Source organism: Kitasatospora sp. NPDC059599, assembly GCF_042735125.1.
Taxonomy (GTDB): Bacteria; Actinomycetota; Actinomycetes; order Streptomycetales; family Streptomycetaceae; genus Kitasatospora.
The window spans coordinates 1-57,671 of sequence record NZ_JBHWCL010000008.1 but is presented as its reverse complement, the minus strand read 5'-3'; the positions used below and the strand labels follow the sequence as shown (position 1 = coordinate 57,671).

35 protein-coding genes (1 of these 35 running past the window's edge) are annotated in these 57,671 nt (G+C 74.1%); 21 read left to right on the top strand and 14 right to left on the bottom strand.

Annotated features, from left to right (window positions below; translation table 11 throughout):
* Positions 1-2,512, top strand: the 3' portion of a protein-coding gene (locus tag ACFV04_RS04795) for a SpoIIE family protein phosphatase (RefSeq protein ID WP_380526811.1). The gene continues 254 nt to the left of window position 1, outside the view; the window shows 2,512 of its 2,766 coding nt (coding positions 255-2,766); its start codon lies off the left edge, out of view; it ends in the stop codon at positions 2,510-2,512.
* A 24-nt stretch (positions 2,513-2,536) separates the two neighbouring features.
* Here the strand turns inward: ACFV04_RS04795 and ACFV04_RS04790 are convergent, their stop codons facing one another.
* Positions 2,537-2,986 carry an Lrp/AsnC family transcriptional regulator gene (locus ACFV04_RS04790; protein ID WP_360261122.1) on the bottom strand — a complete coding sequence of 150 codons (450 nt, stop codon included), beginning with the start codon at positions 2,984-2,986 and terminating at the stop codon, positions 2,537-2,539.
* A 139-nt stretch (positions 2,987-3,125) separates the two neighbouring features.
* On the opposite strand from ACFV04_RS04790, the gene aspA reads away from it, so the two are divergent.
* Positions 3,126-4,553, top strand: coding sequence for an aspartate ammonia-lyase (gene aspA / locus ACFV04_RS04785; RefSeq protein ID WP_380335151.1), 1,428 nt, complete (start codon positions 3,126-3,128; stop codon positions 4,551-4,553).
* A 7-nt stretch (positions 4,554-4,560) separates the two neighbouring features.
* Here the strand turns inward: aspA and ACFV04_RS04780 are convergent, their stop codons facing one another.
* Both ACFV04_RS04780 and ACFV04_RS04775 read right to left on the bottom strand, forming a co-directional pair.
* Positions 4,561-5,007 carry a nuclear transport factor 2 family protein gene (locus tag ACFV04_RS04780; RefSeq protein WP_380526809.1) on the bottom strand — a complete coding sequence of 149 codons (447 nt, stop codon included), beginning with the start codon at positions 5,005-5,007 and terminating at the stop codon, positions 4,561-4,563.
* 46 nt (positions 5,008-5,053) lie between these two features.
* The gene (locus ACFV04_RS04775) at positions 5,054-5,938 is read right to left on the bottom strand and encodes an SDR family oxidoreductase (protein ID WP_380526807.1); all 885 of its coding nucleotides are present in this window, start codon (positions 5,936-5,938) and stop codon (positions 5,054-5,056) included.
* A gap of 288 nt (positions 5,939-6,226) precedes the next feature.
* Here ACFV04_RS04775 and ACFV04_RS04770 point away from each other — a divergent pair, with 288 nt between their 5' ends.
* From ACFV04_RS04770 to ACFV04_RS04745, 6 genes are all read left to right on the top strand, one after another.
* Positions 6,227-6,778 (top strand): EF-hand domain-containing protein, encoded by a 552-nt coding sequence (locus ACFV04_RS04770; protein ID WP_380335159.1) that lies wholly within the window; start codon positions 6,227-6,229, stop codon positions 6,776-6,778.
* 408 nt (positions 6,779-7,186) lie between these two features.
* Positions 7,187-8,011, top strand: a complete 825-nt coding sequence (locus ACFV04_RS04765; RefSeq protein ID WP_380526805.1) for a class I SAM-dependent methyltransferase — start codon at positions 7,187-7,189, stop codon at positions 8,009-8,011.
* A gap of 31 nt (positions 8,012-8,042) precedes the next feature.
* Complete coding sequence (locus tag ACFV04_RS04760) at positions 8,043-9,323, top strand: cytochrome P450 (RefSeq protein ID WP_380526803.1); 1,281 nt, start codon at positions 8,043-8,045, stop codon at positions 9,321-9,323.
* Between the two features lie 2 nt (positions 9,324-9,325).
* Entirely contained in the window at positions 9,326-16,516 is a 7,191-nt protein-coding gene (locus ACFV04_RS04755) for an amino acid adenylation domain-containing protein (RefSeq protein ID WP_380526871.1), read from the top strand.
* A gap of 34 nt (positions 16,517-16,550) precedes the next feature.
* Positions 16,551-19,061: an FAD-dependent monooxygenase gene (locus tag ACFV04_RS04750; RefSeq protein ID WP_380526801.1), complete on the top strand. Its 2,511-nt coding sequence runs from the start codon at positions 16,551-16,553 to the stop codon at positions 19,059-19,061.
* Between the two features lie 53 nt (positions 19,062-19,114).
* Positions 19,115-19,948 (top strand): methyltransferase, encoded by an 834-nt coding sequence (locus ACFV04_RS04745; RefSeq protein WP_380335169.1) that lies wholly within the window; start codon positions 19,115-19,117, stop codon positions 19,946-19,948.
* A 7-nt stretch (positions 19,949-19,955) separates the two neighbouring features.
* Here ACFV04_RS04745 and ACFV04_RS04740 read toward each other — a convergent pair whose 3' ends face one another.
* A complete protein-coding gene (locus ACFV04_RS04740; RefSeq protein WP_360261098.1) occupies positions 19,956-20,204 on the bottom strand; it encodes an acyl carrier protein in 249 nt (82 codons plus the stop codon).
* Positions 20,205-20,223: 19 nt separating this feature from the next.
* Entirely contained in the window at positions 20,224-21,234 is a 1,011-nt protein-coding gene (locus ACFV04_RS04735) for a beta-ketoacyl-ACP synthase 3 (protein ID WP_380335173.1), read from the bottom strand.
* Between the two features lie 423 nt (positions 21,235-21,657).
* On the opposite strand from ACFV04_RS04735, the gene ACFV04_RS04730 reads away from it, so the two are divergent.
* The 5 genes from ACFV04_RS04730 (at position 21,658) to ACFV04_RS04710 (ending at position 26,874) form a co-directional block, all read left to right on the top strand.
* The gene (locus ACFV04_RS04730; protein WP_380526799.1) at positions 21,658-22,023 is read left to right on the top strand and encodes a hypothetical protein; all 366 of its coding nucleotides are present in this window, start codon (positions 21,658-21,660) and stop codon (positions 22,021-22,023) included.
* A 222-nt stretch (positions 22,024-22,245) separates the two neighbouring features.
* The gene (locus ACFV04_RS04725) at positions 22,246-22,848 is read left to right on the top strand and encodes a carbonic anhydrase (RefSeq protein ID WP_380526797.1); all 603 of its coding nucleotides are present in this window, start codon (positions 22,246-22,248) and stop codon (positions 22,846-22,848) included.
* Entirely contained in the window at positions 22,845-24,389 is a 1,545-nt protein-coding gene (locus tag ACFV04_RS04720) for a SulP family inorganic anion transporter (RefSeq protein WP_380526795.1), read from the top strand. The genes ACFV04_RS04725 and ACFV04_RS04720 overlap by 4 nt, the downstream gene beginning before the upstream one ends.
* Positions 24,390-24,761: 372 nt before the next feature.
* Positions 24,762-25,820, top strand: coding sequence for an LD-carboxypeptidase (locus ACFV04_RS04715; RefSeq protein ID WP_380526793.1), 1,059 nt, complete (start codon positions 24,762-24,764; stop codon positions 25,818-25,820).
* A 52-nt stretch (positions 25,821-25,872) separates the two neighbouring features.
* Positions 25,873-26,874: a LacI family DNA-binding transcriptional regulator gene (locus ACFV04_RS04710; protein WP_380526791.1), complete on the top strand. Its 1,002-nt coding sequence runs from the start codon at positions 25,873-25,875 to the stop codon at positions 26,872-26,874.
* Between the two features lie 118 nt (positions 26,875-26,992).
* Here the strand turns inward: ACFV04_RS04710 and tsaD are convergent, their stop codons facing one another.
* Positions 26,993-28,060 (bottom strand): tRNA (adenosine(37)-N6)-threonylcarbamoyltransferase complex transferase subunit TsaD, encoded by a 1,068-nt coding sequence (gene tsaD, locus ACFV04_RS04705; RefSeq protein ID WP_380526789.1) that lies wholly within the window; start codon positions 28,058-28,060, stop codon positions 26,993-26,995.
* Positions 28,061-28,167: 107 nt separating this feature from the next.
* Positions 28,168-29,112 carry a nitrilase-related carbon-nitrogen hydrolase gene (locus tag ACFV04_RS04700; RefSeq protein ID WP_380526787.1) on the bottom strand — a complete coding sequence of 315 codons (945 nt, stop codon included), beginning with the start codon at positions 29,110-29,112 and terminating at the stop codon, positions 28,168-28,170.
* A gap of 635 nt (positions 29,113-29,747) precedes the next feature.
* On the opposite strand from ACFV04_RS04700, the gene ACFV04_RS04695 reads away from it, so the two are divergent.
* The 5 genes from ACFV04_RS04695 (at position 29,748) to ACFV04_RS04675 (ending at position 46,400) form a co-directional block, all read left to right on the top strand.
* Positions 29,748-33,992 (top strand): amino acid adenylation domain-containing protein, encoded by a 4,245-nt coding sequence (locus ACFV04_RS04695; RefSeq protein ID WP_380526785.1) that lies wholly within the window; start codon positions 29,748-29,750, stop codon positions 33,990-33,992.
* Entirely contained in the window at positions 33,992-43,717 is a 9,726-nt protein-coding gene (locus ACFV04_RS04690) for an amino acid adenylation domain-containing protein (protein ID WP_380526783.1), read from the top strand. The genes ACFV04_RS04695 and ACFV04_RS04690 overlap by 1 nt, the downstream gene beginning before the upstream one ends.
* Positions 43,718-43,788: 71 nt before the next feature.
* Entirely contained in the window at positions 43,789-44,838 is a 1,050-nt protein-coding gene (locus ACFV04_RS04685; RefSeq protein ID WP_380526781.1) for a GSCFA domain-containing protein, read from the top strand.
* Positions 44,801-45,496, top strand: a complete 696-nt coding sequence (locus tag ACFV04_RS04680; protein WP_380335203.1) for a hypothetical protein — start codon at positions 44,801-44,803, stop codon at positions 45,494-45,496. The genes ACFV04_RS04685 and ACFV04_RS04680 overlap by 38 nt, the downstream gene beginning before the upstream one ends.
* 31 nt (positions 45,497-45,527) lie before the next feature.
* A complete protein-coding gene (locus tag ACFV04_RS04675) occupies positions 45,528-46,400 on the top strand; it encodes a TauD/TfdA dioxygenase family protein (RefSeq protein WP_380335206.1) in 873 nt (290 codons plus the stop codon).
* Positions 46,401-46,425: 25 nt separating this feature from the next.
* Here ACFV04_RS04675 and ACFV04_RS04670 read toward each other — a convergent pair whose 3' ends face one another.
* Positions 46,426-47,232 (bottom strand): SpcZ, encoded by an 807-nt coding sequence (locus ACFV04_RS04670; RefSeq protein ID WP_380526779.1) that lies wholly within the window; start codon positions 47,230-47,232, stop codon positions 46,426-46,428.
* A 345-nt stretch (positions 47,233-47,577) separates the two neighbouring features.
* Between ACFV04_RS04670 and ACFV04_RS04665 the strand changes: the two genes are divergently transcribed.
* Entirely contained in the window at positions 47,578-48,324 is a 747-nt protein-coding gene (locus tag ACFV04_RS04665; RefSeq protein WP_380335210.1) for a phosphotransferase family protein, read from the top strand.
* Positions 48,325-48,669: 345 nt separating this feature from the next.
* Here the strand turns inward: ACFV04_RS04665 and ACFV04_RS04660 are convergent, their stop codons facing one another.
* Positions 48,670-49,332 (bottom strand): response regulator, encoded by a 663-nt coding sequence (locus ACFV04_RS04660; protein WP_380526777.1) that lies wholly within the window; start codon positions 49,330-49,332, stop codon positions 48,670-48,672.
* Positions 49,329-50,681 (bottom strand): sensor histidine kinase, encoded by a 1,353-nt coding sequence (locus tag ACFV04_RS04655; protein WP_380526775.1) that lies wholly within the window; start codon positions 50,679-50,681, stop codon positions 49,329-49,331. Before ACFV04_RS04655 ends, ACFV04_RS04660 begins: the two co-directional genes overlap by 4 nt.
* A 390-nt stretch (positions 50,682-51,071) precedes the next feature.
* Here ACFV04_RS04655 and ACFV04_RS04650 point away from each other — a divergent pair, with 390 nt between their 5' ends.
* Positions 51,072-52,499, top strand: a complete 1,428-nt coding sequence (locus ACFV04_RS04650) for an alpha/beta hydrolase family protein (RefSeq protein ID WP_380526869.1) — start codon at positions 51,072-51,074, stop codon at positions 52,497-52,499.
* A 454-nt stretch (positions 52,500-52,953) separates the two neighbouring features.
* Complete coding sequence (locus ACFV04_RS04645; protein WP_380526773.1) at positions 52,954-53,310, top strand: STAS/SEC14 domain-containing protein; 357 nt, start codon at positions 52,954-52,956, stop codon at positions 53,308-53,310.
* 154 nt (positions 53,311-53,464) lie between these two features.
* On the opposite strand, the gene cydB is transcribed toward ACFV04_RS04645, so the two are convergent.
* The 4 genes from cydB to ACFV04_RS04625 all read right to left on the bottom strand — a co-directional run bounded on the left by cydB (position 53,465) and on the right by ACFV04_RS04625 (position 57,281).
* Complete coding sequence (gene cydB / locus ACFV04_RS04640; protein WP_380335221.1) at positions 53,465-54,478, bottom strand: cytochrome d ubiquinol oxidase subunit II; 1,014 nt, start codon at positions 54,476-54,478, stop codon at positions 53,465-53,467.
* A gap of 9 nt (positions 54,479-54,487) precedes the next feature.
* Positions 54,488-55,870, bottom strand: coding sequence for a cytochrome ubiquinol oxidase subunit I (locus ACFV04_RS04635; RefSeq protein ID WP_380526771.1), 1,383 nt, complete (start codon positions 55,868-55,870; stop codon positions 54,488-54,490).
* A 479-nt stretch (positions 55,871-56,349) separates the two neighbouring features.
* Positions 56,350-56,883 carry a hypothetical protein gene (locus ACFV04_RS04630; RefSeq protein WP_380526769.1) on the bottom strand — a complete coding sequence of 178 codons (534 nt, stop codon included), beginning with the start codon at positions 56,881-56,883 and terminating at the stop codon, positions 56,350-56,352.
* A 155-nt stretch (positions 56,884-57,038) separates the two neighbouring features.
* Complete coding sequence (locus ACFV04_RS04625; RefSeq protein WP_380335229.1) at positions 57,039-57,281, bottom strand: DUF6296 family protein; 243 nt, start codon at positions 57,279-57,281, stop codon at positions 57,039-57,041.
* Positions 57,282-57,671 lie beyond the last annotated feature (390 nt).

The following is a 57,671-nucleotide window of genomic DNA, read 5'->3' as shown; positions in this document are numbered from 1 at the left end:
CCCCGGCGTGGTCAGCGCGATGGACAGCCCCGATCCGACCGCGACGCTGCAGCCGCTGGCCGACAAGGTCGCGACGGCGGGCGGTTTCGACTACGTCGTCTTCGCCAGCCCGCAGGGGATCCGCTACACGGCCGAGAAGCCCGAACTGATCGGGAAGCACGTCATCGGCCCGTTCGAGCGCGCCCTCACCGGGCCGACCACCGACAGCTTCCCGACGCCCCTCGGGCGGGTCGTGGAGTCCGGCGCGCCGGTCGTCCGACCGGACGGTTCGGTCTCCGGAGCGGTCGGGGTCGGCATCACCGTGGCGCACGTGGGCAGCGCGGTGAGCCGGCAGCTGCCGGTCCTGTTCGGTGGCGCGGCGGCCGCGCTCCTCGTGGGCCTGGGCGGGGCCGCGCTGGTGCGCCGACGGCTGCGGCGCCAGACGCACGGCCTGGGGGCGGCCGAGATGACGCGGATGTACGAGCACCACGACGCGGTGCTGCACGCGGTCCGCGAGGGCGTGCTGATCGTCGGCGGGGACGGGCGGGTGCTGCTGGTGAACGACGAGGCCCGCCGCCTGCTGGAACTGCCGCCCCGGGTGGAGGGGCAGCCGGTCGCCGAGCTCGGGCTCGATCCCCGGCTGGCCGGGCTGCTGGCCTCCGAGCGCACCGCGACCGACGAGGTGCACCGGGCCGGGGACCGGCTGCTCGCCGTCAACAACCGCCCCACCGCACCGTTCGGCGGCGGGGCCGGCAGCGTCGCGACCATCCGGGACACCACGGAGCTGCGGGCGCTGGCCGGGCAGGCCGAGGCGGCCCGGGCCCGGCTCCAGCTGCTGTACGACGCGGGGCTGCGGATCGGTACCACCCTGGACGCGGCGCGGACCGCGCAGGAGCTGGTCGACGTGACGGTTCCCCGCTTCGCCGACCACGCCACGGTCGAGCTGGCCGACCCCGTGCTGCGCGGCGAGGAACTGGTCCCGGGCCCCGGCGTCGAGCAGGGCCTGCGGATCCACCGCACGGCCACCAGCGGCAGCGGCGACGACTGGCCGTTCCTGCCCGTGGGCACGGAGATCAGCCCGCTCCCCGGCACGCCGCAGGAGAGCGCGCTGAGGGCCGGCCACCCGGTGCTCACCAACGATCTGCGCCGTGAACGGGCCTGGCGGGCACGCGCCCCGGAGGCCGCCGACCGCGTGCTGGCGCACGGGGTGCACGCGCTGATCACCGCGCCGCTGCGGGCGCGCGGCCTGACCCTGGGCACGGTCCACTTCTGGCGGGCGGGCGAATCCGCGCCGTTCGACGACGAGGACCTCTCCTTCGTCGAGGAACTGGTGGCCCGCACGGCGATCAGCGTGGACAACGCCCGCCGCTACACCCGTGAGTACCGGATGGCCGAGACGCTCCAGCGCAGCCTGCTGCCCCGGGGACTGCCCGAGCAGAGCGCCCTGGAGGTGGCCTACCGCTACCTGCCCGCGCTGCGCGGGGTCGGCGGGGACTGGTTCGACGTCATCCCGCTGCCCGGTTTCCGGGTCGCCCTCGTCGTCGGCGACGTCGTCGGCCACGGCCTGCACGCCGCCGCCACCATGGGCCGGCTGCGAACCGCCGTGCTCAACTTCTCCGCCCTCGACCTGCCCCCCGACGAGCTGATCGCCCGCCTCGACGAGCTGGTCACCCGGCTCGACCAGGACGGCGCGGCCGGCGCGGCGGACGACGGCAGGAGCGCGCCCGTCACCGGGGCCACCTGCCTGTACGCGATCTACGACCCGGTCTCCGGGCACTGCAGCATGGCCCGGGCGGGGCACCCGCCGCCCGCGCTGGTCCGCCCCGACGGCGGCGTGGAGTTCGCCGACCTGCCGGCCGGCCCGCCGCTCGGCGTGGGCGGACTGCCCTTCGAAACCGCCGAGCTACGGCTGGAACCCGGCACCGAACTGGTCCTCTACACCGACGGGCTGGTCGAGAACCGCGAGCGCGACCTGGGCACCGGACTCGCCGAACTGCGCCGTTCGCTGGCGGACGTCCGGGACCACCGGTCCCCGGAGGACACCTGCCGGGCCGTGTTCGACGCCCTGCTCCCACCGCGGCGCAGCGACGACATCGCGCTCCTCGTCGCGCGCACCCGGCTGCTCGACCCCGGGCAGGTGGCCGACTGGGACGTGCCGTTCGACTTCGCCGCCGTGTCACGCGTCCGCAGGGAGTGCACCGACCGGCTGACGGCCTGGGGCCTGGAGGAGCTGACCTTCACGGCCGAGCTGATCCTCAGCGAGCTGATCACCAATGCCATCCGCTACGGCGCCGAGCCGATCCGGGTGCGCCTGCTGAAGGACAGCTCCCTGGTCTGCGAGGTCTCCGACGGCAGCAGCACCGCCCCGCACCTGCGCTACGCCGCCACCACGGACGAGGGCGGCCGGGGCCTGTTCCTGGTGGCGCAGCTGGCCGAGCGGTGGGGCACCAGGTACACGGCCCGGGGCAAGGTCATCTGGTCCGAGCAGCCGCTGACCGCCCCCGAGTACCGGTTCGAGGCGCTGCTGGCGTGAACGGGTGGCCGCACGGGACCGGTGTCAGTGGTCCACGGGGAGCCCGCCCTGCTGCTTGATCGGCTTCATGATGATCTGGGAGTTGACGGCGGTGGCGCCGGGCAGGGTGGTCAGCCGTTCGATCCACAGCTTCTCGTAGGCGGGCAGGTCGGCGACGGCGACCCGGAGCAGGCACCCGGGGCTGCCCATCAGCCGGTACGCCTCGATCACGTCGGGGATGGCCAGCAGCTCCTCCTCGAAGGCCTCGACCGATCGGGTGTCCCGCTCGATCGAGACGAGCACCTCGAAGCTCCGGCCGACCGCCTGCGGGTTGACGACCGCGCGGTAGCCCTCGATCACGCCGTCCTGCTCCAGCTGCCGCACGCGCCGCATGCACGGCGACGCCGTGAGGCCCACCCGTTGGGCGAGCTCCTGGTTGCTCAGCCGTCCGTCCTTCTGGAGCTCGCGCAAGATTGCCCTGTCGATCTGGTCCATGGCGCGATTCTCCACCACGAAAGTCGTCGAACGGGCGGAGATCGGCAACCCGATTGCGGTGATTTCGCCGTAATCTTGCGGCTGGCGCGGGCCCTCGCTTCCCGCCACCCACCACCCCCTTTCGGAAACGGACACCTCCATGCAGCCTGCCCTTCGGACGCCGAACGGCTACGGGACCCGGACCGAGCACGACCTGCTCGGCGAGCGGGACGTGCCGGCCGACGCGTACTACGGCATCCACACCCTGCGGGCGGTGGAGAACTTCCCGATCACCGGCACCCGGATCTCCGTCTACCCGGACCTGGTGACCGCGCTGGCCTGCGTGAAGCAGGCGGCGGCGATGGCCAACCGCGACCTCGCCCTGCTGGAGGACGGCAAGGCGGCGGCGATCGTGGCGGCCTGTGAGGAGGTCCGCGCCGGACGGCTGCACGACCAGTTCGTCGTCGACGTGATCCAGGGCGGAGCGGGCACGTCCACCAACATGAACGCCAACGAGGTGGTCGCCAACCGCGCCCTGGAGCTCCTCGGGCACGCCAAGGGCGAGTACGCGGTGATCCACCCGCTGGAGGACGTCAACGCGGGGCAGAGCACCAACGACGTGTACCCGACCGCGGTCAAGATCGCCCTCCACCTCGCGGCCCAGGGCCTGCTGGAGGCCATGGCCGAGCTGCGGGACGCCTTCACCGCCAAGGCCGCCGAGTTCGCCGACGTCCTGAAGATGGGGCGCACCCAGCTCCAGGACGCCGTGCCCATGACCCTCGGCCAGGAGTTCGCCGCGTTCGCGGTCATGCTGGAGGAGGACCGCGCCCGACTGGCCGAAGCCTGTGCGCTGATCCGCGAGATCAACCTCGGCGGCACCGCCATCGGCACCGGCCTCAACGCGCACCCCGCCTACCCGGCCACCGCCTGCGCCCATCTCGGCGCCCTCACCGGCATGCCCCTGGAGCTCGCCGGCGACCTGGTCGAGGCGACCCAGGACGCCGGCGCGTTCGTCCAGCTGTCCGGTGTGCTCAAGCGGATCGCCGTCAAGCTCTCCAAGACCTGCAACGACCTGCGGCTGCTCTCCTCGGGCCCGCGCACAGGCCTCGGGGAGATCAACCTGCCCGCGGTGCAGGCGGGTTCGAGCATCATGCCGGGCAAGGTCAACCCGGTGATCCCCGAGGTGGTCAACCAGATCGCTTTCGAGGTCATCGGCAACGACCTGACGGTCACCTTCGCGGCGGAAGCGGGCCAGCTCCAGCTCAACGCCTTCGAACCGGTCATCGCCCACAGCCTGCTGAAGAGCCTCACCCACCTGCGGGCCGGCTGCCGGACCCTCGCCGAGCGCTGCGTCGTCGGGATCACCGCCAACCACGACCACCTCGCCCACCTGGTGGCGCACTCCATCGGCCTGGTCACCGCCCTCAACCCGCACATCGGCTACGAGAACGCCACCGGCATCGCGCAGGAGGCCCTGACCACCGGTGCCTCCGTCCGCGACCTGGTGCTCCGCAGGGGCCTGCTGACCCCGTCGGAACTCGGCGAGATCCTCAGCCCCGGCAACCTCGCCCGCCCCCACGCCAACTGACGGACCGTCAGCCTCGCGCCATCGTCGGCAGGATCCGCTTCCAGGCGAGTTCGCCGCCGGCGGCCTCCATCACCGACCAGGGGTTCCAGAAGTCACGGAAGTGGGCGATGCGGCCGTTCTCGTACCGCACCACCGACAGGTAGACCTGGTGGTACTGGCCCCCGGTGGCGATCAGGGTGCACTCGCCGGTGAAGCCCGCGACGACCAGGCCGTCCTCGGTGGCGGTGTAGAACTCGGGCTCGGAGAACTCGACCTTCAGCTGGTCACGGAACATCGTCATCTGGGCGAGCAGCGCCTCCCGGCCCTGCATCCGGGTGGGCAGGCCCCAGGCCGGGTAGGGGAATTCGAGGACGCCGTCCTCGGTGAAGCCGTCGATCCACTCCTCGATCCTCCCGTCCGCCAGCTGCTCCAGGCCTCGCGTGAACAGGTCCTTCAGCTCCTGCGGCGTGGTCATGCGGTTCCTTCTCTCGGTGTCGTGGTGTCGGTCGTGCGGACGGCGGTCAGCGGGCGGGCGTGACGACGTCCCCGAGGATCCGGTCGATCGCCCGGTCGGGCAGCAGCCTGGCCAGCACGCGGCTGCCGATCGCGTCCCGGCCGACGCCGTAGCGGGTCCTCGGCCGCTCGGCGACCAGCGCCCGGAAGACGACCCGGGCGACGTCGTCGGGAGTGGTGCGGCTGGTCCTGGCCAGGGCCTCGTTGGCTTCCATGAAGGGTGGGAAGGTGTCGCGGTAGAGCTCCCGGACCGGCCCGGGGGCGCTCTCCAGCGCCCGGTCGCCCGCTTCGCGCATCTTGGACCAGAGCGGCGTCAGGACGGCGCCCGGCTGGACCACCGACACGGGGATCCGCTGCGGGGAGAGCTCGCGTCGCAGCGCGTCGCTGAGCGCCTCCTTGGCGAACTGGGCCGCGGCGTAGGCGCCGAGGTAGGGGATCGCGATGTTCCCGAGGCCAGAGGTCACGTTGACGATCCGCCCGGTGCCGGCCCGCAGCAGCGGCAGGAACCCCTGGATCACGATCAGCTGACCGGTGACGTTGGTGTCCAGCTGGCGGCGCATGAGCTCGCTCGGCACGCATTCCAGCGGAGCCGTGACGGCGATGCCCGCGTTGTTGACCAGGCCCCACAGCCCGGCCTCGCCGACCGACTCGGTGACCTCGTACACGGCGGCCTGGACCGATTTCTCGTCCGTCACGTCGACGACCACCGGGGTCAGCCGTCCGGGCGCGGCCGCGTGCAGCCGTTCGCCGTCCTCGGGGCGGCGGACGCCGGCGAAGACGTGGAAGCCCACCCGCGACAGCTGGAGCGCACAGGCCTCGCCGAGGCCCGAGGAGGCTCCGGTGACGACCACGGCGCGGCCCGAGGGTGACACCGGACCCGACGACTTCGACACGTGCTTCCTCCGGGTTCAGGACATGGCGGCGAACGGTGAAGCGCCGGGTCCGTCCGTCCACGGCCGATCCCGGCCGGGTCCCACCGTAGAGGGCGCCGAGGGGATAGTCCGGGACGAACTCGCCCGGAACGCCCGTGTCCGGTCCGGTCGGGCCGTAGTCGGCGGTCGGAGGGCACCGGAGCGACCAATGAGGTGAACGGCGCGACCGGTCGGGCTTGTCGGATTGTGCCCCAACGACTGGCTGGCGATGGTTGCTTCCAGTGCCCCCTTTGTCCCCGAGGAGGAGACATGGCAACTGCGACACCGGACCTCATCACCGCCAAGCTGGAGCGCACGTTCCAGACCATGGACGCCAACAACGACGGCTACGTGGACTGGTCGGACTACCAGAAGCTCGCCGACCGCTACATCCAGGCCTACAAGCTCGACAAGAGCGACCGCCGGGCCAGGGCGCTCCAGACCTTCTGCCAGATCTACTGGCTGGAGCTGCTGCGTCACGCCGGCGTGGACGCGGACCGGCTCACCAAGGACCAGTTCGTCATGGCCAACCGTCTCGCGGTCATCGACACCAGCCGGCTCAACGTGACCGAGGGCGGTGGGCACGCGATCTTCGACGTCATCGACGTCAACGGCGACAACGAGATCAGCAAGGACGAGTTCGCCCGCTTCCTGAGGGACGTGTGGAAGAGCGAAGCGCCCGACGCGATGGACATGTTCGCCAAGCTGGACACCGACGGGGACGGCGCCATCTCGCGCTACGAGTTCATCCGCGCGGTGCGCGAGCACTTCCTCTCGAACGACCCGGACGCGCCGGGCAGCCTGTTCTTCGGGCACGTCTGAGCGGATCCGCGCGAGCGGGGCGCGGCTGCTGCTCCACGGGGCGGCAGCCGGCGCGGATGACGGCGGAGCGCGGTGAGGGTGCCTGACCCGTCGCGGTGATCGCGACCGGGGAACCGGCACTCCCCGATGCTCCTCCCCGTGGGCCCGTGCGCCTCCCATCCGCTCCGCCCCGGACCGGCCCACGGCCGCGACCCACCCGCCCGTCGGAAACGGCACGTCCGTTCCGGCGGGCGGGTGACGTTCGTGCCCCGATGCGGTGAAGCCCGGTCCGCCCGTTTCGACCTGTTCAGGTCCTTTGTCACCATCGACACAGCTTCCGCCCCGCCCGTCGCCGTATCCCACGGCGACGGGCAGCCCAGCCCTGCGGATCCCGGCAGGCGGGCTCGACGAACCGTGAAAGGCCATCTGATGCTGACGCAGCACCCCCACACGTCCGGCGAAGTGGGGACCTTCTACAACCGTCACACGGACGTGTACGACAGTGCGCTCGGCGGCAACATCCACGTCGGCTACTGGGACGACGAGTCGGACGGCAGCCCCATGCGGGCCGCGACCGACCGGCTGACGGACCTCGTCACCGAACGCGTCGCCCCGAGCGAGGGACAGCACCTGATCGACGTGGGGTGCGGCCACGGGAGCACGGCGGCCCGCATCATCGCCCACCACGCCGTGCGGATCACCGGTGTCAGCGTCAGCGACTACCAGGTCGAGGTGGCCAACGGCCGCCCGCAGCCCGCGGACCTTCCCGGCCGTGCCACGTTCCGGCTGGCCGACGCCATGGAACTCCCCTTCCCGGACGAGTCCTTCGACGGCGCCTACGCCATCGAGTCCCTGATGCACATGAAGGACAAGGAAGCGGCCCTCGGCCACATCGCACGGGTCCTGCGCCCCGGCGCGCGGCTGGTCATCGCCGAGCACCACCTCGACGGCGAACTCGACCGCCCGGACGCCGCCCGCATGGCCGAGGCCCACGGGTTCTTCAAGTTCTCGCTGACCACCGACCTGTACCGGCAGCTGCTGGGAGAGGCCGGGCTGAGGGTGGTGGACCACACGGACATCACCGAGAACGTCCGGCGCTCCTACGACAGCATGACCAACGCCTGGCGGGACGCCGCCCACGGCGAGACCGACGGCGAGACGGCGCGCGAGTGGCAGACGGCGGCCGACCTGGGCGGGTGGTTCTTCGCGGTGCCCCAGCTGCGCTACGGACTCCTGACCGCCGTTCGCCCCTGAGTCCCGACTAGTCGCCGCGAGGTCGTGAGCCATGTCCTCCCCGCCCGCCCGGAACCACTGTCCGTACCTGCTGGACGGCAGCGCAGCGGACGTCCACGGTGAAGCCGCGGCGCTTCGTGCGCTGGGGCCGGCAGCCCGGGTGGAGCTGCCCGGCGGTGTGCCGGCGTGGTCGGTGACCGACCCGGGGCTCGTCCGGCGGTTGCTGGTCCACCCCAGGGTGTCCAAGGACGCGCACCAGCACTGGCCGGCCTTCCTCGACGGCGACCTGCCGGCCGGCTGGCCGCTGCGCATCTGGGTGGACATCCGAACGGTCCAGACCGCCTACGGGCGCGACCACACCCGGCTGCGGCGGCTCCTGGTTCCCGCGTTCGCCGCTCGCCGGGTGCGGTCCCTCGCACCGCGGATCGAGGAGATCACCGCCGCGCTGCTGGACGACCTCGCGGGGGCGGCCGCCGCCGCCCCCGACGGAGTCGTGGACCTGCGGACGCTCTTCGCCTCGCGGCTGCCGTGGCGGACGGTCACCGCGCTGGTGGGCCTGCCGGAGGCCATGCTCGACGGCTTCCAGGCCGTCAACGACACCGTCTTCACCACGAACCTGACCGCCGAGCAGGCGGCCGCCACCGCCGCCGAGGCCGCGGGTCTTCTCGGGGAGCTGCTCGCGCTCAAGGCCGACGACCCCGGCGACGACGTCGCCAGCGTCCTCGTCGCCGCCCACCGCGAGGGACTGCTCGACGAACGTGAGCTGGCCGACAGCATCTGGATGGTGCTCGGCGCCGGCTACGGGACCACGGCGAGCCTGCTGGGCCACGCCGTGGTCAACCTGCTCACCCACCCGGAGCAGCTCGGGCCGGCCGTCTCGGGCCGGGTCGGCTGGGACCAGGTCGTCGAGGAGACCCTGCGCCACCAGGCGCCGGTGGCCAGTTTCATGATGCGCTTCCCCACCGAGGACCTGTACGACGAGGCCACCGGGCTGACCTTCTCCCGGGGTGAGGCCATCGTCATCAACTACGCCGCGGTCGGCCGTGATCCCGGGGTGCACGGCGCCGACGCCGACCGCTTCGACGTCACCCGCGCCACCGCCCGCGAGCACCTGGCCTTCAGCCACGGCCCCAACTACTGCCTGGGCGCCGAACTCGCCCGCCTCGAAGCGCGCATCGCGCTGCCCGCGCTCTTCTCCCGGTTCCCCGCCCTCGAACTCGCGGTCGGAGCAGGCACTCTGGCTCCGCTGCCCTCCCTCATCTTCAACGGGCATCAGGAGATCCCGGTGCGGATCGAAGGAGGAGATCCCCACGAAGGAAATCCCTCCAGGTGAGCATGAACCAGCAGACCTCGCACCGGTTGACGGCGTACCAGCAGGACGTGTGGGCGGCCGGCTCCCGGGCGCCGGAGTCACCGCAGTTCAACTGCGTCCTCCACGAACGCCTGCACGGCAGTGTCGACCGTGACAGGCTCGCCGCCTGCGCGGAGCGGGCCCTGCACCGCCACGAGACGTTCCGGCTGAGGTTCGCCGACAGCTCCGGCGTTCCCTTCCAACGGGTGGCGCAGGAGCGTGTCCCGGTCACCGTGGTCGATCTCTCGGGCGAACCCGAGCCGGGTGCCGCCTGTGCCGCGTGGATGCGCAGGTCGATGGCCGGTGCCCTGCCGCTCACCGGCGGCGCCCTGGTCGAGGCCGCTCTTCTCCTGGAGGGCCCGGACGTCACGCACCTGCACGTCAAGGCCCATCACATCGTCGCCGACGGCTGGACCCTCGACCGGCTCGGCCACGAGATCCTCCAGGACTACGGGCAGGCGCCGCACGGCGGTGCGCGGCAGAGCAGCCGTACGGCGTCCTCCTGCCTGGCCGTCGTCGAGGCGGACGCCGCCTATCGCGCCGGTGCGGACGGCGACCGTGACCGCGCCTTCTACCGGGAGTACCTCGACGGCGTGACACCCGCGCTCTTCACGCGGGCGAGGGGCGACGGCCCGCACGGCCGGGGCCGGCACTCGTTCGTGATCGACGGCGCCCTCGTCGGGCGGGTCCGCGCGGCCGGCTTCTGGCCGTTCACGTACGTCGCGGCCATGGTCGGGACGTACCTGGCGCGCCTGCACGGCACCGAGGAGGTGGTCATCGGCGTCCCCTTCCTCAACCGTACGACGGGGCATCACCGCGACGTCCTCGGCCAGTTCGCCAACACCCTGCCGCTGCGGGTCGCGGCGCCCGGCAGCCGTACGGTCGGGGACCTGCTCGCCGAGGTCCAGGACGCGACCCGTGTGCTCCGGCGGCACGAGCGGCTCTCGCTCGGTGACATCCTGCGCGAAGTGCCCGCGGCGGCCCGGGGCCCGCGGCAGCTCTTCGACGTGACGCTCTCCGCCGTGAACTGGTCCCGGCGGGACCGGGTCCCCGGAATCGTGCGGCGGACGGCCCTGATGGCGCCCTCCCACGACCAGGACGCACTGGGCATCCTGGTGTCGGCCTTCGACGACACGGCCGACCTCCGCATCGACCTCGACCACGCCTGCGACGTCTTCGACGAGGACCTTCCCGTCGCCTCGGTCGCGGGCCACCTCTCGACGCTCCTGGAACACGGCCTGGAGGCGCTGGACCGGCCGCTCGCCGAGGTGCCCATGCTGTCGCCGGCCGAGTACCGGGACCTCACCGCCGGGCGCGCCCGCGGCCGGCGGGTGCCCCGTGCGGAACGGGCCACCGTGCACGGGCTGTTCGAGGCCCAGGCCGCCCGGCTGCCGGACCGGACCGCGGTCGTCGCGCCGTCCGGGGAGACGCTGACCTACTCCGAACTCGACGAACTGGCCAACCGCGTCGCGCGGTCCCTGCGCGCCGGGGGAGTCGGCCCGGCGGACCGGGTCGCGGTGATGACGGAGCGCGGGCCGCACCTGCTGGTCGCGCTCCTCGGCGTCCTGAAGGCGGGCGGCGCCTACGTACCGGTGGACCCCGGCTACCCGGCCGAACGGGTGGAATTCCTGCTGCGCGACAGCCGCGCCGCGATGGTGATCGTCGACGACGACGCGCCCGACGACCTGCCCGGGGACGCGGTCGTGCGGCGCGTCAAGGACCTGCTGGACGGTGACGCGGACCCGGTTGAGCCGGTCGCCACCGCCGACGACCTCGCCTACGTCATCTACACCTCCGGCTCGACCGGCCGGCCCAAGGGCGTCATGGTCGAGCACCACAGCGTGGTCAACCGCCTGGCGTGGATGCAGCGCCGCTACCCGCTCGGGCGCCAGGACGTCCTCCTGCAGAAGACACCGGCCTCCTTCGACGTCTCGGTGTGGGAGCTGTTCTGGTGGGCCGCCGAGGGCGCGGCCGTGGCCCTGCTGCCGCCCGGTGGCCAGCAGGACCCGCGTGAGGTCGTCCGGGCGATCCGTGAACACCGGGTCACCGCCGTGCACTTCGTGCCCTCGATGCTCGGCCCGTTCCTCGATCTGCTGGAGGAGTCGGCGGCTTCACGGGAGGACGTCCGGACCCTGCGGTACGTCTTCTGCAGCGGTGAGGCGCTGCCCGGCGGCCGGGTCGAGCAGTTCAACCGGGTGGCCGCCCGGCGGCGCCGCGAGGACGCCGGCGAGTGGCCCGTCCGCCTGGTGAACCTGTACGGCCCGACCGAGGCCACGGTCGACGTCGCGTCCTACGACTGTCCGGACGGCCCCACCCGCGGCATCACGCGGGTGCCCATCGGCCGGCCGATCGACAACACCGCCCTGTACGTGCTGGGCGCCGACGACCTGCCGCAACCGGTCGGAGCCGCGGGTGAGCTGTGCATCGGCGGAGCCGCAGTCGCCCGCGGGTACCTCGACCGCCCGGAGCTGACCGCCGAACGCTTCGGCGAGGACCCGTTCGTGCCCGGTGGCCGCCTCTACCGCAGCGGCGACCGGGCCAGGTGGCTCGCGGACGGCACCCTGGAGTACCTCGGACGGATCGACGACCAGGTCAAGATCCGGGGCCACCGGGTCGAGCCCGACGAAGTCGCGGCCGCGCTGCGCGCCGTCCCCGGCGTACGGGACGCCGTCGTGGTGGGCCGCACCACCGCCGACCGGGGAACCGTCCTGGCCGGCTACTACGTCGCGGGGGCCCCGATCGAGCCGGGGGTGCTGCGCGAACGGCTCGGCCGGACGCTGCCGTCGTTCATGGTCCCGGCGTCCTTCACCCGGATCGAGGGCATTCCGCTCACTCCCAGCGGCAAGGCCGACCGCGCCGCGCTGCCCCCGCCGCACGACCTCGCGGAACCCAGCGCGGGCGGGCAGCCGCGCAACCGCACCGAGACGGTCCTGGCCGAGGTCTGGGCCGCAGTCCTGGGCCATCGGGCCGTGGGGATCCACGACGACTACTCCGCCCTCGGCGGCGACTCGATCCTGATGCTCAGGGTGCGCGCCGAAGCGGAGGCCCGGGGCCTGCGGTTCTCGCTCACCGACCTGCTCCGCAACCCGACGGTGGCCGGCCTCGCCCCGCACGTCGAGGACTGCGACGCGGGCGAGGCCGAGGCTCTCCAGGCTCCGTTCGCCCTGGTGGCCGACATCGACCGGGCCCGCCTGCGCGATGCCGAGGACGCCCATCCACTGACCCGGCTCCAGCTCGGCCTGCTGTACCACAGCCGCCGCCGCGAGGCCTCGGCCAGGTACCGCGACGTGTTCCGGTACACCCTCGAAATGCCGTGGAACGAGGTGGAGTTCCGCCGCTCGTTCGACCGGCTGACGCGACGGCACCCGGCGCTGCGCTCGGCCTTCGACCTGTCCGGCGCCGAACCGCTGCAGGTCGTCCACCCCCGGGTGCACGGCGGTCTGGAGATCACCGACCTGCGCCCGCTCGACACCGCGGCAGCCGAGGCACAGGTGTGCGCGCACGTGGAGGAGCGGCGCCGCCATCCCTACGCCTTCGACCGGGCGCCGCTCTACCTGTTCCGCGCCCACGTGCGGGCGGCCGTCGTCGACCTGGTCCTCAGCTTCCACCACGCGCTCCTCGACGGCGGCAGCGTCGCCACGCTGGTCCGGGAACTGCTCCAGGACTACGCCCACGGTCTGGGCCTGGGAACCGCCCCCGTCGACGACGCGGTGCTTCCGTCGCCGGCGGCCCACGTACGGCTGGAGCAGGCCGCCCTGCGCTCGGAGGAGGCACGGCGCTACTGGCGGACGAAGCTGACCGGCTGCGGCCCCCTGCCGATCGAGGCGTTCGCGCCCCACCTGCCCGGCCCCGTCCGGCAGCCGGCCTCGCGGCGGGTCGACCTGCCCGACGCCCTCGTCGAGCGGGTGCGGCACTTCGCGACGGAACACGCCCTGCCCCTGAAGTCCGTATTCTTCGCGGCGCACGGCCTGACGCTCGCCGTGCTCGCCGGCACCCGGGAGGTGACCACCGGCCTGATCACCCACGGCCGGCCCGAACTGGCCGGTGCCGAGCGGATCGCCGGGCTGTTCCTGAACACCGTGCCGGTCCGCCTGGACACCGCACGGGACAGCTGGCTGGACGTGGCGCGCGAGGGCTTCCGCCAGGAGCAGGAAGGCCACCCCCACCGCCACTACCCGCTGAGCGCCATCCAGGAGGACCACGGTGGGCCCGTCCTGGACACCGCCTTCAACTACGTGCACTTCCACCAGCTCTCCCACGTCCTCGGCCTGCCCGGTCTACGGCTCAGGGAGTTCCGCAGCTGGGAGGAGAACGACTTCCGGTTCCTGGTGAACGCCGTCACCGAACCGGACGGCGCACGGATGTGGCTGCGGATCGACTGCGACGGCACGACGTTCTCCGCCGAGCAGGGAGACCTCTTCGCGGCCGGGTACCTCAGGATCCTCTGGCGCATGGTGGAACGGCCGTACGAGGAACCGGACTTCGCCTTCCTCGCCCCCAGGCCCGCCGCGGCCTCCCCCGCCGATCACCCCACCGTCGTGGCGCGCTTCGCCGACCAGGCCGCACGCACCCCGGACGCGACCGCCCTGGTGATGGGCGACGATCGGTGGAGCTACGCCCGGCTGGCCGAGGCCGCCGGGAACGTGGCCGGGCGACTGAGCGCCCTGGGCGCCCCGGCGAACGCCCGGATCGGGATCGCCATGAACCGCTCCCCGCTGACCATGGCCGTGCTCCTCGGGGTCCTGCGGGCCGGCTGCGCGGTCGTCCCCCTGGACGTCGGCTACCCGGCTCCACGACTGGCCGCGATGCTGGAACGGTCCCGGCCCTTCCGGGTGGTGGCCGAGTCCGCGTACGCGCACCTCGTCGGTGATCCCGCCCTCCTGCTGCCCGCCGAGTCGGTGGCCGCACCGACGCCGGAGCGCCCGGCCCGGGGCGGAATCGACGCCGGGAGCACCGCGTACGTCCTGTTCACCTCCGGCTCCACCGGGACGCCCAAGGGCGTCGCCATGCCGCACCGCACCCTGGCCGGCCTGGTGGCCTGGCAGACCGGAGCGCCCGGAGGGGTCGCGGGCGCGACGACGCTGCAGTTCGCACCGGTGAGCTTCGACGTCTCCTTCCAGGAGATCTTCTCCACGCTCTGCTCCGGCGGCACCCTCTGCCTGGCCCGCGACGCCGAGCGGCGCGACATGCCCGCCCTGCTGCGGCTGCTCGACCGCGAGCGGGTCGAGCAGGTCTTCCTCCCACCCGTGGCCCTCCAGCAACTGGCCGAAGCCGCCGGGACCCTGGGCATCGTCCCGCGGGCCCTGCGGCGCCTGATCATCTGCGGCGAGCAACTGCGCGTCACCCAGGAGATCCGCGAGCTGTGCGCCCGGCTCCCCGGAGCCGTCCTGGAGAACCAGTACGGTCCGACCGAGACACATGTGGTCACCGCGTTCACCATGGCCGGCGACCCCGAGGACTTCCCCGCACTGCCCCCGATCGGCCGCGCCATCGACGGGGCCGAGGTGCACGTCCTGGACGAGCGGCTGCGCCCGGTCCCGGTCGGGGTGCGCGGCGGCATCCACCTCGGCGGCGGCTGCCTGGCCGACGGCTACGAGGGCCGCCCGGACCTGACCGGGGAACGGTTCCTCCCGCATCCCTTCGCGGACGGGGGCCACCGGCTGTACTACACGGGCGACCTGGGCATGGTGCTCCCCGACGGAAACGTCGTCTTCCTGGGGCGCGACGACGCCCAGGTCAAGGTGCGCGGCTTCCGCGTGGAGCCGGCCGAGGTGGAACTGGCCGTCACCGCCCTGGCGGAGCAGTACCCCGGCCTGCGGGACGCCGCGGTGGTGGCCCGTCGGCGCGAGGACGGCGAGACCTTCCTCGCCGCCTTCCTCCTCGGCGAGGGCACGGACGGGGACCTGGCCGGCGTCCGTGAGCGGCTGTGCGCGACCCTGCCCGACTACATGGTCCCCGCACACCTGCAGTGGCTTCCCGCGTGGCCGCTGACCCCGAGCGGCAAACGCGACGACGCCGCACTGCGCCGCGCCCGGCTGGCCACCCCCGGCCGGACCCCCACCGTCGGTCCGCGCGACGCGTACGAGCAGGTGCTGACCGAGATGATGGCGGACGTCCTGTCCGCGGACGCGGTGGGGGTGCACGACAGTCTCTTCCACCTCGGCGGCACCTCCCTGGCCGCGATGCGGCTGGTGGTCAGGATCGAACAGCGCTACCGGGTCCACATCCCCCTGGCGGAGTTCATCGCGACACCCACCCCCGCCGGGCTCGCGGCGCGGCTGCGCGAAGGCGGGGCGGCAGCCGCCTTCGACCCCCTGGTGCCGATCCGCCCGCACGGCACCCGCCGGCCGCTGTTCATGGTGCACCCGATGGGTGGCAACGTGCTGTGCTACGTCGGCTTCGCCCGGCACCTCCCGGACGACCAGCCGCTGTACGCGCTCCAGGCCGCCGGTGCGGAGCCCGGCACCACGGCGCTGCGCAGCGTCGAGGACCTCGCGGACAGCTACCTCGCCGCGCTGCGCAGGGTGCAGCCGCACGGCCCGTACGCCGTTGGCGGGTGGTCCTTCGGCGGCTTCGTCGCCTTCGAGATCACCCGTCGGCTGCGGGCGGCGGGTGAGCAGGTGACCCTGCTGGTCCTCGACACCACGGCCCTGGACGAGGGACCGCGGGCCCGGTACGACGACGACGCCCTGCTGGAGTGGTTCCTCCACGAGCTGCTCTGGCCGAGGGGCGGCGCCGCGTCACCCGCACGCCTCATCCCGGAGGAACTCGGGTCACGGAAGGAGAAGTTCGCGTTCGTGGCCCGCCTCGCGAGCGAACGGGGCATCCTGCCGACCGGCAGCTCCGGGGCCGTCATCCGCCGCCTGTTCGACGTCTACCGGGGGAACTGGCAGGCGACGTTGGCCTACCGGCCCCCGTGCGAGGACCAGGACCTCACACTGATCCGGGCCGAGGAGCCGCTGCCCGCCGTCCTGTCCGCCATGCACCGGGCGGCCGGAACCCGACACCAGGACCCCTGCAACGGCTGGAGCGGCATGACCGGCGGCCGGATCCACATCGTCCGCGTCCCCGGCGACCATTTGACGATCATGGAGGAGCCGTACGTGACGCATGTGGCCGCGACTGTCGCGGATCTCATCAGGACCGACGCCGCCCCAGCCGCCCGGGAGTACTGACGTGTCATCATCTTCGCACCCGGCCAAGGCTCTTGTGATCGGATCCGGAATCGGCGGCCTGACCTGTGCGGTCGCGCTGAGGCGGGTCGGCATCGACGTCGAGGTGTACGAACGCGCCACCGGGCTGCGCGAGGCCGGATCCGGGCTGGCGGTCATGAGCAACGCCGTCGCCGCCCTGAGCTCCTTCGGCATCGACCTCGGTCTGGACAAGCGCGGCCAGGCCGTGGAGTCGTTCCGGATCATGGACCGGCGCGGCCGGCTGATCAGGGACCTGCCGTTCAAGGACGCCTGCGCCCGGGTGGGCGCGCCGAGCTTCTGCCTGAGCCGCGCCGACCTCCAGGAAGCCCTGCTGGCGGAGGCCGCCGACACCCCGATCCGGCTGGGAGCGACCGCGGTCGGCTTCGAGCCGGCCGGCGCGGGCGTCACCGTCCGCTTCGCGGACGGCCGTTCGGCCACCGGGGACGTCCTGATCGGCGCCGACGGCTTCAACTCGGCCGTACGGCGCCACCTCGTCGGCCCCGAGGTGTCACGCAACAGCGGCTACGGTTTCGGGCTCGCCATCGTCCCCTTCCGGCACCCCCGCCTCGGCACCGGCGGGGTCCGCCACTACTGGGGCCGCGGACAGCGGTTCGGCCTCATCGACATCGGCCACGGCCGCTGCTACTGGTGGGCGACCACGGGCCTGTCCGCACTGGCATCCGACCCGGACCGTGTCAAGCACACCCTCGGGCGGGCGTACGCGGGCTGGGCCGAGGAAGTGCGGGCGGTGATCGAGGCCACGCCGCCGGAGGACATCCTCACCGTGCCCTCCCGTGACCGGGACTTCCTGGAACGGTGGGGGGAGGGGCCCGTCACCCTTCTCGGTGACGCCGCCCACCCCATGCTGACCACGCTCGCCCAGGGCGCGGGCACGGCCATCGAGGACGCCGTCGTCCTGGCCCGTACGCTCGCCGGATCGGCGAAGGGCGACGACCTCGGGCCGGCCCTGCGCACCTACGAGGAGCGACGCCGAGACCGCACCAGGGCGATGGTGGCCGCATCCCGCGCGATGAGCGACCTGACGCACGGCGCGCGCCCCCGGCGGAGGCTGCTCCGGGACGGCTACTTCCGGCTGGTGCCCCGCCCGGTGCTCCTCCGGCAGACCACGCAGGCCCTCACCTTCCCGGCCGGGCCGGCCGCCGGACCAGGCAGCGTCCAGCGCGCGCTCAGCCCCCTGGAACGGCTGTACTGGATCGTCGACCGGACCTCACCCCTCAACGTCATCGCCCGGGCCCGCGTCCTGGGGCACGTACCCGCGTCGCTGCACCGCCGTGCCCTGGACGCGCTCCAGGTCCGGCACCCCCTGCTGCGGGTCGCGATCACCGACGGCGGCGCCGGAACGCACCCCGCCTTCGCCCCGCTGGACGGGCGGCCGATCCCGCTGCGGCAGGTCTGCGTGCCGCCGGACGACGCCGCGGCCGACACGTGCTGGGAGCGCGAGGTCAACGACCGCGAACTGGCGGACGGCATCGACTGGCGCACCGGGCCGCTGCTGCGCGCGGTGGTGATCACCTCGGGAGGGAACGACGGCGAGGACGAAGGCGGCTTCCAGGACCTGGTGCTGACGGCGTCGCACACCATCGCCGACGGCAAGACGTGCCTCTCGCTGCTCCGGGAGTGGATCGAACTCGCCGCGCAGGCCGGATCCGGCACGCCGCTCCCGGTCACCCAGCTCCGGGCGCGACCCGCGACGGAGGACCTGCTCCCTCGCCGCCACCGGGGCGCGGCAGGGGTCGCGGGGCTCAGGGCCATGCTGCTCCGGGACCGGCAGGCCGCCCGGCGGCAGCCCGCACAGCGGGTCGTCCCCAGCCACCCGGTCCCGTTCGAGCAGCGGCGGACCCGGATGGTGCACAGATTCCTCGACGCCGACCGGCTGGACCAGTTGGTGCGGGCGGCCAGACGACACGGCACCACGGTCCACGGAGTGCTGGCCGCCGCGATGGTGACGGCGCTCGCCCGGGACGCGGGAACCCGGGGGAGCGCACACTTCTCGATCGGCTCGCCGGTCGACTTCCGTGGTGATCTCCGGCCGGCCGTCGCCCCGGACGAGGTCGGCACCTATGTGGCCACCGTCCCCTCCCGGGTCCGCTACGAGCCCGGCCTGCCACTGTGGACCATGGCCAGGGAGATCAGCCAGGACCTCGCGCGCCGCCGCCGGCGCCAGGACCACCTGGCCATGCTCAGCCTGCCGCGCTGGGCAGGGCCGAAGTCGCCGGCCGACAGCGGTCCGTTCATGCGGTTCATGGACGAGGAGGGGCCGATCAACCTCTGCCTGTCCAACGTCGGCCGCTACGACTTCCCCGACCGGGTGGGCCCGTGGCGGGTCCGCGACGCCCAGTTCGTCACGGGCATCTCGGTCATGGGCACCATCGTGGCGACGGCCACCACCAGCCACGGCCGGCTCGCCTGGAACTTCGGCTACGTCGAGCACGTCGTTCCGGAGCCGCGCGCCCGGCGCATCGCCGACGAATCCGTTCGCACCGTGCTGTCCGCACTCGTCGAATGACCGGTCGGACCCGTCCCGCACCACCACCCACCGTCGAGAGGTCCACAGCTCCGATGACCGTCGCCCCGATCCAAGCGCTGCCCCGACGCCGTGCCCTGCCCGTCGGCCAGAACGGCTCGCTGTGGGAGGCCCGGCCCTCGTGCGGGATCTTCGAGTTCCGTGGCACGCGGCTGCGGATCGCGGTGGAGGACCCCACCGAGATCCTGTTCCCGACCGACTGCGGGCTGAGCCTGATCGCCGCACTCGACGGCGGTGGAGGCCCCGACCTGGAGGGTGTCAGCGCCCTGGACATCGGGGCGGGTTCCGGCCTCTACAGCGTGGCCCTCCTCGCCGCCGGGGCCGGCCGGGTGACCGCGCTGGACATCAACCCCGCCTCCGCCGCCCAGACCGCCGCCAACGTGGCGGCCAACGGCCTGGACGCCACCCGGCTGACCTGCGTCACCTCGCCGCTGGCGGAGTACGGCCCCGACGAGCGGTTCGATCTCGTGATCACCAACCCGCCGCACCTCCCCTACGACCCGAGCTATGCGCGGGGTGACGGGCTGGAGACCGCGCTCGTCGCCCGCAGCGGCGGCCGTGCGGTGTACGAGGACGTCGTCGAGCGCATCGACGCGCTGCTCGTGCCGGGCGGCACCCTCCTGATGGCGCACTCCTCGCTGGCCGACGTCCCCCGGACCGTCAGGGAGCTCACCGCGCGGGGCTACGAGAGCGGCACGCTCGAAATCTTCGAGATGGACATCCCGCTCCTGACGTACGCCGAGCACAAGGACACCATGCTGAGGCTCCTGAGGGAACGGCGGGCCGCGGGCCTGGCGGAGTTCGACGGGTCGCGCTTCACCGTGCACGTCCTGACGTTCCGGCGCCCCCGGGACGCCGGCCGCCGCTGACACCTCCTCACGACCGAGCGGCCCCGGACGACGCGTCGGCCCTGTCCTGCATCAACCGCGCGATGTCGGCCAGGGTGGCGGCGTCCGCCAGCTCGTCGTGGTCGATCACGAGTCCGGGCTCCTGCTCCAGCACCAGGGAGAGCTCCACCACGAACAGCGAGTCCAGGCCGAGCGCCGTCGGCGTGGCTCCGGGGGAGACCAGCTCGGGCTCCACCTGGAACCTGTCGACCAGGACGTTGATCAGGATGTCGTACACGTCGTCCCTCCAGAACGGGTCAGTGCGGGTGGGTGAGGCGGGGCCACACCAGGGTGGTGGCGCCCCAGGTCAGTCCGCCTCCGAAGGCGGTGAGCAGGACGCGGTGTCCGGGCGCGAGGTCCCCCGCGCGGTGAGCGTGATCGAGCAGGACCGGGATCGACGCGGCCGACGTGTTGCCGACCTGCTCGATGTTGGACAGCGCACGGTCCGCCGTCAGCCCCAACCGTTCGGCGAGCATCGCGGTGATCCGTGCGTTCGCCTGATGCGGAACGATCCGGTCCACCTCCTGCGGCTTCCACCCCGCGGCGTCAAGCGCCGCGCGGGAGGCGGAGGCCATGTGCTGCACGGCCCGCCGGAACACCTCCTGGCCCTCCAGCCGCAGGTACGGATCGGCCGGGGTGCCGCGTGCCGCCGATCGCTCCTCGGATCCGCCGCCGCGCACCGTGATCAGGTCGAGGCCGCCGCCGTCGCTGCCCAGCACGCACGGCCCCAGGGCGCCGGGTTCGTCGCAGTGGCCGGAACGGAGCACGACGGCGCCGGCGCCGTCGCCGAAGAGCATGCTCGTGGGGTCGTCGGGGGCGACGCTCAACGACAGCACGTCGGTACCGATCGCCAGAACGGTGTCGGCCGTGCCCGCAGCGATCAGGCCCTGTGCGACACCCAGGGCGTAGAGGAAGCCCGCGCACACGGCCTGGACGTCCAACGCGGCCGCACCGGCCATTCCCAGCCGCGCGGCGACGCTCGGAGCGGTACCGGGACACGGCCTGTCCGGTGACGTCGTCGCGACGACCACGGCTGCGACGTCGCCGACCGCCGACCCGGCCAGCGCCTCGCGACCGGCCGCGACCGCCAAGTCCCCACTGGTGGTTCCCGACTCGACGACGTGCCGGAACCGGATGCCGGAGCGCCGGAACATCCACTCCGGTGCTCGGCCCAGGCGCTCGGCCAGCTCGCCGTTGGCCACCCGACGCGGCGGCAGACACGAACCGACCCCCACCAGGACGGCCGCCGGGGCTCGTTGATCCCTCACTTCTCCACCCTCGACGGTACGGCCCGCGTTCGACGTCCCGCCGTCCGGAACGCCGGCACAGGACGAGCGGGGCGCCGTACGGACACTGAAGGCGACAGCACTCGGCGTGGTCGCACGGACACGCGGTGTCCCGCGCGGCTCAGTCGTATCACGCCCGACAGCCCGGCGGATCCCGCGACTCGCAGCCCCGGGGCGGCCGCGCGGAGGAGCGGGGCCGCCCCGCACTCCCCGAATGTGCGGTCGCGTCGCGGGAAGGTGACAAGTCCTCACATCGCTGTGCCCAAAGCCCGATTGACGCGCACAGAACCCTCACGCGTGTAGCGGAAATCTCATCTCGGCGACGCCCGGAGCCAACGTGCCGGTTACACACGGTCGGTACGCTGGACACCACGGTGATCGGCGACGGACCGAGGGGAGGCGGCAGTGACGGTACGGCGGATCTCGCGCGGCAAGCGCCTCGCCCTCCTGCTGGCCGCGGTCGTCTCGGCCGTGCTCGCCGCACTCGGGTCCGGCTCGCAGGCGTTCGCCGCCGAGCCGCTGCCGCAGTCCACGGCCGCCGACGGACACCCCGCCTGGAAGGTCCACCACCTCACCGAAGCACCGACCCAGCGCGCCACCGCCCACCACCGTACGAGCGGCGGCACGGCCGCTCGTACGGCCGTCGGCGCGGCGACCGACACCGGCACCGGCGCGGCGCCCGCGTCCGGCCCGGTGCCCAGGGGGCCCGTGCCCGACGCCAACGGGTCGAGACCGGCCGCACTGTCGCGCCTCCAGGTGTTCCGCTGCTGACGGCTCCCGCGAGCTGACCGCACCGCGCACGGTTCCGGCGTGCGCCCATGACGGGCGCGTGCGGCTTCGCCGTGCCCTCAGGCGGCGACCGCCCGGAACCTCCGGGCCTCGTCCGGCCATCGGACCCGCGGCCCCACGGCCGTCCCGCGTCAGCCCGCTCCGCTGCCCCACGACAGCAGCTCCCCGCCCGGCACCACCCGGGCGGGCAGAAGGAGACCCCTCATGCAGTCCCTAGTGACGCACGCCCGCGTCTTCCCGCACCGGCTCGCCACCAGCGGCCACGACCTCGGCGGGCTCTCCGCCGGGCAGGCACCCGAAGCCCTCTTCATCACCTGCTCCGACTCCCGCGTGGTCCCGGCCCTGATCACCGGCTCCCGCCCCGGCCAGCTCTTCGAGCTGCGCACCGCCGGGAACATCGTGCCCGCCTACGACACGGCCGCCCCCAGCGGCGAGGCCGCCACCATCGAGTACGCCGTCGACATCCTGCAGGTCCCGGACATCATCGTCTGCGGACACTCCCACTGCGGGGCCATCGGGGCCCTGGTCCGGGCCGAGGACCTGGACCCCGTCCCCGCCGTCCGGACCTGGCTCGAACACGCCGCCCCGCCCACCCGACACCTCGCGCCCGTCCCGGCCCACGACCAGGACGAGGACGTCGCGCGCCCCGTGCAGCGCAACGTCCACGCCCAGCTCGACCGGCTGCGCACCTACCCGGGCGTGACCCGCCGACTGGCGGAGGGCACCCTGCGACTGCACGGCTGGTACTACGAGGTGCACACCGGCACCGTCCTCGCCGGCTCCGACCGGGGGTTCCTGCCGCTGTGAACACTCCCCACCGCTCCCACGGCTCCGACCGCCCCGACGCCGCCGGCCGGTCCGGCCGCTCCCTGCTGCGCGCCCCGTTGGCGCACTGGCGCCAGGACCTGCCCGCCTCCCTGGTCGTCTTCCTGGTGGCCGTCCCGCTGTGCGTCGGCGTCGCCGTCGCCTCCGGCGTGCCCGCCGAACGCGGCCTGATCACCGGCATCGTCGGCGGACTCGTCGTCGGCTTGCTCCCCGGCAGCAGCCTGCAGGTCAGCGGGCCGGCCGCCGGCCTGACCGTCCTCGTCCACGACGCCGTCCAGAAGTTCGGGCTCCCCTCGCTGGGAGCCGTCGTCCTCGCAGCCGGACTCCTCCAGGTCGCGATGGGCCTGCTGCGCATGGGCCGCTGGTTCCGCGCGATCTCCCTGTCGGTCGTCCACGGCATGCTCGCCGGGATCGGGCTGATCCTGATCCTCGGGCAGCTCTACGCCGTCTCGGGGCGGTCGGCGCCGGGCTCCGGCACCGCGAAGGTCGCCGGGATCCCGGCCCTGCTCGGCGACTGGCTGACCGGCCGGGCCGCGATGACCGCCGTCGCCATGACCGCCGCCACCGTGGCCCTGCTGATGTGCTGGAAGAAACTGCCCGCCCCCGTCCGGGCGGTGCCCGCCCCGCTGGCGGCGGTCGCCCTCGCCGCGGGCGCGACCGCGCTCCTCGACCTGGACGTCCCCCGGGTCCGGGTGGACGGCCTGCTCGGCGCCGTCGCCGTCCCGACCGCCGACGGCCTCGGCGCCGTCGCGAGCGCGGCGGGCCTGGGCACCGTCCTCGCGTTCGCCGTCATCGCCTCCGCCGAAAGCCTGTTCAGCGCCGCCGCGGTCGACCAGATGCACGACGGCCGCCGCACCGACTACGACAAGGAGCTCACCTCCCAGGGCATCGGCAACACCCTGTGCGGGCTGCTCGGCGCCCTGCCGATGACCGCCGTGATCGTCCGCAGCGCTGCCAACGTCCAGGCCGGGGCCCGGACCAAGGCCTCCCGCGTCCTGCACGGCGTGTGGCTGCTGCTGTTCGCCGCACTCGTACCGGCGGCCCTGGGGCTGGTACCGCTGGCCGTCCTCGGCGGCGTGCTGATCCACGCCGGCGGCAAACTGATCCCGCTGCGGCAGGGCGCCGCCCTGTGGCGGGCGCACCGCAGCGAGGTCGTCGTGCTCACCGCCACCGCGGGGGCGATCGTCGTCACCAACCTCTTCGAGGGCGTCCTGCTGGGGGTGGCCCTCGCCGTCGCCAAGAGCGCCTGGCAGACCTCCCAGCTGCACATCGACCTCACCGACACCGGGGACGGCGGCCCGCTGCACGTCCGGCTGAGCGGCAACGCGACCTTCCTGCGGCTGCCCAGGCTGCTGGACACCCTGGAATCCCTGCCGACCGACCGCGCGGTCGACCTCGACTGGAGCGACCTGCGACACCTCGACCACGCCTGCCGCACCGCCCTCCTCACCTGGGCCGACCAGCACGCCGCACGGGGCAGCGCCGACGTCCGGCTGCAGCCACCCCTGGCGGTGAGCGCCTGACGTCCTGACCGCCGGCGTGTGGGCGGGCCGCTCCGACGGGGCGCCCGCCCACACGCACCGGCCCGAGCCGGCGGGGCACGCCGCGGCACGCCCCGCCCGGCGTCCGCCGTCACCGGCGGCGCAGCAGCCCGAACCCCGCCGGGGCGACCTCGTCGCCGGCTCGGTTCCCACCACCGCCGACCACACCGTCCGGACTCGCGCCCCGCCCGCCCACCTGCGCCGGCGCAGCACCGACGCCCGCCCGCCATCCGGACGTCCTCGCGGCCCGGCGCCGCGAACGAGCCCGCATCCACGGCGAGAAGGGCTTGGGCAGGGGCGGACGGCCGCCGAAATTCGTGTGATCCGGCCGAGTGGCACCGGCACACTGACGCCATGACTGGTCCTGCACTGCCCCACCTGCTTCGACCACGCGCCCTGAGGTCCGGAGACCTCGTCGTCATCGCCTCGCTGTCCGGTGCGCTGCCGGCCGCTCACGAGCCCAATGTCGAACGGACGGTGGTGGTGCTGGAACGGATGGGCCTCCGCGTGCGTCGGGCCCCGCTGCTCGAAGCAGGACGCCGCCACTGGTGGAGCGCCGCCACCCCGGCGGAGATCGCCGGGGAGTTCAACGGCCTTCTGCGTGACCCCGAGGTGCGCGCGATCATCGCGAGCGACGGCGGCCAGACGGCGCTCGGCTACCTCGACCTGATCGACATCGAGGCGATCAGGGCCGACCCCAAGCCGATCCTCGGCTACAGCGACATCTCACTGCTGCACCTCGTGCTCCATGCGCGCACGGGCCTGGTCGGCTTCCACGCCGACATGGCCGTCCCCGGCTTCGGCGGAAACTGGCAGTCCGCGCCCGTGGCGCGCCGGGCGGAACTCGAAGAGCTCTACGCCAGGTTGCTGACCGGCACCGAGGCGATCGGTGCGCTGCCTGCGAGCCCGTCGTGGGAGTGCTGGCGTCCCGGTCGTGCCGAAGGCCGGCTGATCGGCGGGGTGATCAACCGCATCGTGCTGGCACAGGCGACGCCCTTCGCGCTGCCGCTCGAACGGTTCGACGGCGCGGTGCTGTTCTGGGAGGAGATGGGCGGCCACGCATCGCACGTGTGGAGCTATCTGCAGGTGCTGCGGCACTGCGGCATCCTCGATCGGATCTCCGGCATGGTCGTGGGCGTTCCGCGCGAGATCAGCGGGCTGGAACCCGGCGCGTCCCCGACCCTGCCCGAGATCGTCCTCGACGTCCTCGGCGACCGTGACATCCCGGTCCTGGGCAACGTCGAGTTCGGGCATGCCGGCCCGAATCTGCCGATGCCGGTCGGCATCCGGGTCGGCCTCGACGCACAGCAGCGGACGTTGTCGTTGCTTGAACCGGCGGTAGGGCCGCACGCGATGACGGGGCCGGTCGGCCGGGTACCTCCCGGTGATCCGGAGGCTCGGCTCCTGACGTGAGGGATCACCGACCCGGTGAACGCATGTGGTCGGCGCACTAGACTTCCGCGCTGTGACCAGCCGCCCCGTGACCCTGCTCGACGTGGCCCGGGCCGCCGGGGTGTCCAAGAGCACCGCCTCCGACGCGCTCCAGGGCTCCGGCCGCGTCGCCGACGCCACCCGGGAGCGCATCCGGGCGGTGGCGCGGGACCTCGGCTACCGGCCCAACACGGCGGCCCGGAGTCTGCGCCGGTCCAGTACGGGGGCGATCGGCCTGCACCTGCCGCGGACCGCCACGCGTCAGGACTACTACATGAACCTGGCGTTCGGCGCGGTCGAGCGGGCCAGGGAGGACGGGCTGGACCTCGTCCTGCTCGCGCCGGGGACGGCGACGGGCGGCGGACTCGCCGCCCGGGTCGACGGCCTGCTGGTCATCGACCCCGAGGTCGAGGACCCGCAGGTCCCGGACCTGCTGGCCGCGGGCGTCCCGGTGGTCACCGGCGAACGCTACCTGGGCGGGGGCGCCGCCCCGAGCGGAGCGGTGGTGTGCGACAACGCGGCCTCGCTGCTCGCGTTGCTGGACCACCTCGCCGAGCGCGGCGCGCGCCGCCCGGCGCTGCTCGCGCCCGGTCCCGGCTCGGACTGGGCCGCCGCGCTGCGGGCGGCCGCCGACGCCTGGAGCGCGCGCGAGGGCGTCGAAGTGGTCGTGCGGACGGTCCCGTTCGCCGCCACGCCGGCCGAGGCCGAGGCCGCCACCGCGGACCTGATCGGCGACTTCCCGGCCACCGACGCGGTGGTCTGTGCCCCTGACGGCGCCGTTCCGGGCGTGCTGGCGGCCGCGGCGCGGGCCGGTCTGCAGGTGGGCTCCGGCCTGCTGGTGGCCGCCTGCGTCGACGGCGCGGCGGCCCGCGGCTCCAACCCCCGGGTGACCGCGGTCGACCTGCGCCCGGCCGAGTACGGGCGTGCGTGCGCGGCCCTGCTCAGTGAGCTGCTCGCGGGGGCGGCCGGGCCCGGAGCCGTACGGCGGCACGACTGGACGCTGAAGGTCCGGGAGTCCACGGCGGGCCGGGCCTGACACCGGTGCGGGGGCCGGCCCGGTTCCCGTCCGCCGTCGTCGGGACCGATCGACGGCCGCTTCTTCAACGCCGGTGTCGGCACGGCTCGGTGGCGATCGGTCAGGACTGGGGCAGCCGTCACGCGGCGCGGGTCGCGGCGAGCGGGGTGAGGGCGGCGTACGCCAGTGGCGCGGAGGGATCGATGGAGAGGTCCAGCGGGGCGGGCCGGGCGCCGGAGCGCACCAGCAGGTCGCCGATGGCGGCGATCATGGCGCCGTTGTCGGTGCACAGCCGCAGAGCGGGGACGCGCACGGTGATGCCGGCGGCCGCGCAGCGCTGCTCGGTGAGGGCGCGGATACGGGAGTTGGCGGCGACGCCGCCGACCACGACGAGGGTGTCGATGCCGTGGTCGGTGCAGGCCCGCACGGCCTTGCGGGTGAGGGTGTCCGCGATGGCCTCCTGGAGGGCGGCGGCGGCGTCCGGGACGTGCGGTTCGGTGCCGGCGGCGCGTTGGGCCTCGACCCAGCGGGCGGCGGCGGTCTTGAGCCCGGAGAAGGAGAACGCGTACGGCGGGTCGTCCGGTCCGCTGAGCGGGCGGGGGAGGCGGACGGCGGCCGGGTCGCCGTGGCGGGCGGCGCGGTCGATCGCGGGGCCGCCGGGGTAGGGCAGCCGGAGGATCCGGGCGACCTTGTCGAAGCACTCGCCGGCCGCGTCGTCCAGGGTGTCGCCGAGGTGGACGATCGGGTCGCGGGCGAGGTCGCGCACCAGCAGCAGGGAGGTGTGCCCGCCGGAGACGATCAGCACGATGCACGGGTTGGGCAGCGGCCCGCCGTCGAGGGTGGCGGCGGCGACGTGCCCGGCGAGGTGGTGGACGCCGTGCAGCGGGACGCCGAGGGAGAAGGCGTAGCCCTTGGCGGCGGCGAGGCCGACCTGCAGCGCCCCGGACAGGCCGGGGCCGGTGGTCACGGCGACGGCGCCGACGTCGGCCAGGGTGAGCCCGGCCCGGTCCAGGGCCTCCTGGACGACGGGGGCCACGGCGTGGACGTGGGCGCGGGCGGCGATCTCGGGGACGACTCCGCCGTAGCGGGCGTGCTCGTCCATGGACGACGCGACGGCGTGCCCCAGCAGCACGCCGTCGCGCACCAGACCGGCGCCGGTCTCGTCGCAGGACGACTCGATTCCGAGCACCACCGGTGGTTCCGCCATCGCACGGCTCCCTTATTGCCTAACTCTTGCAACTGCGAGAGATTAGCAAGAGGGTGTCTGGTGCTCGCTCCGGGCCGGGCGACCTGCCGCCCGGCCCGGAGTGCCGCTCAGCCGGCGGCCCGGTCGGCTGAGGCGACGGGGCCGTACAGCTCGGGGCGGCGGGTCTGCAGGAGGCCGAACTCCCGCCAGTCCCGGCACTGGTCGAGGTCGAGGTCGGCGACCAGGACGGTGGGCCGGTCGCGGGGCGCGCGGAGCACGATCCGGCCGTAGGGGTCGGAGATGAAGGACGAGCCGTAGAACGTCGACCGGCCTTCGGTGCCGATCCGGTTGGGCACGATCATGAACAGCGCGTTGGCGAGGCCGTTGGCGCTGATGGCGTGCTCCCACATGGGCCGGGTGTCGAAGCCGGGCAGGTCCACCTCGGAGCCGATGGCGGTGGGGTGGACGAGGACCTCGGCGCCGTTCAGTGCGTAGGCGCGGGCGAGTTCGGGGAACCACTCGTCCCAGCAGGTCGGGAAGCCGAAGCGGGCGCCCTGGTGGGCCACGACGGGGAAGCCGCTGTCCCCGGGGCGGAAGCACAGGTCCTCGCGGTACCCGGGGAAGGCCGGGATGTGGTTCTTGCGCGTGCGGCCGACGAGTTCGCCGTCCCGGTCGACGCAGACGGCCGTGTTGTAGCCGAGCCCGCCGTCCTCGGCGCACTCGTAGAGGGACGCGTGGACGCTGATGCCGAGACCCGTGGCCAGTTCGGCGGCGAGGCGGACGGTGGGCCCGGTCTGGACGTCCTCCAGGTAGCGGGCGGCGCCGTCCGCCATCGGGTCGTCGGTGTTGCAGAAGTAGGGGCTGCGGGTCAGCTCGGGCAGGCACACCACCGTCGCACCCTGCGCCGCGGCGAGGGCCACGCCCTCGCGCAGCCGGTCGTCGTGCTCGTTCGGGTCGCTGTACCAGCGCATCTGCACGAGTCCGACGCGCAGCGGCTCGCGTTCGGCGGGCTTGGTGCGGCCGGGGGAGCCGAGGGGGGAGCCGAAGGACGTGAGGAGGGCGTACTCGGTCACGGCCGGACCGCCTCGGACTGCGGCCGGGTCGTCCGGCCGGTGCGGGCGACGGGCCTCGCGGCGGCCGGCCGGCCGGTGGTGGTGGGCGCGGGCATGGGGGGCTCCTTCGGTGTGTGTGGGGGCTGTTCACCTGCGTCAAGCTGGCTGAAATTTCAGTCAGGACCGTCGGCGTGAAGAGGAATGTAGCTCTTGCCGGAACGTTCCGGCAAGGGCCGGCCGACCCGGGAACGCGGCACTCCGACGCCGGGCGCTCCGGTGGCGGGCCGCTCCGGCGCTCCTGCGCGTCCGTCGACAGCAATCGACAGCGACCGGCAGCGATCGACAGTGATCGGGCCGGGAGCGATCGGGAGTGATCGGGAGTGATCTGGAGAAGAGGCCTCCGGCTCTTGCCTCCGGCCGAGTAAGTGATCTTAACTATGCATCCATGGAAGCGGATCCGCCGCGATCCGTCGCCGCTGACCTCGACGGCACCCCCATGCGCTGCCCCGTTCCGCCCGTCTCCCAGGGTCGCTGACCGGCCTTCACCTCGGTGCTCCGTGCCCGGTCGAAAGCGATCCGGCCGGGTGCCACCACGCACCGGCACCGCGCCGTCGACCCCGCGCTGACCACCCTCCCCCAGGAAATGAGGTCTGGCTTTGTCGGATACGCGCCACCCCCACCGCACCAGCACCGACCAGGCCGCCGCACACCCGGCGCACCCCGCGCGTCCCGTGCGCACGCCGCGCACCCCGACGGCCGACGACGGCCGGCTCGCGGAGCCGACGGCAGGACAGCAACGGCTCTGGGTGCTGTCACAGTCCGACGGCGCCAACGAGGCGTACAACGAGACCCTGGCCTTCACCCTGCGCGGCCCGCTGGACCGCGCGGCGCTCGGCCGCGCGCTCGACGGACTGGTCGCCCGGCACGAGGTCCTGCGCACCCGGCTGGTCGCCACCGAAGGCGGCGTCCACCAGCTGATCGGCCCGCCCGACTCCGGCTACACCCTCGCGATGGACGACCTGACCCGGCTCCCGGACGCTGCAACGCGCGTCACGGCCCTCCAACACGCCGAAGCCGCAACGCCCTTCGACCTCGCCCGGGGCCCACTGGCCCGCGGCCGGCTGATCGCCCTGGCCGAGCACCACCACGTGCTGCTGCTGACACTGCACCACGCCGTCTTCGACGGCTGGTCCATGAACGTGATGCTGCGCGAACTCGGCACGCTGTACACGGCCTTCCGCGACGGCGCGGCGTCCCCGCTGCCGCCGCTGCCCCTGCAGTACGCCGACTACGCCCGCCGGCAGCGGGAATGGGAGTCCGGGGACGAACCGGCGGCGCAGGCCGCGTACTGGCGGGAAGCCCTGGCAGGCGCGCCGACCCTGCTCGAACTGCCCACCGACCACCCCCGCCCGCCGGTGCAGGACCACCGCGGCGGCCGGGTGCCCGTCGCCCTCGACGGCGAACTCGGCGCCGCCCTCAAGGCGCTCGCACGGCAGCAGGGCGGCACGCTGTTCTCGGCCGTCCTGGCCGGCTGGTCCGTGGTGCTGTCGCGGCTGACCGGCCAGCGCGACGTCGTCATCGGCGTCCCGACCGCGAACCGCCACCGCGGCGCCTACTCCGACCTCATCGGGTTCTTCGTCAACTCCCTGGCCGTGCGCGTCGACCTGTCGGACTCGCCGACCGGATCGGCCGTGCTGAAGCAGGTGCGCGGCACGCTGCGCGACGCCCTGAAACACCAGGACCTGCCGTTCGAGCAGGTGGTGGAACTGGTCAACCCGCCGCGCAGCACCGCCCACCCGCCGCTGTTCCAGACCATGGTCGCCTGGCAGCCCTCCCGGAGGAACCTGCTGGACCTGCCCGGGATCGAGGCGGAGCCGCTCGCCATCCCCTACGCCGGGGCCAAGTTCGACCTGGCCCTGTCGCTGTCCGAGGAGGACGACGGCCGGGTGGTCGGCCATCTCGACTACGCCGGCGCGCTGTTCGACCACGCCACGGCCGAGCGGTACGCGGGCTACCTGCACCGGGTGCTGACCGGACTCGTCGACCGGCCCGACCTGGGCGTGGACGACCTGGAGCTCATGGACGAGGCGGAGCGCCGACGGGTGCTGTCGGAGTGGAGCGGCGCCGACCGGGCCCACCGGAACGGCCGCGCCGTCGCGGGCGACCGTCGGGACGAGATCGACGAGACCGACGGGACCGACGAGCCCACCGCCCCGGCCGGGCTGGTCGAGCGCTTCCAGGCCCAGGTCCGGACCCGCCCCACCGCTCCCGCCCTGGTCCGCGAGGGGGAGCGGCTCGACTACGCGACACTCGGACGCCGGGTCAACCGGCTGGCGCACGCGCTGATCGCCCGCGGCGTCGGCCCGGACCAGGTGGTCGGACTGCACTGCGGACGCTCCACCGAACTGGTGGTGGGCGTCCTCGGCATCCTCACCGCGGGCGCCGCCTACCTGCCGCTCGACCCCGGCCAGCCCGTCGAGCGGCTGGCCGCGATGGTCGAGGACGCGGCACCCGCCCTGGTGCTCAGCGACACCGACGACCCGACCGGGAGCCGGCAGTCCCTGCGAGGGGTCGAGGCCGAGGCGCACCGCGACGACGCCCCGGGGACCACCGCCGGACCGAAGCACCTGGCCTACGTCATCTACACCTCGGGCTCCACCGGCCGCCCCAAGGGCGTCGCGGTGACCCGCGGCAGCGTCACCAACCTCTTCGACACCTGGCTGGCCCGGTTCGGGGCCACCCCCGGCGAGGCGGTCTCCGCCTGGTCGAGCATCGGATTCGACGCCTCCGTACACGAGTTGCTGCTGCCGCTCACCACCGGCGCCGTCCTGCACCTCGTCCCCGACGACCTGCGCGGCGACCCGGGCGAACTGCTGGCCTGGATGCGCGAACACCGCATCGTGCAGGCGTTCCTGCCGCCGTCCTACGTCAAGTGGATCGACGAGGACCCGCAGGCGTGCCTGGACGGGCTGGCGCTGCGTCAGCTGCTCACCGGGGTGGAGTCCCTCCCGGAGAAGGCGCTGCACCGCATCCGGCAGGCGCTGCCCGGCCTGCGGATCTGCTACGGCTACGGTCCGACCGAAGCCACCCTCTACAGCACCGCCTACACCGACCCGCAGCCGCTGGACCGGCAGTGCCCGATCGGCCGCCCCCTGGACAACACCCGTCTCTACCTGCTCGACCGGCGGCTCCGGCCGGTGCCGACCGGGGTGGCCGGCGAGGTCCACCTCGGCGGGGCGAGCCTCGCCCGGGGCTACCTGCACCGCCCGGACCTGACCGCCGAACGGTTCGTCGACGACCCCTTCGTGCCCGGCGAACGCCTCTACCGCACCGGCGACCTGGCCCGCTGGCTTCCCGACGGCAACGCCCAGTACCTCGGCCGCAGTGACGACCAGGTCAAACTGCGCGGCTTCCGGATCGAACCCGGGGAGGTCGAGGCCGCGCTGCTGGCCCTGCCCGGCGTGCACGAGGCGGCGGTGCTGGCCGACCGCGACGCCGCGGGCGAACTGCGCCTGGTCGCGGGCCTGGGCCGGGGCGACGCGCAGCCGCGTCCGCCGCACGAGTGGCGCGCCGCCCTGTCGCGGCGCCTGCCGGACTACATGATCCCCGCACTGTTCGTGGAACTGCCGCACCTGCCGCTCAACCGCAGCGGCAAGCTGGACCGTGCCGCGCTGCTGACCGCGGCCCGCGCCGCCACCCACACCCAGGTCAACACGGCGAGCCCGCGGGACCACGTCGAGATGGCGCTGCACACCATCTGGCGCCGGGTCCTGCTCCACCCCGGCATCGGGATATCCGACAACTTCTTCGACCTGGGCGGCACTTCCCTGTCCGCCATCAAGGTCGCCCTGGCCGTCCGCGAGGAGTTCGGCGAGACCCTGCCGATCCGCGACATCGTGCAGAACCCGACCATCGAGGCCCTGGCCGAACGGCTCCGAGCGGGGGCGTCGGGCGCACCCGACGGCAACCTGGTCGAGTTCCGCGCAGGGGACGGACGGCAGCGGGTGGTCTGCGTCCACCCGGCCGGCGGCACCGCCTTCTGCTACCTGCCGCTGGCCGCGGCGCTGCCCGACCAGGTCGGCGTCCTCGGCGTGCAGTCGCCCGGGATCAACCCCGGTGAGACGCCGCTTCCCACGGTCGAGGCCATGGCCGAGCACTACCTGTCCCTGGTCGACCCCCGGCCGGACGAGTCACTGGTGCTGTGCGGACTCTCCTACGGCGGCCTGGTCGCCCACGAGATGGGGCGCCGACTGGCCCTGGCCGGGCACACCCGGCTCAGCGTGGTGATGCTCGACACCCACGGGACCGAGGACGCGGAGGAACTCGCCGCGATCGAGCCCGTGGACATGGCGGACTTCCGCGACAAGCTCATCAGGTTCAACGGCATGTACCCGGGGATCGAGGACGAGCAGATCGACCGGTACTTCCGCATCTACAACCACAACCGGATGACCGCCCGCGACTACCGGGCGCAGCCCACGGCGGCCCGGCTGGTGCTGGTCGAGGCGGCCGGGGACGGAACCGGGGACGGAACCGGGGACGGATCCCCGGAGCAGGACGAGTCGCAGGCGGAGGGGCAGGCCCAGGCCCAGACCCAGGAGCAGGCGGGTGACGTGCGCGCGTTCTGGACGCCGCGGGCCGGCGGCGGTCTGCTGGTCGAGCCGGTCGCCTGCGGCCACTGGGACCTGCTGGAGAGCGCGGCGGTGCCCCGGATCGCCGCGCTGATCACGGCCGAACTGGACCGCGTCCCGGGCTCCCCACCGCCGTCCCCGTCCCCGTCCCCGGTCGCGGTCGCGGTCCCGGCCCCGGCCCCGGCCTCGATCCCGGCCCCGGCCGTGCCCGCAGCCGGACACCCGGCCGCCGGATCCGCCGCGTCCGCCACGTCCGCCGGGGAGGCCTGATGCGTGCCGAGAACGCCGTACCCGTCACACCCCCTGCCACCGGCCTGGCCCGGGCCGTGCACGAGCAGGCGCTGCGCACCCCGCAGGCCCCCGCGCTGGTCGACGGCGACGTCCGGCTGGACTACACCGGCCTCGACACCGCCGCCGCGGCCGTGGCCCACGGGCTGCGCCGGGCCGGTGTCCGGCCCGGCCAGGCGGTGGCCGTCTGCCTGCCGCGCTCCTGGCAGCTCGTCTGCGCCATGCTGGGCGTCCTGCGGCTCGGCGCCCGGGTCGTCCCGCTGGACGCGCAGAGCCCGGCGGAACGCCGGCGCCACATCCTGACCGACTCGTCCAGCGTGGCACTGATCCACGGCGGCACGGCCCCCGACGACCTGCCGGGCCGGGTGCGTCCGCTGGCGGCGGCGGCGCTGCTCGCGGCCGGACCCGGCGACCCCACGGAGGTCTTCACCGGGGCGCCGGTCTCCTTCCTCTTCTACACCTCCGGCACGACCGGCCGCCCCAAGGGCGTCGAGGTACGGGACGCCGGCATCCTGCGGCTGGCGGCACCCGGGTACATCGGCATCACGGAGGGCGCGCGCTATGCCTGCCTGTCCAATCCGGCGTTCGACGCCCTCAGCTTCGAGGTCTGGGTGCCGCTGCTGACCGGCGGCTGCTGCGTCGTCCTCGGCGACGAGGCCGTCCAGACACCGCACCGGCTGGCCGCCGCCCTGCTGCGGGAGCGCATCGACACGGCCTTCGTCACGGTGGCCCTGTTCAACGCGGTGGTGGACACGGAGCCGTCCTGCTTCGCCGGGGTCGGACAACTGCTGGTCGGCGGCGAGCAGCTCAACGCCCGGCTGATCCGCCGCTGGTACCGGCACAACGCGGCGGCCCCCACCCGGCTGTACAACGTCTACGGCCCCACCGAGGCCACCACCTTCGCGCTGTGCCACCCCATCCCGCGCGACTTCGACGCTGACCTGGTCCCGATCGGACGGGCGCTGCCGCAGACCGAAGCCCTGCTGGTGGTCCCGGACGGCGGACGGACCGCATCGACCGGCGAGGTGGCCGAACTCCACCTGGCCGGCGCGGCCCTCGCGGCCGGCTACCGCAACCTGCCCGAGGAGACGGAGCGCCGCTTCGTCCGGCTGCCCTGGCACGACGGCGGCCGCACGCCGTACTACCGCACCGGAGACCTGGTGCGCGCCGACGCAGACGGCCGGATCGCGTACGTCGGGCGCGCCGACCGGCAGGTGAAGGTCCGCGGCTTCCGGATCGAACCCGGCGAGCTGGAGCGGCAGATCGTCACGCACCCGGCGGTGCGGCAGGCGTACGTCTGCACCCGCCGGGTCGGCGAGCACGGCCCGAACGAGCTGCTGGCCTACGTCGTCCTCGGGGAGGAGATCCCGTTCGAGGAGTTCGACCGCCATCTGGCGGCCGGACTGCCCGCCTACATGAGGCCCCATCACATCCACCTCGTGGACGCGCTCCCGCTGACCGCCAACGGCAAGGTCGACCGGGACGCACTGCTGCGCCGGGACGACCGGCCCTGGCGCCGCCCGGACGGCGACCGTCCGGACACCGGGGCCACCACCGCCCTCCAACAGGAGGTCCTGGACCTGGCGGCCGAGGTGCTCGGAGTACCGGACCTGCGGCTGGACGACCGCTGGATCGCCTGCGGCGGCGACTCGCTCAAAGCCCTGAGGCTGCGTTTCGAGGCACGCCGGCGCTGGGGCTGCGACCTGCCCCAGGCCCGGGTGCTGACCGGGGACCTGGCCGCGATCGCCCGGGCCGTCGCCGAAGCCGGACCCGCCGCCGACTCGCCGTACCCGGCCCCGCCCGCCCCCACCCGGGCACGCTCGGCGCCCGCCACCAGCGAGCAGCAGCGCCTGTGGCTGCTGCAGCAGCGGGCACCGCGCTCCCGCGCCTACGCCGTGGAGCTGGCCTTCCGCCTGGACGGCACGGTCGACGCCGACGCGCTGCACGCCGCGCTGCAGGCGCTGGTGCGGCACCACGCGGCCCTGCGCACGGCCTTCGAGGCCACGCCCGAGGGCCTGCGCCAGACCGTCGGGGAGCCCTACGACCCGTGGACCGGACCCGGCCCCGAGGCGGCCGACGACGCCGGTCGGGGCGGCGCCGGTGGGGACGGCGCCGGTGAGGACGGCGCGCGCGCCGCGGCCGACGGCTTCTTCGCCGAGCCGTTCGACCTCGCCGACCCCCGGATGCTGCGCGCCCGCTGGCTGCCGCAGGACGGCGGCGGCGTGCTGCTGCTCCACCTGCACCACATCGCGGTCGACGGCTGGTCGCTCAACGTCCTGCTGGCGGACCTCTCGTCCGGCTACCGGCAGGCGATCGTCGGAGCTGCGGAGGCTTCGTCCCCCACTCCCGTCCCCACCCCGCTGGACTACGCGGCCTGGCAGGCCGACTGGTTCGCCGGCCCCGCCTACCCGGCCCAGCGCGCCGAACTGCGGGCCCACTACGCCCGCGCCGACGAGGACGCCGACCGGGACCGGACGGACCCGACCGGTACTGCCGCCTTCCCCCCGGCCCGCCTGCTGCACACCTCCCTCGACGTCGTGCGGCGCGCCGCCGTGGACCGGCTCTGCGCCGACCTGGGCATGACCCGTTTCGAGGTGCTGCTCGGCGTGTTCGCCTGGAGCCTGTACGGCGTGACCGGCGGGACCGGCCCGCGGATCGCCGCGCCGGTGGCCAACCGGCCGGTCCAGGAGTTCGAGGCCAGCGTCGGCATGTTCGCCAACACCGTGCTGCTGCCGCAGGCCGTCACGCCCCGCGAGGACCTGCGCGCCCAGCTGCTGCGCCTGGGCGCCGACGCCCGCCGGGTGCTGGACCGTCAGCACGTCGCGCTGGCCGACGTCCTGGCCGACCGGGAGCCGGCCACCGGAGCCGACTCCCCGTTCGACTACCTCTTCGTGCTGGAGAACACCGACTTCGCCGCGCTGGCCCTGCCCGGCTGCGCCTCCCGCCCGCTGTGGAGGGCCCCGGCCGAGGCCAAGTGCCCGATGACGCTGTCCGTGGTCGAGCACGAGGGCGGCCTCGACTGCCTGTGGGAATACGCCGACGACCGCTTCGACGCCGACGAGGTCGCGGCGATGGCGGGCCTGTTCCGGCGGGGCCTGGACCTGCTCGCCGACGGCGGGACGGCGACCCCGGCCGAACTCGCCGCACCCTACCGCCGCCGACTGCCCCAACCCGGGCGCGGCACCGCGACCACACCGACCTGGACGACGGTGGCCGAGGGCTTCGCCCGGCAGGTCGCCCGCACACCCGACGCACCGGCGCTGATGTCCGAAGGCCGGTCGGTGAGTTACGCCGCGCTCGACGCCCACGCGGCGGCGCTCGCCGCCGAACTGCGGGCCGCCCACCCGCTGCCGGAGCAGGACGACCGTCCGTGCTGCGTCGCGCTACACCTGCCGCCGTCGGTCGAGCACGTGGTGGCGATGCTGGCACTGGCCCGGCTCAACGTGACCATCGTGCCCCTGGACCCGTCCTACCCGCCGGCCCTGCGCCGGCAGGTACTGGACCAGGTGGAACCGGTGTGCGTGCTGCTCCCGCCGGACGGCGACCCGGAGTTCGACGCCGTCGACCCGGGCCGCATCGCGCGCCACCCGGTGGTGCTGTCACCTGCCTCGCCCGACCCGGCCACCGCCACGGCCACCACCACCGCCGGTACCTCCACCGCCGGAACGGCTACCGCCGGCCCGGCGCACCGCGGCGCCCGGCCGCTCTACACCCTGTTCACCTCGGGCTCCACCGGCGTTCCCAAGGGCGTTCAGGTCTCCGACCGCACCCTGTGCAACCTGGTGCAGTGGCAGGCGGAAGCGGGAGGGCTGGCCGGTCCGGCGGTCACCCAGCAGTTCTCCATGCTCTCCTTCGACGTGTCCTTCCAGGAGGTCTTCGGGACGCTGTGCGGCGGCGGCCTCCTCCACCTCGTGCGGCCCGGCTGGCGGCAGGACGCCCCCGCGCTGCTGGAGCAGCTGGAGACGGCCGGCGCCGAGCGCGTCTTCATGCCCTACGTGGCACTCCAACTCCTCGCCGAACACGGCGTCCACCTGGGCCGCTATCCGTCGCGGCTGAAGGACGTGGTCACCGCCGGCGAGCAGCTGGTGTGCACCGAGGCGATCCGCCGCTGGTTCGCGGGCCTGCCGGGCGCCCGGCTGTTCAACCACTACGGCCCCACCGAGACGCACGTGGTGAGCAGCCTGTGCCTGGACGGCGATCCGGACCGCTGGCCGGAGCGTCCCGCCATCGGCCGGCCGGTGGCCAACGCGGTGCTCACGGTGGTCGACGAGGCCGACGAGCCCGTCCCGCCCGGCCGCCCCGGCGCCCTGCTGATCGGCGGCACGATGGCCGCGCGCTGCTACCTGGGCGACCCGGCGCTCGACGACGCCCGCTTCGTCGAGCTGCCCGGCCTCGGCCTGTGCTACCGCAGCGGCGACCGGGCCCGCTTCGACCGGCAGGGACTGCTGCACTTCCTGGGCCGGGACGACGACCAGATCAAACTGAGCGGACACCGCCTCGAACTCGGCCAGGTCGAGGCGGCCCTGCTGCGGCACCCGGACGTCGTCAACGCCGTCGTGGTCCGCGACGGCGACGACCTGGTGGCCTGCCTGCAGTGCCGCGGGGAGGCGCCCACGGTGCGGGAGCTCACCGCGCACCTGGCACCGATCCTGCCCGGCCACGTCCGGATCGCCCGCTTCCGCGTGCTGGGGGAACTGCCCAGGACCCCCAGCGGCAAGCTCGACCGCCGGGGCGCCCTGCGCTCCGCCGGGCGGGAACTGCTCCGGCCGACGGCCCGCGGCATCGGCCTGTCCGCACGCGAAGCCCAGCTGACCGTGGCGTTCGAGACGGTCACCGGTGCGGCGATCGACCCGGGACAGACCTTCTTCGAGGCCGGAGCCTCCAGCCTGGGGCTGATGCGCTTCCAGCTCCACTGCACCACCGCACTGGGCCTGCGCTTCACCGTCGCCGACCTGTTCGAACACGTCACCGTGCGGGCGCTGGCCGACTTCCTGGACCGCTCGGCACCGGCCGCCGACACCGCTGTGTCGACCTCTGTGGTGACCGTGGTGCCGGCCGGCGTCGCCGGATTCATCGGTGCCACCGGACGGCTCGTCGCCGACGCACCGGTCGCCGCTGAGGAAGCGTTTGCCGCCGGTGGGCCGATCGCCGAGGACGAGCCGATCGCGGTCGTCGGGATGGCGGTACGCCTTCCGGGCGCCGCCGACCTCGCCGCGTTCTGGCGGATGGTCACCACGGGCGGCATCGGCATCGAGCACTTCGACGCCGCCGACGGCCTGGTCGGGGCGCGCAGCCAGCTGGACGGCCCGCTGGCCTTCGACCCGGACCACTTCGGCATCAGCCGGCAGGAGGCCCGGCTGATGGACCCCCAGCAACGACACCTGCTGATGAGCTGTGTCGAGGCACTGGCACACGCCGGCATCGCCGATCCGTCCGGCCGGCGCGTCGGCCTGGTCGCCGGGGCCGGCGAGAACACCTACTTCCAGTCCATGCTCCGCGAGGCCGACCCCGAACGCCTGCCCGACGTCTTCCAGTTGGCCCTGCACCACGACAAGGACTACCTCGCCACCAAGGCGGCCTACCACCTCGGGCTGACCGGTCCCGCCTTCACCACCCAGGCGGCCTGCGCCAGTTCGCTGGTCGCCGTCCACGTCGCCGCCGGGCTGCTGCGCCAGGGCGATGCCGAGGTGATGCTGGCGGGCGGCGTCCTGGTCGACCCGACCCTGACCGGCGGATACCGGTACCAGCCGCAGCACATCTTCTCCGTGGACGGCCTCTGCCGGCCCTTCAGCGACGACGCGAGCGGCACCATCGGCGCGAGCGGCGTCGGCGTGGTGGTGCTCAAGCCGCTCCGCCTGGCCCGCCGCGACGGCGACACCGTCTACGCCCTGATCACCGGCTCGGCGGTGAACAACGACGGCTCCGACAAGCTCAGTTACAGCGCCCCCTCGCTCGCCGGGCAACGCGAGGTGATCCGGGCCGCCCTGCGCCGCAGCGGCCGCAGCGGCGCCGACCTCGGCTACGTCGAGGCCCACGGCACCGCCACCCGGCTCGGCGACCCGGTCGAGGTCGGCGCCCTGCGCCAGGCCTTCGACCTGGACCGGTCCGGCCACTGCGCGCTGACCTCGGTCAAGAGCCAGATAGGACACCTGGGCGCGGCGGCGGGCGTGGTCGGACTGGTACGGGCCGCGCTCGCGGTCCACCACGGCGTCATCCCGCCCAACGTCGGCTTCCACGCCCTCAATCCGCAGCTCGGCGCCGACCCGACGCCGTTCTACGTCCCCACCGAGGCCCGGCCCTGGCCCACCGGCCGGGACAGGATCGCGGCGGTCAGCAGCTTCGGGATCGGCGGCACCAACGCCCATGTGGTGCTGGAGGCCGACAGACCGGCCCCGGGGACGGCGGAGGAAGCCGGAGCCGGCCCCGAGGCGGGCAAGGCGGGCCTGACGGCGGCCGACACGGCAGCGGACACCTCCGTGCTCCCCTGCCTGGTGCTCTCCGGCAGCAGCGAAGCGGGCCTGCGCGCCGACGCCGCCCGGATCGCCGACTACCTGGCGGCCCGTCCGGCCGCCTACCCGCAGGTGCTGCGCCACCTCCGGGCGGGCCGTCCCGCGCGCCGTCGCCGGCTGGCGGCGGTCTGCCCCGACGCCTCCACCGCCGTGGCCTGGCTGCGCGACGCGGGCCCGATCACCGACGCCGGACCGGGGGACACCCGGACCGGAACGGGGGACACCCCGAGCGGAACGGGGGACACCCGGTACGGGCCGGCGGTCCCGGGCGAAGGCCTCACCGCCGAGGAGACGGCCGCCGCCTGGCTGTCCGGCGAGCGGATCGGCCGTCCCGCCGGCCCGGCCCAGGCGCCGTGGGACTTCCCGCCACCGGCCTTCGAGCTGACGGAGTTCGACTTCCCCCGCGCCGCAGCGGCACCGGACCGCTCCGGTCCGGCCGCCGCCGTTCCGTCGCGCCTCCCGGAGCACGCCTGGCTGCACCAGCCGCACTGGGCACGGCTGCGCCGCGCGGGCACCGCGATCGGCGCGCGCAGCTCCCGGCTGCTGGTGCTGCTCACCGACGGACCGGCACCCCCGGACGCGGTCCGCGCCTTCGAGGCCGCCTACGCCCGGGTGGTGCGGGTCAGCGCCGCCGGGGCGTTCGCCCGGCGCGGTGAGGACGTCTACGAGGTCGATCCGGCCGATCCGGCCTCGCTCGGCCGGCTCCTCGACGCGCTGACGGGTGCGGGCTCGCGCGCGGCCCTCGGTGCGGGCGACACCGGCTCCGCGGGCACCGGCTCCGCGGGCACCGGCTCCGAGCGCGACACCGGAATCGACTGGCTGCACGCGCTGCCGCTGGGCATCGGCGGTCCGGTCGGCCGGGACAGCCTGGCCCGGGCCCGCTGGGCCTGTCTGGACACTCCGGCCGCCCTGGTGCGCGCCGTGGCCGAGGCCGCCGGGCCACTGCGGCTGAGGCCGTGGTGGCTGTCGTACGGGGCGCGGCCGGTGGACGGCCCGGTCCGGCGGCCGGAGGCCGGCCTGCTGGCGGGCGCCGCCGAGGTGGCGCCCCAGGAGGGCGCCGCGGACGGCCACTGGATCGACCTGCCCGACGCCGACCCCGCCCACTGGGCAGCGCCGCTGGCCGCCCTGCTGGCCGGGGCCGCCACGACGGCCCCGGACGCGGCGACGGTCGGACCACCGCCCGCGGCCGGACCACCGCCCGCGGCCGCGGGCGGACTCCCGCGCCGGCTGGCCCTGCGCCGGGGCCACTGGTGGGAACAGGTCGCGCTGCCGGTCTCCGCGACCGGCCCCGGCCCCGTCGGGCTGCCCGCCGGAGGCGTGCACCTGGTCCTGGGCGGCACCGGCGGGATCGGCCGCAGTGTCGCCGCGTGGCTGCTGGAGCACGGCGCCGCGCGGGTGCTGCTGCTGGCGCGGCGGCCCCGGCTGCCGGAGGAGCTGATGCCCTGGGTCGACCGGGTCGAGTTGGTCGACGCCGATCTCGCCGAGTCGGCGCCCGAGGAGATCGCGGCCCGCATCGGCCGGCGCACCGGCCGCCTCGACGGCGTGGTCCACGCCGCCGGGGTCGCGAACGGCGGCCTGATCGCCCGGCGCGACGCCGGGGCGATGTGGCGCGGCTCCGCCGCCAAGCTGCAGGGCGCCCTGCTGGTCGAGCAGTTGATCGAGCGCTACCGGCCGTCGGTGGCGGTGTACTGCTCGTCGATGTCCGCGGAGCTGGGCGGCGTCGGCCAGTTCGACTACGCGGCCGCCAACAGCCTGCTCGACGGCTTCGCGCAGTACCGGTCCGGCGAGGCCGAGACCACGGTCCGGCTGGGTGTGAACTGGGACGTGTGGAGCGAGGCCGGGATGGCGCTGCAGGCGCCGCCGGCCGACGCACGCCACCGGGCCCACCTGTCGGTCGGGCTGACGGTGGCCGAGGGCAAGCGGGTGTTCGCGCGGGCCGTGGGACTGCAGCTGCCGCAGGTGCTGGTCTCCACCACCGGCCTCGACGAGTCCCGCGCGTTCTACGCGGCGCCCGCCCGGGCCGTCGTGCCGCCCGCGACCACGGCGCCCACGGCGTGGACCGGGACCACCGGAACGGCGCCCACGGCGACCACGGCGCCCACGGCGTGGACCGGGACCACCGGAGCCACGCCGGTGCCCGCCGGCGGCGGTACCGCGGCGGCCGAGGCGGCTCGCGGGAGCGCAGCCGTCCTGCTCGGCGACTGGCTGTGCGACTGGCTGGACCTCGACCACGTCGACCCCGACGCCCCGCTCTACGACCTGGGCGTCGACTCGCTGACCCTGCTCGACCTGATCGGCCTGGTGAAACGTCACTTCGACGTCGAGCTTGAACTGACCCGGCTCAGCCACCGGGTCTCCCTCTCCGAGATCCTGACCCGGCTGGCGGAGGCGGCGCCCGTCGGCAGTGCCGGTGCGGACGACGTGGTCCCCGAGGTCTGGCAGCAGGGCACCGGAGACGACGTGCTCTGCCTGGTGCACCCCGTCGGCGGCGACATCCAGGCCTACCGGTCCCTGGTGTCGGCCCTGGGCCCCCGGCTGACCGTCTGCCTGATCGCCGACCCCGCGCTGGCGCGGCCCGGGACGGCGGACTGGAGCCTGGCCGAGCGGGCGCGCCGCTACGCCGCCGCCCTGCGAGCGCGCTTCGCGGACGACACCCACCGGCTGCACCTGGCCGGCTGGTCCTTCGGCGCCTGGGCGGCGATGGGGATGGCGGCGCAGGCGGAGGCGATCGGCCGTCCGGTGCACGGCCTCCACCTGATCGATCCGCCGCCGCCCGGTGCCGGCGTGCGCTTCCAGGACTACGACGAGGGCCGGCTCCAGGCGGTGTTCGCGAACGAGCTGAGCCAGGGCGGGTCCGCGGTGGCCGGTCCCGAGGCGCAGGGCTACGCCGACCGCCTGGTGCGGTGCTGCCGGGCCAACCTGCGGAGCATGGCCGACCACCGGATGCCGCTGCTGAGCGCCACCCCCAGCCACCTGTGGCTGGCCGAGCGGCCGGTGGAGGGACTGCCCGCGCCGGCGTCCCCGGAGGAGCAGCGGGAGCTGTGGCGCCCGCACCTGCCGGAACCCAGTACCTGGCACCGGCTGGACACCACGCACTACGGCATCGTCCGCCCGCCCCACGTGCACGCCGTGGCGGCGGCGATCGACGCGGCGACGGACGGCCCGCCCGGGGGCGGCGTCGACCGTCCCCGGCCGTGACCCCGGCGCGCTCCCCGCACCGGCGGTCCCGTCCGACCCCCACCACCGTCCGACCATCGGAGACCACCCCCGTGAACCCCTACCAGTCCCTACCGGCGCGCTCGTTCTGGCGGTCCGCCGTGGCCGAGCCCGACCCGCTCGCCATCGACGACCTGTGGACGCCCGCGTTCGAGATCGGGCAGGACGACCCGGTCCTCACCGCCGGGTCCTGCTTCGCCGCCCACATCGGCCGCGCCCTGCTGGAGCGGGGCATGAACTGGTACGACGCGGAGCCCGCCCCGCCGGGGCTGACCGAGGAGGAGCGCCGGGCGCGCCACTACGGGGTGTACTCGTTCCGCACCGGGACGATCTACACCGCCGCGGTGCTGCGGCAGTGGCTCTCCTGGGCCTTCGGCCGCACGACCCCGCCCACCGGGGCGTGGTCGGAGGACGGCCGCTCCTACGACCCCTACCGCCCGTCCGTCGAACCCGGCGGCCACGCCTCGGCCGAGGAGATGCTGGCCGCCCGCGGGACGACCCTCGCCGCGATCCGCGACGCCGTCACCGAGGCCGGCTGCCTCATCTTCACCCTGGGCCTGACCGAGGCCTGGCGGGACCGCGCCGACGGCACCGTCCTCCCGTCCTGCCCCGGTACGGTGCGCGGCACCTTCGACCCGGAGCGCCACGTCCTCCACCGGTTCACCTTCGACGAGGTGTACCGGGACCTGGCGGAGGCCGTCGCACTCGCCCGCGAGGCCAATCCGCGGCTGCGCGTCCTGCTGACCGTGTCCCCGCACCCGCTGACCGCGACCGCGACCGGCGACCACGTGCTCACCGCCAACACCCACTCCAAGTCGCTGCTGCGGACGGTGGCCGGGCAACTCACCCTGGACCTCGACGACGTCGACTACTTCCCCTCCTACGAACTCATCACCGGAATCCCGTTCCGGAGCCGGTTCTACGCCCCCAACCTGCGTGAAGTGACGCCCGAGGGCGTCGACTTCGTCATGCGCCACTTCATGACCGCACTGTCGCGGCCCACCGCCGGTCCGCGACCGGACCGGACCGGCGAGCCGTCGGCGGAGCCGAAGGGAGGGGACACCTGTGACGACGCCGTCCTCGACTACTACCGCCCCCGCTAGGTTCCTGCTGCTCGGCGACTCGCACGCGGGCCCGATCGGCCGGGCCGCGAAGGCCGCCCGGATCCCCTTCCAGGGAGGTCCGATCGGCGCCGGCCGCGAGTTCACCGACGACTTCTTCGAGCCGCGCGAACACGACGTGGTGTTCCGCAAGGCCGAGGCCGAACAGTACTACCGGGGCTTCCTGGCCGACCTGGACGTCGACGGCCTCGGACGTCTGACGGTCCCGCTGGTGTCCACCTTCGGCCTCAGCGCGCACTTCGTCGCCACCCGGGAGAACTGGCGCCTCTACCGCCACCGCGACGGCGGCTTCGCCCCGGGCTTCCTGTCCGGGCCGCTGTTCGACGCCGTCGTCCGTGCCACCGTCCGCGACGCGCTGGCCTTCTACCGCCACGCACTCGGCCTGGGCCTGCGGGTCCTGGCCGTGCTGCCGCCGCAGCGGGTGCCGGAGCAGTCCGACCCGGCGGTGTTCACGGCCGCGCAGGAGACCGTCCGCAGCGCGCTCGACGCCCTCGGCGTCGAACTCGTCGACCTGCGCGCCCGCACCACCGGACCGGACGGCCTCCAGCGCCCCGAGTTCTGCGAGACCGACGACGCCATCCACGGCAACCTGGCCTTCGGCCGGCTGATCCTCGCGGATCTGCTGGCCCGCGGCCTGTGACGACCTCGACCCCCCACCACAGGAGCACGCCATGGAGCAGTACGAACTGGACGCCGTCAAGGCCGTCACCACCAGGCCCGCACACCCGTACCGGACCATCACGGTCGACCCGGTCACCCCGGTGATCGGCGCCGAGATCTCCGGCATCGACCTCTCCCAGGAGCTGCCGGCCGAGCAACTGGCCGAGGTGAAGCGGGCGTTCCTCGACCACCACGTCCTCGTCTTCCGCGACCAGCACCTCACGGACGAGGACCACAAGCGCTTCGCCGGGCACTTCGGCGAACTGCGCCCGGTCAACCCGCCCCCGGTCGACGCGGACCCGTACGTCCTGGAGATCCGCACCAGCGCCGAGGCGGAGAACGTCGCCGGCAACGGCTGGCACGCCGACGGCACCGCCGACGCCGAACCCTCGCTCGGGTCGATGCTCCACATCACCCGCGTCCCCGAACCCGGCAGCGGCGGCGACACCCTGTTCGCCAACATGCACCTCGCGTACGAGATGCTCTCCCCGACGATGCGCGAACTGCTCGACGGCCTGACCGCGATCCACGACGGCCTCGTCGCCTTCCAGGGCTACACCCCGCCCCCGGGGTACGTGATACCCAAGAACGAGCACCCGCTGGTGGTGCGCCACCCCGAGACCGGCCGCAGGATCCTCTACGTCAACAAGGCCTACACCGCGCGCATCCCCCAGCTGTCGGCCGACGAGAGCCGGGCCCTGCTCGACCTGCTGTGCGCCCTGCCCGCCCAGCGGCCCATGCTGACCTGCCGCATCCGGTGGACCCCCGACACGCTGGTGTTCTGGGACAACCGCTGCGTCCAGCACCACGCCACGTACGACTACTACCCGCACACCCGGTACGGCCGCCGGGTCGCCATCGACGGCGGACCGCTCAAGGGCTGAGCCGACCGGGAGGGCGGGCCCGGGCTCAGCCCGGGTGCGCCGCCGTCCTCGCCTCCGTACCGTCCTCGGTCCTCGCCGCCGCCCGGGCCAGGGCGGCGGCGAGACCGTCGGCCAGCCGCGCCCAGGCGGCACGTTCGCCGCGCTCGCCCTGCCCGTCGGCGTGGACCCGCACCACCGCGCGGACCCGGGCGGACGGATACGTCTCGGCGTAGGCGTCCGGGTCCGCCGCCGCGTACGCGGCCGCCACGGCGGCGGCGTTGGCCAGGGCGTTCGCGTCGGCGTGGGCGCGCACGTTGGCCGTGGTGTTGAGCTCCGCGTAGGTCTCGCCGTACCGGGCGGCCTCGGCCTCGTCGTAGCCGTTGGCCAGCGCGTAGGAACCGGCGGCGGCAGCGGCCGTGGCGTAGGCCTCGGCGTACGGGTACGCGTGCCGGAAGAGCTCCCGCAGCTCCGGTTCGAGCGCCGCCCGCCAGGTGCCCTCGTCGACCCGGCCGCCCCCCAAGGCCCTTGTGTGCAGGGCCAGGACGACCTGCTGCGGTACGGCGGACCCGCCGCGGCGCGCGGTCGCCTCGGCCAGCACCGGGCCGACCGCGGAGCAGTACCAGTCATGGACCACGCTGAACGGCACCCCGCCGTCCGACCGCCGCACCTCCCGGCGCACACGGCGCGCCCAGTCCGCCGCCGCGTCGGCGTCCAGGCCGTCGAACAGCACCTCCGCCACCTGCGCCAGCCAGGCCGGCACGGCCGGCCGCTCTCCTGCTGCCGGGTGCCCGGCGTCCCCCGCGACGGCGTCGAGTGAGGCGTAGAAGGCCGAGAAGGTCTCCGCTGAGGTCATCTGCTCTGCTCCTGACTGGGCGGTCTGCTTGCTGCGGGCCGTTTGCTGCAGGCCGTTTGCTGCGGGCCGTGAGGCTCCGACCCGTACGGCTGCGGATCACCTCGGCCCTTCCGGCCGGGCTGATCGAATCCCGCTACCCACCCTGACGGTCTCCCGGCACGGACGGTTCACCGGGCCGCCGACCCGACGGGATGTGCCGGATCGTCGCCATGTGGCGGAACGGCGAGCCGAGACGGTCCACCGGTCCCCTGACCCGGGAAGAACCGTGGACACGCACGGAGGACTCCTCCTCGCACGTGACAAACCCGGCGACGTCGGCGGTCATCCCCGGGATACTGGTCGCCCATGGATGAGGTCGAAGTCGTCGTCGCCCATGCCGAGCGTGCGACTCTGCGCGTCGGCGACGTGTTCCTGAAGGTGGACGCCGACCAGGCGCGCATCGACGTCGAGGTCGAGGCGATGTCCCTCGCGCCGGTCCCGACCCCGGAGGTCCTGTGGTGCAGACCGCCCGTGCTCGCGCTGGCCGCACTCCCGGGGACGACGCTCGGGCGCCTCGGCGGGCCGTCGACCGGGTCGCCGGCGGCGTGGGCCGCGGCGGGCACCGCCATCCGGAGGCTGCATGACGCGCCGCTGCCGTCCTGGCCGGGACGGGCCGGCCGGAGCATCGTCGCGCTGGCGGCGGAACTCGACGACGAGTGCGAGGTGCTCGTGACGAACGGCCTGCTGCCCGCCGACCTGGTCACCCGCAACCGTCAGGTCGCCGAGGCCGCGCTCCGGCCGTGGACTCCGGCCTTCACGCACGGCGACCTGCAGATCGCGCACGTCTTCGTCGACGGCGACGAGGTCACGGGCATCATCGACTGGTCCGAGGCCGGCCAGGGCGATGCCCTCTACGACCTCGCCACCTTCACGCTCGGACACGAGGAGCACCTCGGCGACGTCATCGCCGGCTACGGCGCCGACGTCGACCTCGACGTGATCCACGCGTGGTGGTCGTTGCGAAGCCTGCTGGTGGTGCGCTGGCTGACCGAGCACGGCTTCGACCCCTACGCGCCGGGCTGTGAGGTCGACGTGCTGAGATCCCGGATGTGAGACCGCGCGGGCCCGACCGCCAGGTATGCGTTCTGACGCGTCGACAGGCCGTCCCCGCGGCGCATCGCCCGCCTTTGCTCCCGGCAGGGTGCGGTGCGCAGCCGTCGCCGGCGGATGACGGCGCAGCCGAGGGTGAGGAACGCCTGACGGCTGTCGTCGCGGATCTCCCCGCGGATGCGCGGGCGGCGGAACCGGTGCCGCGGCGCGGTGGCTCGGTCCGCGACCCGGCGGTACAGGCCCGGGGCGGCGCCGTGCCCGGCGGGGTGCGGGGTGATCCGGTACCCGACGGTGCGGCGCGTCGGCACCCGGGCCGAGGACATGGCCGTCGGCTCCGGTGGAGCCCGGTCAGGCCGGGCGGACGAGGCGGTTCTCGTAGGCGAAGACCACGGCCTGGATCCGGTCGCGGAGTTCGAGCTTGTGCAGGATCCGCCCCAGGTGGGACTTCACGGTCGCCTCGGCGAGGTGCAGGGTGGCCGCGATCTCGGTGTTGGACAGGCCCCGGCCGACCTGGACGAGTACGTCGCGTTCACGGGCGCTGAGCCGGCCCAGCCGCTCGTCGGGGCCGGCGCCGGCGCCGTCGGGGATGTGCGGGCGGAGGTCCTCCAGGAGGCGGCGGGTGATCCGGGGGGAGAGCACCGCGTCGCCCGCGGCGACGTTGCGGATCGCGGTGAGCAGTTCCTCGGGCCTGGTGTTCTTCAGCAGGAAGCCCGAGGCTCCGGCGCCGAGTCCGGCGAAGGCGTATTCGTCCAGGTCGAAGGTGGTGAGGATCAGTACGCGGCTCCGCGGGGCGGTCCTGACGATCTGCCGGGTCGCCTCGATCCCGTCGGTCCCGGGCATCCGGACGTCCATCAGGACGACGTCGGGGCGCAGTTCCCGGGCGAGGCGTACGGCCTGGCCGCCGTCCGCGGCTTCGCCGACCGGTGTCATGTCGGGCTGGGCGTCCAGGACGGTGCCGAAGGCCATGCGCAGCAGCGCCTCGTCGTCGGCGATCAGGATGCGGATCGTCATGCGGACGCCGCTCCGCTGCTGTCGAGGAGGAGGCGGGTGTGGACTTCCCAGCCGCCGCCCGGTAGCGGTCCGGCGCGCAAGGTCCCCCCGTAGGCGGCCGAGCGTTCGCGCATGCCGGGGATGCCGTGGCCGGACGGTGCGGTGCCGTGGGGCGGCGGGCAGCGGCCGTCGTCGGTGACGTCCACGGTGAGGGTCCCGGGCGAGCAGTGGATCCGGACCGTCGCGCGCGTGCCGGTGGGGGCGTGCTTGAGGGTGTTGGTCAGGGCTTCCTGCACCACGCGGTAGACGGTGAGTTGTGCGGTGGCGGTCACGTGGGCGTGGCCGCCGTGGACGTCGAGGCGGGTCGGCAGCCCGGCGGCGCACATCTGGTCGGCGAGGGCCTCCAGTTGGGCGATGCCGGGCAGCGGGTGGCGCTGCGCGTCCGGTTCGTCGGTCCGCAGGATGCCCAACGAGCGCCGCATGTCGGTGAGGGCCTGGCGGCCCGTCTCGGAGATCTGGAGCATAGCGGCGGTGGCCCTGTCGGGTGACCGGTGCTGCGCGTAGACGGCGGCGTCGGTGAGCGCGACCATGACGGACAGGTTGTGGGTGACGATGTCGTGCATCTCCCGGGCGATGCGTGTCCGTTCCTCGGCGACGGCCAGTCGCGCCTGCTGTTCCTGTTCCCGCTCCAGGCGTGCGGCCCGTTCCACCAGGGCGGCCAGGTAGGCGCGGGTGGTGCGCGCGTTCACCCCGAGGACGGCGGCGGCGACGGCCATCGCGGTGACCGCGACGAAGGGGGTCAGGAACGCGCCTTCCGGTGCCCAGCGCAGGCAGGCCAGCAGGACCCCTGCCTCCACGACGGCACCGGCGACGAGTGCGCCGCGCCGGCCGGTGTGCGCGGCCACCGTGTAGAGGGCCACCAACAGGGCGACGTCCGCAGGCAGTTGGACGTCCGTCAGCCACTGGACGAGGGCGGCGGCCGCCACGGCGCCGAACACCGCGAGCGGGGCCCGGCGCCGCCACAGCAGGGGCACCGCGAGGGCGGCGGTGAGGGCCACGGCCACCGGCAGCTCGTGCGGCACACGCGTGGTCATGACGTTGAGCAGGAGGAGCACCGGCAGCAGCGAGTCCCACAGCACGGGCGGCAGCCGGGAAGTCCGGCGCCCGGCGGCCGTCACCAGCCGTGCCGCGCGTGCGGCGGCCGGACCGCCGACGCGGCTCGTCGGCCGTGACGCGGTCCCAGCCCACCGGGCCCGGTCCAGGCGGCGTACCCGGCCCTGCACCCGGTCCTGCACCCGGTCCTGCACCAGGTCCCGGTCCTGTCGGCCTGCCCGGTGGGCATGGCCGGGTTCCGCGGCCGCCTCGGTCATCACACGTCCCTGTCGATTCGGCGTCATGTCGACCCCGGCCGGCACCTGCCGCTGCCCGGCCCGCATCACTGCCCGGCCCGCATCGCTGCTCGGCCCGCATCGCTGCCCAGCCCGTCCCGCGGCCCTGTCACGGTAGACCCCGGGCCCCGCGGAGCACATGACCCCACCGTCTGACGGCACCACGCCGGAATGCGACCTGAGGAGGAGGCCGCTACCTCCCGTGGTCGCAGGGCGGACGCTGATCCGGTGTGCTCGATCGCTGCCCCGGTCGCACGGGGGCCGCCGCGGATTGCGACCCCGGTTGCAGACGACGGCGACCGGGGAGCGATGTGGCCGTGCACGTCCGGCGCCGAGCATGGCCACGTGACCGAGATCATCACGGGACCGCAGATGTCCCCCCTGGAAATCCTCGCCCTGCTGGGTGCCGTCGCGCTGGTGGTGGCGCGCTGGCTTCCCCCCGCCGCCCGTCCACGCGTCACGATCGCGGCGGGGGCGGTTCTCGTCCTGTCCGCGATCGTGCTCGCGGTGGCGGGGATCCGCTGGCAGATGCTGCCGGTCCTGGCGGGCGCCGCGTTCGCGCTGCCGTTCGCCCTCTCCCCACTGCTGCGACGCCGCTCCGGCCGGCCGGCGTGGCGGGCCCGCTGGTGGCTGGCGCTGCCGGGATCGGTGGCCTGCGTCGGCCTGATCGCCACGGGCCCGGTGGCCGCCTGGGCCTTTCCCGTGCCCGTGTTCCCCGAGCCGTCGGGCGAGTTCGCGGTCGGCACCCGGGTGCTGCAGTGGACGGACCCGGGCCGCCCCGAGACCTTCACCGCCGATCCGGACGACCGGCGTACGGTCGTGGTCCAGCTCTGGTACCCGGCGCAGAAGAGCCCCGCGGGCGCGCAGCGGGCCCAGTACCTCGGCCGGACGGAGCAGGAGGCGCGCACCGTCGCCGAAGCCCTCGCCCGCGGGGTCGGCCTGCCGGGCTTCCTGGTCGACGGTGTCCCGCGGGCCCGCAGCCGGTCGGTGTTCGACGCCCCGGTGGACGGCGGCGGGGGGCGGTTCCCGGTCGTGCTGTTCTCGCCCGGTTCGGGCGGGGTGCGCACCCAGAACACCGCCTGGGCGGAGGAGTTGGCCAGCCACGGCTACGTGGTCGCCTCGCTCGACCACCCGTACGACTCCGCCGCCGTCGTCCTCGCCGACGGCCGGACGATCACCAGCGAGACCTCCTCGTCCGGTGATGCGGACAAGGACGAGGAGCTGGCGGCCGGCTGGACGGCTGTTCGGGCCGCCGACCTCGGCTTCGTCCTCACCCGGCTGGACGGTCTCGACCGGGGCGAGGCCGCCGACCCGCTGACCGGGCGCCTGGACACCGGCCGGGTCGCGGTGGCCGGCCACTCCATGGGCGGTGCCGCCGCCCTGCAGGCGGCCCGGCAGGACCGCCGGTTCGACGCCGTCATCGACCTGGACGGCTACCCCCACGGCCCCGCCTCGCCCGCCCTCGACCAGCCGACGCTCGCCCTCACCCAGGCGATCACCCCGGGAACCGATCCGCGCTACCTGCCCCGCCTCACCCAGGCGCTCGACGCCGGCACCGCGACGAGCTACCGGCTCACCGTCCCCGGCGCCGCCCATCTCACCTTCATGGACGGCCCGCTGTACCTGCCGCCGGTGCCCACGATCGTCGGTTCCCTGGGCCGCACCGGGAGCCCGCGCGTCGTCGCCGCAGCCACCCTCGCCTTCCTGGACGCCACGCTGCGGGGCGAACCCGGCGACCTGGCCGGCGCCCTGCGGGCCTACGGCGACCTCACCGTCCACCACCCGGACGGCGGCCGCTGACCGGCCGCCCCGGGCACCCACGACGGCCGGACGGCACGACGGGATCCACCGACCGGACGGTGACGGGATCCACCGACCGGACGGTCGTGCCCGAACCGACGGCGGGCGGCCCCGGGTCGTCGTTCACCGACGGCCCGGGGCCGTCCGCGCGTCGACTCCTCCCGCGCGCGGGGGCGTGCGCCGGCCGTCAGCGGCACGGGCCGGAGGGGATGCGGTGATGGTTCGTCGGCCCGGCGCGGTTCCGGATCGTCGCCTGCGCAGCCGTCGGTGCCGGAGGGTGCCGATCCGGGCCGGACTCGCACACCGTCCCGGCCGCCCGGAAGCGCGGTCCCGGCCGTCGTGCGTTTCGTTGGCCCGTCCCGGCGGTCAGGGCCTACGCTGCGGCCACGGCGACCGACGGTGTGGAGGTCCCGGTTTCTTGGCGTTCCCGCGTGCGGGGCGGAGAGGAGATCTCGTGATCGAGCTGTTGGATGGCATGCCTGCGGGGGTCATCGGGTTCGAGGCGAGCGGGAAGCTCGCGGCGGAGGACTACCGCGATGTGGTGCTCCCGGCGCTGGAGGTCGCGGCCGAGGCCGGCGAGGTCCGGTTCCTGATCGTCATGCGCGACTTCCAGGGCATGTCGGGCGGGGCGCTGTGGCAGGACCTCAAGGTCGGCTTCGGCCACCTCAAGGCGTGGAAGCGCATCGCCGTGGTGACCGACATCGACTGGGTGCACCACATGACGTCCCTCTTCGGCTGGATGACTCCCGGGGAGACCAGGGTGTTCGCCCTCGACGACCGGGACGCGGCGGTCGCCTGGGTCCTCGGGTGACGGCACCGGTCACCGGGGCCGGTGCCGCCCACCGGCCCCCGGTCACCCGCCGTCCGCGCTGAGGCTCCTGAGGTCGTCGAGGTCCTGGGCGGAGCGTCCGGACGGCCGTACCCCGGGCACTTCGGGCCGGGGCCACCGTCGACGCCCCGCCCCGTCACTCCGCGGTGCGGGACGGGCCGAAGTCCTCGGCGGAGATGCGCAGCCGGAAGACGTGGTAGGTCCAGCCCTGGTAGGCGAGCACCAGGGGGAGGAAGACGATGGCGACGACGCTCATCACCTTCAGCGCGTAGTTGCCCGAGGCGCTGTTCTGGACGGTCAGGTCGAACGCGGGGTCGGTGCTGGAGACCAGCAGGCGGGGGTAGAGGTCGACGAAGAGCGACAGGACGGTGGTCGCGATGGTGACGGCGGTGGCGACGAACGCCCAGCCGTCGTGCCGTCCGACGGTCAGCCAGACGGCGGAGACCACCGCGAGGACGGCGACGAGTTCGAGGATGTCCGGCAGGACGCCCTTGCCCGCGGTGGAGTGGGTCCACGGCAGGAAGGCCAGCACGGCGAGGGCGGTCGCCGGTGCGGTCCGGCGGGCCAGGAGCTTGGCCCGGGCCTGCACCGCGCCGGTGGTCTTGAGGGCGATGAACGTCGCGCCGTGCAGCAGGCAGAGCAGCACGAGGGTGAGGCCGGCGAACACCGAGTACCCGGAGAACAGGTCGCCGAAGGAGCCGGTGAACTCGTGGTTCTGGTCGATCGGCAGGCCGTGCAGCAGGTCGCCGAGGGCGATCCCGATCAGCAGCGGCACCAGCAGGCTGCCGGCGGTGAGCAGGGTGTCCCAGGTGCGGCGCCAGCGCACGCCGTCGACCTTGCCGCGGAACTCGAACGAGACGCCGCGCACGATGAGTCCGACCAGGAGCAGGATCATCACCAGGTAGAGCCCGGAGAACACGGTGGCGTACCAGTCGGGGAAGGCGGCGAACATCGCGGCGGCGGCGACGATCAGCCACACCTCGTTGCCGTCCCAGAGCGGGCCGATGGTGTTGATCGCCGCCCGTCTGCCGGGTTCGTCGCGGGCGACGACGGTGTGCAGCATGCCGACGCCGAGGTCGAAGCCCTCCAGGACGAAGAAGCCGGTCCACAGGACGGCGGTGACGATGAACCAGAACGTGGCGAGCGCCATCGAGGGGCCTCAGTAGCTCAGGGCCGGGACCGGGGCGTCCTCGGCGGGCGGCGGGGACAGCTCCTTGCGGGCGTACCGGGTGATCAGGACGGCCTCGACGATCGCGAGCGCCGCGTAGAGCAGGAGGAACACCAGGATGCTGATGGCGACCGTGGTGGTGCTCACCGACGGCGAGACGCCGTTGCGGGTGAGCTGGATGCCCTGGACGATCCACGGCTGGCGGCCGTTCTCGGTGAGCAGCCAGCCGGCGGTGTTCATCAGGAACGGCAGCACCGAGGCCCAGACCGCCACCCGCTGGAACCGGTGCGCGGTGCCGAGCCGCTTGCGCCACAGCAGCCACAGGCCCCACAGCCCGACGAGGAGCAGCACGACGGCGAGGTAGGCCATCACCCGCATCGACCAGTACTGGATGAAGATGTTCGGGACGTAGTTGCCGGGCCCGTACTGCTGCTCGTACTGGGCCTGGACGGCGTTGAGGCCCAGGACCTGCCCGTTCCAGTGGTTGGTGGCCAGCAGGGAGAGCAGGTGCGGGACGGCGAGGATGCGGGTCGGCGTCATGTCGTTCGTGCCCCCGCCGATCTGGAACAGCGAGAACGAGCAGGGCTGGCAGGTGTCCCACTGGGCCTCGGCGCCGGCGATCTTCATCGGCTGGTACTTGCCCTCGGTGACGCCGAGTTCGCTGCCGACCAGCATCGCGACCAGGAGCACCGGGACCATGACGACCAGGGCCAGCTTGGCGGTTGCGTGGAAGGCGAGCGGGGACGATCCCTTGCGTAGCTGCCAGGCGGAGACCGCGAGCATCACCGCGCACCCGGTGACCACCGAGGCGAGGATCACGTGCAGGTACCCGCGCAGGAACACCGGGTTGGTGAACAGCGCCCACACGTCGTCGAGGACGGGCCGGCCGGTGGACGGGTCGATCGTGTAGCCGACCGGGTGCTGCATCCAGGAGTTGGCCGCCATGATGAAGGCCGCGGACAGCACCCCGCCGACGGCCACGGCCCAGATCGTCGCCAGGTGCACCCTCGGCGGCAGGCGGTCCCAGCCGAACAGCCACAGCCCGAGGAAGGTCGACTCCAGGAAGAACGCGGCCAGGCCCTCCATCGCCAGCGGCGCGCCGAAGACGTCGCCGACGGTGCGTGAGTACTGCGACCAGTCCATGCCGAACTGGAACTCCTGTACCAGGCCGGTCACCACGCCCACCGCGATGTTGATCACCAGGAGGACGCCGAAGAACCGGGTGAGCCTGAGGAGTTCGGGTCGGCCGGTCCGGTGCCAGCCGGTCTGCAGCAGGGCGGTGAGGAAGCCCAGGCCGATGGTGACCGGAACGAACAGGAAGTGGTAGACCGACGTCATGGCGAACTGAAGCCTGGCCAGGTCGAGTTGACTCATGTGGATCCGATCGCGGGGCGCTGGGCCCCAGTCAACCACGCACCTGCGGCCCCGGCGGGGCGGCGCCGCCGGGGTTAGCCCTGGCGGGTGTCGGCCGATCGGCGGAACCGGCCGGCCGGGGGCGCCGGCGGTGGTGGGGAGCGTGACCCCGCGCGCGCCCGAGCCGATGCCGCCGGATCCGGTAGAAATCCCGCTGGTTGGGCAGACTCCCGGTGGGTCCTCCGGGCTCAAGGAGGTGACGGAGATGACCACGATCACGGTGAAGAAGCGCCCCGCGCCACTACGCCCGCGGCCACCGCTCGATCTGCGGACGCCCTCGGGCCGTCCGCTCCCGTACTGACCGCACACTCACCTCGGCGCCCCGGGTTCCACGACGCGAGTCGTCCCGGGGCGCCGAGGTGCGTCCGGTCGTGACCGAGGTGCGCCCGGTCAGGGGTGAGGTGCGCCCGGTCAGGGATGAACGGTGCAGGCCGCTCCCGTCAGCTGTTGTCGATCTTGCCGCCGTTCGGGCCGAGCACGTACCAGCCCGCGCCGAACGCGTTGGAGCCCTCGCCGTTCGTGTCGCCGGGAGCGTGGTCACCGGCGAAGTAGTACAGCGGATGGCCGTGGTAGGTCACTTCGATGCTGTGGTCGGCACGGGTGACGGTGCCGAGGTCGGCTGCGCTGACCCCGCTGCCCGCCTGGGGGGTGCCGGTGGTGGTCAGCGGGGGCCAGGCGACGGCGCAGGTGCCGTCGCAGGCGGACATGCTCGGGCCGTCCTTCTCGAAGAGGTAGACCGTGCGGCCCTGACCGTCGGTCAGGATCGTGCCGAGCTTCGAATCGTGCACCGCGACCGTGGTCCCACCGGCGGCGGACACCGCGGGCGGCTGGCCGGCGGGAGCGGGTGAGGAGGTGGCGGGCGGGGAGGGGGCGGCCGGTGCGGGGGCGGACTTGGCTCCACCACTGCTGCCGCAGGCCGCTGCCCCGAGGGCGAGGGCGGGCAGCAGTGCCGCTGCCCAGGCGAGACGTCGCATGAGAGGGGCTCCTTCTGAGGGGCGCCGGCCCTGGTGCGGTGGTCCTGCGGGCGGCGCACCCCTCAGTACGGGCCGCGGGTCGCGGGCGTTCACCCGGCCCGAGGGGCCGCGCCCCGGCAGGCCGGGGCGGCCGCGACCCGCGCGCCGCGGCCCGGTCAGCGCAAGGGGTGGGCATGGACCGGGGTGTCCGGCACCGGCCGGTCCAGGCACTCCAGGACGTGGACCAGGCCCTCCTCGTCGATCTCGACCCGCACCCTTCGGTCCGTGTCCGTGTACACCGGGTGCCCGTGGGGCCCGTGCCCGGCCTGGCGCTCCACCACCACCGTGTCCTGCTCGCCGTGGGATCCCACGGGTCCGGGGAACGTCAGCATCCAGCGGGCCGCATCCCCTGCCACCACGACCACATCCCGTCCTCAGCGCGCATCCGGTCCCGGACCGAAACCGGGTGGGGGTCCATTGTCCGCCCGCTGCCCGCCTGCGCGGCGGGCAGCGGGCAACCGGTCGACGGTCGTCGCGGGGTTGCGGGGGGTGTTCGGAGGTGCCGAGGGCCGCGGGGGCCGGACGACGGTGCCCGGGGCAGCCGGGTGAGCTTGCGCCGGTCCGCGCGGCGGCGCAGCTCCGGCGGCCGTCGCTGCGCCGCGTCGGCGGTGTGCCGCTCGTGTCCGTGGAGCAGGCCGTGGACGAAGGCGTGCCGCGTGGTGCCGTCGGCCCGGCCCGCGAGGGGGACGCGCCGGCGGCCGTCGGGATGGAGGACCGCCTGTGGCGGCCGGTCCGGGTCCGTCCGGTTC

What these genes read in the sequence shown, in the direction of transcription:
- ACFV04_RS04675 (WP_380335206.1), top strand. Translation starts at nt 45,528, where the DNA reads ATGGAGCAGTACGAACTGGACGCCGTCAAGGCCGTCACCACCAGGCCC.
- ACFV04_RS04755 (WP_380526871.1), top strand. Translation starts at nt 9,326, where the DNA reads ATGAACCAGCAGACCTCGCACCGGTTGACGGCGTACCAGCAGGACGTG.
- ACFV04_RS04660 (WP_380526777.1), bottom strand. Translation starts at nt 49,332, where the DNA reads ATGACGATCCGCATCCTGATCGCCGACGACGAGGCGCTGCTGCGCATG.
- ACFV04_RS04670 (WP_380526779.1), bottom strand. Translation starts at nt 47,232, where the DNA reads ATGACCTCAGCGGAGACCTTCTCGGCCTTCTACGCCTCACTCGACGCC.
- ACFV04_RS04650 (WP_380526869.1), top strand. Translation starts at nt 51,072, where the DNA reads ATGTCCCCCCTGGAAATCCTCGCCCTGCTGGGTGCCGTCGCGCTGGTG.
- ACFV04_RS04655 (WP_380526775.1), bottom strand. Translation starts at nt 50,681, where the DNA reads ATGACCGAGGCGGCCGCGGAACCCGGCCATGCCCACCGGGCAGGCCGA.
- aspA (WP_380335151.1), top strand. Translation starts at nt 3,126, where the DNA reads ATGCAGCCTGCCCTTCGGACGCCGAACGGCTACGGGACCCGGACCGAG.
- ACFV04_RS04635 (WP_380526771.1), bottom strand. Translation starts at nt 55,870, where the DNA reads ATGAGTCAACTCGACCTGGCCAGGCTTCAGTTCGCCATGACGTCGGTC.
- ACFV04_RS04630 (WP_380526769.1), bottom strand. Translation starts at nt 56,883, where the DNA reads ATGCGACGTCTCGCCTGGGCAGCGGCACTGCTGCCCGCCCTCGCCCTC.
- ACFV04_RS04715 (WP_380526793.1), top strand. Translation starts at nt 24,762, where the DNA reads ATGACTGGTCCTGCACTGCCCCACCTGCTTCGACCACGCGCCCTGAGG.
- ACFV04_RS04765 (WP_380526805.1), top strand. Translation starts at nt 7,187, where the DNA reads ATGCTGACGCAGCACCCCCACACGTCCGGCGAAGTGGGGACCTTCTAC.
- ACFV04_RS04780 (WP_380526809.1), bottom strand. Translation starts at nt 5,007, where the DNA reads ATGACCACGCCGCAGGAGCTGAAGGACCTGTTCACGCGAGGCCTGGAG.
- ACFV04_RS04770 (WP_380335159.1), top strand. Translation starts at nt 6,227, where the DNA reads ATGGCAACTGCGACACCGGACCTCATCACCGCCAAGCTGGAGCGCACG.
- ACFV04_RS04725 (WP_380526797.1), top strand. Translation starts at nt 22,246, where the DNA reads ATGCAGTCCCTAGTGACGCACGCCCGCGTCTTCCCGCACCGGCTCGCC.
- ACFV04_RS04790 (WP_360261122.1), bottom strand. Translation starts at nt 2,986, where the DNA reads ATGGACCAGATCGACAGGGCAATCTTGCGCGAGCTCCAGAAGGACGGA.
- ACFV04_RS04745 (WP_380335169.1), top strand. Translation starts at nt 19,115, where the DNA reads ATGACCGTCGCCCCGATCCAAGCGCTGCCCCGACGCCGTGCCCTGCCC.
- cydB (WP_380335221.1), bottom strand. Translation starts at nt 54,478, where the DNA reads ATGGCGCTCGCCACGTTCTGGTTCATCGTCACCGCCGTCCTGTGGACC.
- ACFV04_RS04760 (WP_380526803.1), top strand. Translation starts at nt 8,043, where the DNA reads ATGTCCTCCCCGCCCGCCCGGAACCACTGTCCGTACCTGCTGGACGGC.
- ACFV04_RS04690 (WP_380526783.1), top strand. Translation starts at nt 33,992, where the DNA reads ATGCGTGCCGAGAACGCCGTACCCGTCACACCCCCTGCCACCGGCCTG.
- tsaD (WP_380526789.1), bottom strand. Translation starts at nt 28,060, where the DNA reads ATGGCGGAACCACCGGTGGTGCTCGGAATCGAGTCGTCCTGCGACGAG.
- ACFV04_RS04665 (WP_380335210.1), top strand. Translation starts at nt 47,578, where the DNA reads ATGGATGAGGTCGAAGTCGTCGTCGCCCATGCCGAGCGTGCGACTCTG.